At 52.0% G+C, this 57,108-nt stretch carries 54 protein-coding genes and 11 tRNA genes (1 of these 65 only partly in view); 63 read left to right on the top strand and 2 right to left on the bottom strand.

The window, feature by feature from the left end; translation table 11 throughout:
• The first annotated feature begins 128 nt into the window (after nt 1-128).
• From HGKM_RS05935 to ald, 55 genes are all read left to right on the top strand, one after another.
• On the top strand, nt 129-971 hold the full coding sequence (locus HGKM_RS05935) for a DegV family protein (RefSeq protein WP_019134426.1): 843 nt from the start codon (nt 129-131) through the stop codon (nt 969-971).
• Between the two features lie 148 nt (nt 972-1,119).
• Nucleotides 1,120-1,192, top strand: a tRNA-Asn gene (locus tag HGKM_RS05930).
• 3 nt (nt 1,193-1,195) lie between these two features.
• Nucleotides 1,196-1,282 (top strand) — tRNA-Leu (locus HGKM_RS05925).
• Nucleotides 1,283-1,299: 17 nt separating this feature from the next.
• Nucleotides 1,300-1,371, top strand: a tRNA-Met gene (locus HGKM_RS05920).
• Nucleotides 1,372-1,405: 34 nt separating this feature from the next.
• Nucleotides 1,406-1,479: transfer RNA gene (locus HGKM_RS05915), tRNA-Met, on the top strand.
• A 5-nt stretch (nt 1,480-1,484) separates the two neighbouring features.
• A tRNA-Glu gene (locus HGKM_RS05910) sits at nt 1,485-1,556 on the top strand.
• Nucleotides 1,557-1,568: 12 nt separating this feature from the next.
• Nucleotides 1,569-1,643, top strand: a tRNA-Asp gene (locus tag HGKM_RS05905).
• Nucleotides 1,644-1,653: 10 nt separating this feature from the next.
• Nucleotides 1,654-1,735, top strand: a tRNA-Tyr gene (locus tag HGKM_RS05900).
• A gap of 9 nt (nt 1,736-1,744) precedes the next feature.
• Nucleotides 1,745-1,816: transfer RNA gene (locus tag HGKM_RS05895), tRNA-Gly, on the top strand.
• Nucleotides 1,817-1,896: 80 nt separating this feature from the next.
• Nucleotides 1,897-1,967: transfer RNA gene (locus HGKM_RS05890), tRNA-Gly, on the top strand.
• A 19-nt stretch (nt 1,968-1,986) separates the two neighbouring features.
• Nucleotides 1,987-2,060 (top strand) — tRNA-Arg (locus HGKM_RS05885).
• A 139-nt stretch (nt 2,061-2,199) separates the two neighbouring features.
• Nucleotides 2,200-2,925, top strand: coding sequence for a hypothetical protein (locus tag HGKM_RS05880; protein WP_019134425.1), 726 nt, complete (start codon nt 2,200-2,202; stop codon nt 2,923-2,925).
• The gene (gene ruvC / locus HGKM_RS05875; RefSeq protein WP_019134424.1) at nt 2,922-3,416 is read left to right on the top strand and encodes a crossover junction endodeoxyribonuclease RuvC; all 495 of its coding nucleotides are present in this window, start codon (nt 2,922-2,924) and stop codon (nt 3,414-3,416) included. Before HGKM_RS05880 ends, ruvC begins: the two co-directional genes overlap by 4 nt.
• A gap of 2 nt (nt 3,417-3,418) precedes the next feature.
• Entirely contained in the window at nt 3,419-4,012 is a 594-nt protein-coding gene (gene ruvA, locus HGKM_RS05870; protein ID WP_019134423.1) for a Holliday junction branch migration protein RuvA, read from the top strand.
• Between the two features lie 31 nt (nt 4,013-4,043).
• The gene (gene ruvB / locus HGKM_RS05865; protein ID WP_019134422.1) at nt 4,044-5,132 is read left to right on the top strand and encodes a Holliday junction branch migration DNA helicase RuvB; all 1,089 of its coding nucleotides are present in this window, start codon (nt 4,044-4,046) and stop codon (nt 5,130-5,132) included.
• Nucleotides 5,133-5,144: 12 nt separating this feature from the next.
• A complete protein-coding gene (queA, locus tag HGKM_RS05860; RefSeq protein ID WP_019134421.1) occupies nt 5,145-6,203 on the top strand; it encodes a tRNA preQ1(34) S-adenosylmethionine ribosyltransferase-isomerase QueA in 1,059 nt (352 codons plus the stop codon).
• Nucleotides 6,196-7,314 (top strand): tRNA guanosine(34) transglycosylase Tgt, encoded by a 1,119-nt coding sequence (tgt, locus tag HGKM_RS05855; protein WP_019134420.1) that lies wholly within the window; start codon nt 6,196-6,198, stop codon nt 7,312-7,314. The genes queA and tgt overlap by 8 nt, the downstream gene beginning before the upstream one ends.
• A gap of 105 nt (nt 7,315-7,419) precedes the next feature.
• Nucleotides 7,420-7,821, top strand: a complete 402-nt coding sequence (gene yajC / locus HGKM_RS08300) for a preprotein translocase subunit YajC (protein WP_051010854.1) — start codon at nt 7,420-7,422, stop codon at nt 7,819-7,821.
• 64 nt (nt 7,822-7,885) lie between these two features.
• Entirely contained in the window at nt 7,886-9,730 is a 1,845-nt protein-coding gene (recJ, locus tag HGKM_RS05845; RefSeq protein WP_154645933.1) for a single-stranded-DNA-specific exonuclease RecJ, read from the top strand.
• Nucleotides 9,731-9,803: 73 nt separating this feature from the next.
• A complete protein-coding gene (locus HGKM_RS05840; RefSeq protein WP_019134417.1) occupies nt 9,804-11,996 on the top strand; it encodes a RelA/SpoT family protein in 2,193 nt (730 codons plus the stop codon).
• Between the two features lie 19 nt (nt 11,997-12,015).
• Nucleotides 12,016-12,678, top strand: coding sequence for an MBL fold metallo-hydrolase (locus tag HGKM_RS05835; RefSeq protein ID WP_019134416.1), 663 nt, complete (start codon nt 12,016-12,018; stop codon nt 12,676-12,678).
• A complete protein-coding gene (gene aspS, locus HGKM_RS05830; protein ID WP_019134415.1) occupies nt 12,678-14,456 on the top strand; it encodes an aspartate--tRNA ligase in 1,779 nt (592 codons plus the stop codon). The genes HGKM_RS05835 and aspS overlap by 1 nt, the downstream gene beginning before the upstream one ends.
• 44 nt (nt 14,457-14,500) lie before the next feature.
• Entirely contained in the window at nt 14,501-14,986 is a 486-nt protein-coding gene (locus HGKM_RS05825; RefSeq protein WP_019134414.1) for a SoxR reducing system RseC family protein, read from the top strand.
• Nucleotides 14,979-16,304, top strand: a complete 1,326-nt coding sequence (der, locus tag HGKM_RS05820; protein WP_019134413.1) for a ribosome biogenesis GTPase Der — start codon at nt 14,979-14,981, stop codon at nt 16,302-16,304. Before HGKM_RS05825 ends, der begins: the two co-directional genes overlap by 8 nt.
• Nucleotides 16,301-16,891, top strand: a complete 591-nt coding sequence (gene plsY / locus HGKM_RS05815; protein WP_019134412.1) for a glycerol-3-phosphate 1-O-acyltransferase PlsY — start codon at nt 16,301-16,303, stop codon at nt 16,889-16,891. Before der ends, plsY begins: the two co-directional genes overlap by 4 nt.
• A 6-nt stretch (nt 16,892-16,897) precedes the next feature.
• Nucleotides 16,898-18,088 carry a biotin/lipoyl attachment domain-containing protein gene (locus HGKM_RS05810; RefSeq protein ID WP_019134411.1) on the top strand — a complete coding sequence of 397 codons (1,191 nt, stop codon included), beginning with the start codon at nt 16,898-16,900 and terminating at the stop codon, nt 18,086-18,088.
• A 24-nt stretch (nt 18,089-18,112) separates the two neighbouring features.
• Nucleotides 18,113-18,805 (top strand): YggS family pyridoxal phosphate-dependent enzyme, encoded by a 693-nt coding sequence (locus tag HGKM_RS05805; RefSeq protein WP_034579763.1) that lies wholly within the window; start codon nt 18,113-18,115, stop codon nt 18,803-18,805.
• 9 nt (nt 18,806-18,814) lie between these two features.
• Nucleotides 18,815-19,327, top strand: coding sequence for a cell division protein SepF (locus tag HGKM_RS05800; protein WP_019134409.1), 513 nt, complete (start codon nt 18,815-18,817; stop codon nt 19,325-19,327).
• Between the two features lie 149 nt (nt 19,328-19,476).
• Nucleotides 19,477-19,974, top strand: coding sequence for a signal peptidase II (gene lspA, locus HGKM_RS05795; RefSeq protein ID WP_019134408.1), 498 nt, complete (start codon nt 19,477-19,479; stop codon nt 19,972-19,974).
• Nucleotides 19,952-20,632, top strand: coding sequence for a uracil-DNA glycosylase (locus HGKM_RS05790; RefSeq protein ID WP_019134407.1), 681 nt, complete (start codon nt 19,952-19,954; stop codon nt 20,630-20,632). Before lspA ends, HGKM_RS05790 begins: the two co-directional genes overlap by 23 nt.
• Nucleotides 20,622-21,599 (top strand): RluA family pseudouridine synthase, encoded by a 978-nt coding sequence (locus tag HGKM_RS05785; RefSeq protein ID WP_019134406.1) that lies wholly within the window; start codon nt 20,622-20,624, stop codon nt 21,597-21,599. The genes HGKM_RS05790 and HGKM_RS05785 overlap by 11 nt, the downstream gene beginning before the upstream one ends.
• Nucleotides 21,600-21,625: 26 nt before the next feature.
• Nucleotides 21,626-23,101 (top strand): YifB family Mg chelatase-like AAA ATPase, encoded by a 1,476-nt coding sequence (locus HGKM_RS05780; RefSeq protein ID WP_218916881.1) that lies wholly within the window; start codon nt 21,626-21,628, stop codon nt 23,099-23,101.
• A 94-nt stretch (nt 23,102-23,195) separates the two neighbouring features.
• Nucleotides 23,196-23,753, top strand: a complete 558-nt coding sequence (efp, locus tag HGKM_RS05775; RefSeq protein WP_019134404.1) for an elongation factor P — start codon at nt 23,196-23,198, stop codon at nt 23,751-23,753.
• 30 nt (nt 23,754-23,783) lie between these two features.
• Entirely contained in the window at nt 23,784-24,176 is a 393-nt protein-coding gene (nusB, locus tag HGKM_RS05770) for a transcription antitermination factor NusB (protein WP_019134403.1), read from the top strand.
• Entirely contained in the window at nt 24,173-25,405 is a 1,233-nt protein-coding gene (gene xseA / locus HGKM_RS05765) for an exodeoxyribonuclease VII large subunit (protein WP_019134402.1), read from the top strand. The genes nusB and xseA overlap by 4 nt, the downstream gene beginning before the upstream one ends.
• A complete protein-coding gene (gene xseB / locus HGKM_RS05760) occupies nt 25,386-25,643 on the top strand; it encodes an exodeoxyribonuclease VII small subunit (RefSeq protein ID WP_019134401.1) in 258 nt (85 codons plus the stop codon). Before xseA ends, xseB begins: the two co-directional genes overlap by 20 nt.
• The gene (locus HGKM_RS05755; RefSeq protein ID WP_081585161.1) at nt 25,588-26,568 is read left to right on the top strand and encodes a polyprenyl synthetase family protein; all 981 of its coding nucleotides are present in this window, start codon (nt 25,588-25,590) and stop codon (nt 26,566-26,568) included. Before xseB ends, HGKM_RS05755 begins: the two co-directional genes overlap by 56 nt.
• A gap of 16 nt (nt 26,569-26,584) precedes the next feature.
• A complete protein-coding gene (locus tag HGKM_RS05750; protein ID WP_019134399.1) occupies nt 26,585-27,037 on the top strand; it encodes an arginine repressor in 453 nt (150 codons plus the stop codon).
• On the top strand, nt 27,037-28,743 hold the full coding sequence (recN, locus tag HGKM_RS05745; RefSeq protein WP_019134398.1) for a DNA repair protein RecN: 1,707 nt from the start codon (nt 27,037-27,039) through the stop codon (nt 28,741-28,743). Before HGKM_RS05750 ends, recN begins: the two co-directional genes overlap by 1 nt.
• Nucleotides 28,744-29,367: an NUDIX hydrolase gene (locus tag HGKM_RS05740; RefSeq protein WP_019134397.1), complete on the top strand. Its 624-nt coding sequence runs from the start codon at nt 28,744-28,746 to the stop codon at nt 29,365-29,367.
• Between the two features lie 12 nt (nt 29,368-29,379).
• Nucleotides 29,380-30,003 (top strand): site-2 protease family protein, encoded by a 624-nt coding sequence (locus HGKM_RS05735; protein ID WP_019134396.1) that lies wholly within the window; start codon nt 29,380-29,382, stop codon nt 30,001-30,003.
• Nucleotides 30,004-30,804, top strand: a complete 801-nt coding sequence (locus tag HGKM_RS05730; protein ID WP_019134395.1) for a segregation and condensation protein A — start codon at nt 30,004-30,006, stop codon at nt 30,802-30,804. It abuts the gene before it with no gap.
• Entirely contained in the window at nt 30,758-31,330 is a 573-nt protein-coding gene (scpB, locus tag HGKM_RS05725) for an SMC-Scp complex subunit ScpB (protein ID WP_019134394.1), read from the top strand. The genes HGKM_RS05730 and scpB overlap by 47 nt, the downstream gene beginning before the upstream one ends.
• Nucleotides 31,320-32,096, top strand: coding sequence for a pseudouridine synthase (locus HGKM_RS05720; RefSeq protein ID WP_019134393.1), 777 nt, complete (start codon nt 31,320-31,322; stop codon nt 32,094-32,096). The genes scpB and HGKM_RS05720 overlap by 11 nt, the downstream gene beginning before the upstream one ends.
• Nucleotides 32,097-32,098: 2 nt before the next feature.
• Entirely contained in the window at nt 32,099-33,397 is a 1,299-nt protein-coding gene (locus HGKM_RS05715; RefSeq protein WP_019134392.1) for a BaiN/RdsA family NAD(P)/FAD-dependent oxidoreductase, read from the top strand.
• Complete coding sequence (gene cmk, locus HGKM_RS05710; protein ID WP_019134391.1) at nt 33,394-34,056, top strand: (d)CMP kinase; 663 nt, start codon at nt 33,394-33,396, stop codon at nt 34,054-34,056. The genes HGKM_RS05715 and cmk overlap by 4 nt, the downstream gene beginning before the upstream one ends.
• Nucleotides 34,044-34,640, top strand: coding sequence for a lysophospholipid acyltransferase family protein (locus tag HGKM_RS05705; protein ID WP_019134390.1), 597 nt, complete (start codon nt 34,044-34,046; stop codon nt 34,638-34,640). Before cmk ends, HGKM_RS05705 begins: the two co-directional genes overlap by 13 nt.
• Nucleotides 34,641-34,661: 21 nt before the next feature.
• A complete protein-coding gene (locus HGKM_RS05700; protein WP_019134389.1) occupies nt 34,662-36,851 on the top strand; it encodes a bifunctional 4-hydroxy-3-methylbut-2-enyl diphosphate reductase/30S ribosomal protein S1 in 2,190 nt (729 codons plus the stop codon).
• A gap of 79 nt (nt 36,852-36,930) precedes the next feature.
• On the top strand, nt 36,931-38,244 hold the full coding sequence (gene miaB / locus HGKM_RS05695; RefSeq protein WP_019134388.1) for a tRNA (N6-isopentenyl adenosine(37)-C2)-methylthiotransferase MiaB: 1,314 nt from the start codon (nt 36,931-36,933) through the stop codon (nt 38,242-38,244).
• Nucleotides 38,245-38,314: 70 nt separating this feature from the next.
• Nucleotides 38,315-40,960 (top strand): DNA mismatch repair protein MutS, encoded by a 2,646-nt coding sequence (gene mutS, locus HGKM_RS05690; RefSeq protein WP_019134387.1) that lies wholly within the window; start codon nt 38,315-38,317, stop codon nt 40,958-40,960.
• A complete protein-coding gene (mutL, locus tag HGKM_RS08295; RefSeq protein WP_019134386.1) occupies nt 40,957-42,852 on the top strand; it encodes a DNA mismatch repair endonuclease MutL in 1,896 nt (631 codons plus the stop codon). Before mutS ends, mutL begins: the two co-directional genes overlap by 4 nt.
• 8 nt (nt 42,853-42,860) lie before the next feature.
• Entirely contained in the window at nt 42,861-43,811 is a 951-nt protein-coding gene (miaA, locus tag HGKM_RS05680; RefSeq protein ID WP_019134385.1) for a tRNA (adenosine(37)-N6)-dimethylallyltransferase MiaA, read from the top strand.
• Nucleotides 43,808-45,091, top strand: a complete 1,284-nt coding sequence (locus HGKM_RS05675; RefSeq protein WP_019134384.1) for a methionine gamma-lyase family protein — start codon at nt 43,808-43,810, stop codon at nt 45,089-45,091. The genes miaA and HGKM_RS05675 overlap by 4 nt, the downstream gene beginning before the upstream one ends.
• Nucleotides 45,092-45,213: 122 nt before the next feature.
• A complete protein-coding gene (locus tag HGKM_RS05670) occupies nt 45,214-45,543 on the top strand; it encodes a LysM peptidoglycan-binding domain-containing protein (RefSeq protein ID WP_019134383.1) in 330 nt (109 codons plus the stop codon).
• Nucleotides 45,544-45,722: 179 nt separating this feature from the next.
• Nucleotides 45,723-46,844, top strand: a complete 1,122-nt coding sequence (ald, locus tag HGKM_RS05665; protein ID WP_019134382.1) for an alanine dehydrogenase — start codon at nt 45,723-45,725, stop codon at nt 46,842-46,844.
• A 51-nt stretch (nt 46,845-46,895) separates the two neighbouring features.
• Here ald and HGKM_RS05660 read toward each other — a convergent pair.
• Nucleotides 46,896-46,978: transfer RNA gene (locus tag HGKM_RS05660), tRNA-Leu, on the bottom strand.
• A 119-nt stretch (nt 46,979-47,097) separates the two neighbouring features.
• Between HGKM_RS05660 and HGKM_RS05655 the strand changes: the two genes are divergently transcribed.
• From HGKM_RS05655 to HGKM_RS05645, 3 genes are read left to right on the top strand one after another with little or no spacing between them, the layout of a single operon-like run.
• A complete protein-coding gene (locus HGKM_RS05655; RefSeq protein WP_019134381.1) occupies nt 47,098-47,886 on the top strand; it encodes a threonine/serine exporter family protein in 789 nt (262 codons plus the stop codon).
• A 9-nt stretch (nt 47,887-47,895) separates the two neighbouring features.
• The gene (locus tag HGKM_RS05650) at nt 47,896-48,387 is read left to right on the top strand and encodes a threonine/serine exporter family protein (protein ID WP_019134380.1); all 492 of its coding nucleotides are present in this window, start codon (nt 47,896-47,898) and stop codon (nt 48,385-48,387) included.
• A gap of 20 nt (nt 48,388-48,407) precedes the next feature.
• Entirely contained in the window at nt 48,408-48,665 is a 258-nt protein-coding gene (locus HGKM_RS05645; protein WP_019134379.1) for a hypothetical protein, read from the top strand.
• Here the strand turns inward: HGKM_RS05645 and HGKM_RS05640 are convergent.
• Entirely contained in the window at nt 48,662-49,657 is a 996-nt protein-coding gene (locus HGKM_RS05640) for a tyrosine recombinase XerC (protein WP_019134378.1), read from the bottom strand. The two genes, HGKM_RS05645 and HGKM_RS05640, sit on opposite strands and share 4 nt — an antisense overlap.
• Nucleotides 49,658-49,847: 190 nt before the next feature.
• Between HGKM_RS05640 and HGKM_RS05635 the strand changes: the two genes are divergently transcribed.
• The 5 genes from HGKM_RS05635 to HGKM_RS05615 form a co-directional block, all read left to right on the top strand.
• Nucleotides 49,848-50,816, top strand: a complete 969-nt coding sequence (locus HGKM_RS05635; protein ID WP_019134377.1) for an AAA family ATPase — start codon at nt 49,848-49,850, stop codon at nt 50,814-50,816.
• The gene (locus tag HGKM_RS05630; RefSeq protein ID WP_019134376.1) at nt 50,813-52,021 is read left to right on the top strand and encodes a DUF58 domain-containing protein; all 1,209 of its coding nucleotides are present in this window, start codon (nt 50,813-50,815) and stop codon (nt 52,019-52,021) included. Before HGKM_RS05635 ends, HGKM_RS05630 begins: the two co-directional genes overlap by 4 nt.
• Entirely contained in the window at nt 52,011-54,392 is a 2,382-nt protein-coding gene (locus HGKM_RS05625) for a transglutaminase TgpA family protein (protein ID WP_218916880.1), read from the top strand. The genes HGKM_RS05630 and HGKM_RS05625 overlap by 11 nt, the downstream gene beginning before the upstream one ends.
• Nucleotides 54,393-54,625: 233 nt before the next feature.
• Nucleotides 54,626-56,317: a glutamine--tRNA ligase/YqeY domain fusion protein gene (locus HGKM_RS05620; protein WP_019134374.1), complete on the top strand. Its 1,692-nt coding sequence runs from the start codon at nt 54,626-54,628 to the stop codon at nt 56,315-56,317.
• Between the two features lie 22 nt (nt 56,318-56,339).
• Nucleotides 56,340-57,108 carry the start of a YfhO family protein gene (locus tag HGKM_RS05615; RefSeq protein WP_019134373.1) on the top strand. It continues 2,054 nt past the right edge of the window, so the window shows 769 of its 2,823 coding nt (coding positions 1-769); the start codon lies at nt 56,340-56,342; its stop codon lies beyond the right edge, outside the window.

Genomic DNA, 57,108 nt, shown 5'->3' with positions numbered 1-57,108 from the left:
CAAAGTTCATCCGCCGAGGAGAGAGTTGAGTTTTCTCTTGAAAACAAGTACCATAGAAAAGGCACACAAGAGGACGGTTTTTTTTTCAGAAAAGCCCAAGCTAAACCGCTGGATAATAAGGGGGATGGATGATAATCTACACGGATACAGCTTCAGATATGACCAAAAAAGATGCAGAAATCCGCGGTCTTTCCCTTTTTGATATCGGTGTTGACTTTCCGGACGGGGTCTTTTCCTTCCAGGTTGAAGAGGACAAGGACCGGTTTTTCCGTCGTCTGGAAGAATCCGGAATAGCAAAAACCTCTTCTCCTTCCATCGGATCCATGATCCGGGTTTTTGAAGAAGGGAAGAAAGCGGGAGAAGAAATTGTCTATATCACCATGTCCTCCTTCCTCTCCTCAACCTATGAAACGGCTCTTCAAGCCAAGGAAATTGTCGGTTATGGGGGAATCTATGTTGTCGACTCCCATATGGTCTGCAAGGGCCAGGCCCTGATGGCCGAATGGGCTGTGAAGATGAAAGAAGAAGGAAAATCCAGTCAGGAGATTGTCGACTGGGTGACAATGCGTAGGGACGATTTCCGTTATATGGGTACTTTCATGGGCCTGGACCACCTAGTTAAGGGCGGACGACTGCCTGCAGCCGTTGGTCTGGCAGGAAAGATGCTTAACATCAAGCCGGTCGTCTCCATGGATGGGGGAGTACTTGGCCTTTACGGAAAGGCGCGTGGAATCCGGGCATCCATCAAGAAAATTCTTGACCGCTATCATTCGGAAGAAGTGGACCCGGACTTTCCGGTCTATTTCATCTATACCTATCCCGGGGAAGAGGGAAAAGAATTTATCGACTATGCCCAAACTCTTTTGGGGGACCACAATGGCGAAATTGCCCAGATGGGCCCGGTCGTCGGGACCCATATCGGGCCGGGTTGCTTTGGATTAGCCTACGTCGTCCGCCATCAGGAGGAATAGGCCACCTATGTAAAATGCAGTAAAAAAACTTGTGAAATCCACTTGCATTCCACCGAGTCACCTGTTATACTATGTGAGTCACTGTGATGGAGGTCCGGTGTAGGAGACCCTCGCTTGAGGGCCTTTCTATTCTAACAGCGTCCAGTATGCCTTGTTAGCTCAGCTGGTAGAGCGCGCGGCTGTTAACCGCGTTGTCGTAGGTTCGAGTCCTACACAAGGCGTTTGCCGGGGTGGCGGAATTGGCAGACGCAAGGGACTTAAAATCCCTCGATCTGGATAAGATCGTACCGGTTCGACCCCGGTCCTCGGCATCTGCAGTTCTTAAATGCGCGGGGTGGAGAAGAGGTATCTCGTCGGGCTCATAACCCGGAGGCCGCAGGTTCGAATCCTGCCCCCGCAATCATCTCCGCCACCGAAATTACTTAAATATCTTTGGCGGAGTAGCTCAGCTGGCTAGAGCATTCGGTTCATACCCGAAGTGTCAGGGGTTCAAGTCCCTTCTCCGCTATTTAAGGCCCTATGGTCAAGCGGTTAAGACATCGCCCTCTCACGGCGGTATCCCGGGTTCGAATCCCGGTAGGGTCATTGGTCACATTTGGCCCGGTAGTTCAGTCGGTTTAGAATGCCAGCCTGTCACGCTGGAGGTCGTGGGTTCGAGTCCCATCCGGGTCGTTTTCAATAAGGGCGAGTACCGAAGTGGCCAAACGGGACGGACTGTAAATCCGTTAGCTTAGCTTTCAGTGGTTCGAATCCGCTCTCGCCCAATTCAATATGCGGCAGTGGCTCAGAGGTAGAGCATCGCCTTGCCAAGGCGAGGGTCGCGGGTTCGAATCCCGTCTGCCGCTTAAACTTGAAATAAGTGTCAGTCTATCCTATAATGTAAGAAGGCTAGGCCACCACTTAAAAAGCAGTCTCTTCCGCTTATGCGGGTGTAGCTCAGTGGTAGAGCTCCAGCCTTCCAAGCTGGCTACGAGGGTTCGATTCCCTTCACCCGCTTGTTCAGAAAAATTGATATGTGCCATTAGCTCAGCTGGATAGAGCGTCTGGCTACGGACCAGAAGGCCTGGGGTTCGAATCCTCAATGGCACGTAAACCGCCTGTATTTACAGGCGGTTTTTTTTTAAGAAAAAAGCCGGGATTCTTTCCGATTTCGCCCAGACAAAGTCTGATTTTTTGATATACTATTAAATACCGTAATAAAAGCATTTTCATGGAAGGGAGGGAGACAATGCTTGATCGATTAGAAGATCTGGAAGAAAGCTTGGAATATCAATTTCTTTTTGAAAGTGATAGCGATTCCATTCACCTCCTTCTTTCCATGATGGATTTGGACCATCCCTCTTCCAACCTCCAGCCCCGCTATGTCCTGATGAAGGCCATCAACACCTCTCTCTTCCGGGCCCTTGCGGACCGGAAGGACCGGTATTTCATCATGAGGTCCATCCAAAAACTCATCAATGACGATGTTCACCGCTTTGAACTGGCCATCTGTCTGAAAGCTTATCCCTTAGGAAGGGAAGAGTCCATGGATTGGGTGGATAAGCTGGAGAGGGTAGCCTTGGAGACCTACACCCCCCAAGAGCTCAAGCACCAACGGATCCTCTTTCAAACGGCCAAAAACGGCCCGGCTATGGCGGTGAAGAGTCAACTTTACCACTGGCTTAAGGTCCAAACCAATAATTATAAGGATCTCTACCGTTTCTGTAATGTTTTTAGCCAGAAAGTCGTCAAGGGAAAGATCTACCAGGTCAACCACCACCTGGACCGGCAGATCGTTTTGGACTTTGACCATCTTTCCCAACTGACCTCGGAAGAGTCCATTTTAACTATAAAAGATCTTAATTTTATTTATCGGAAATTCCGTCAGTACCTGGCTTCCAATGCTTGTCGGATTTATAAAGACAATATCTGGAACGGGATCAACGATGCCGTTCTGGAAAGGTATATGCGGTGATCCTTCTGGGTATCGATCCGGGCCTAGCCTTAGTGGGTTATGGTGTTATCCGGATGGATGGGGGAAAGATTACCCCCTTGGAATACGGCTGCATCGAAACTCTGGCCGGAACCCCTCTGCCGGAGCGTTTAGGGATGATCGACCGGGAAATGGGAAAACTGATCGATGAATACAAGCCGGATCAGATGGCCTTTGAAGAACTCTTTTATTACCGAAATAAGACGACCATCATTTCTGTGGCCCAGGCCCGGGGAGTGGAAATTCTGGCCGGGGTAAAAAGAGGATTGCCCATTTACGAATTCACCCCTCCACAAATCAAACAGGCCATTACCGGCTATGGACGGGCGGATAAACTTCAAATTCAGCGTTCCATTCAAGCCCTACTTGGCCTGACGGAACTTCCTAAGCCGGATGATGCGGCGGACGGATTGGCGGTTGCCATGACCCTGGCTTTTTCCCAGCGTTTCAGAGAAGACTATCGAATGGAGTAGGCATGATTTCTTATATCAAAGGCGAGGTCACCGAATTGGACGAAGAAGGCCTGGTCATCGAAAACAATGGAATGGGTTACCAGCTTGCGGCATCTGTTCAATCGATGTCGCATTTTCGTGTGGGGGAAAGCTATAAAATCTATACCGTCCAGGTGGTTCGGGAGGACGACATCAGCCTATATGGTTTCTATGAGGAAGAAGAAAGGACCCTTTTCCTCCTTCTCAACCGGGTTTCCACTATCGGCCCAAAGGTTGCCCTCTCCATCCTCTCCGCCTTGACGGTGGATGCTGTGATTGGAGCCATCCTCAACAACGACCCCAAGACCCTGGCCCGGGCTCCCGGGGTGGGGGCCAAGACGGCTTCCCGGATCATTTTAGAACTGGTGGACCGGGTCAAGAAATTGGGCTACCAGGTCCAGCCGGAAGAAGCCCGGCCATCGGCCGATCCCGGTGATTCCCAGAACTACCAGGTGGCCATCCAAGCCCTCCTCAACCTGGGTTATGCCCGCAACGAGGCGGAACACGCCCTCAGGGATTGGAATCCCGAGGAAGCCCTGGAAGAAGGAATCCGCCACGCCCTCCGTCGTCTTTCCTAGGGGATAGGCGATTCATCGGAAAGGAGGAAAGATGTCTGAAAGAAATGGCCACCGGATTGTGGGACCCGGCCTGAGCAAAGAAGAAGTTCCTTTTGAGGGGTCCATCCGTCCACGTTGGCTCAATGAATATATCGGTCAAAAAAAGAATAAGGAACAGTTAAAGATTTACATCGACGCTGCCCTGAAAAGAGGTGAGGCCTTGGACCATATCCTTTTGGCAGGCCCTCCGGGTCTAGGGAAAACCACCCTGGCCACCATTATATCCAACGAAATGGGGGCCAATATCAAAATTACATCCGGCCCGGCCATCTCCAAGCAGGGGGACCTGGCCTCCATCTTGACCAACCTCCAGCCGGGGGATATCCTCTTTATCGACGAAATCCACCGGATTAACCGGAATGTGGAGGAAGTCCTCTATCCGGCCATGGAGGACTACGCTCTTGACCTCATGGTCGGGAAGGGAACCATGGCCCAGAGCCTCCGCCTGGACTTGTCTCCTTTCACCCTAATAGGAGCCACCACCCGGGCCGGCATGTTGTCCTCCCCTCTACGGGACCGTTTTGGCGTCCTCATGTCTCTCCAACTCTACGACAGTGTGGACCTGGCCCAAATCGTCAGCCGGTCAGCCTCTCTTTTGGGGGTGGAGATGGACCCGGATTCGGCCCATGAGATTGGCCTTCGGTCCAGGGGAACCCCCCGGGTGGCCAACCGCCTCCTCCGCAGGATCCGAGACTATGCCCAGGTCAAGGGGGATGGTCGAATCACCCTTGAATTAACCCGGAAGGCCCTGGAAATGTTGGAGGTGGACCGGCTGGGACTGGATAAAAATGATGAAAAAATTATACGGATCCTGGCCTCCCACTTTGGAGGAGGACCTGTGGGTATCGACACCATGGCGGCTTCCGCTAATATGGAGGCGGGGACGATTGAAGAAGTCATTGAACCTTACCTCCTCCAAATCGGCTTTTTAGTCCGGACGGCCCGTGGCCGGATGTTGACCACCAAGGCCTATGACCATTACGGTCTACCCAGGCCCGACCATATCGGCAAGCCGGGAGATAGGGAAAAGCCCCCGGAAGAAGAGGGCCAGGTGGAGATGGATATTCTTGAAGAGGAATGAGAAAGAAGTTTTATGAAAACCAGTGAATTTGATTATCAACTTGACCCGGCATTAATTGCCCAACATCCTACCGACCGGCGGGAGGACTGCCGGCTCATGGTCATGGACCGGTCGACCGGGGCCCTTGACCATGGCCACTTTTATGACCTCCCTCGGTTCCTGGAACCGGGGGACACCCTGGTCCTGAATGATACCCGGGTAATTCCGGCTAGACTCTTCGGTCACCGGCCGGGGAAGGGGGAGAAGGTGGAAGTCCTCCTCCTTCGGAATCGTGAGGGGTCGGTTTGGGAGTGCCTGGTCAAGCCGGGTAAGAAAGTGAAAGAGGGACAAGTCCTTGAATTTGGCGAGGACCAAGAATTGACCGGAAAAGTCTTGGACATCATTGAAGAAGGCCAGCGCCTGATCGAATTCCACTATGAAGGAATTTGGGAAGAAGTCCTGGACCGACTGGGGAATATGCCCCTCCCTCCCTATATCACAGAAAAGCTGAAAAACAAGGAGGACTACCAGACCGTCTATGCCCGGGTCAATGGGTCCGCAGCAGCGCCCACAGCCGGCCTACACTTCACCAGGGAACTTCTGGATGACTTGGCCGCTATGGGGGTCCATATCGCCTATTTAACCCTCCATGTCGGCTTGGGGACCTTCCGCCCTGTCAAGGAGGAAGAGGTCGAAGACCATGCCATGCATTCGGAATACTATGTCCTCCCCAAGGAAACGGCTGAACGGATCCGCCAGACTAAGGCGGAAGGCCACCGAGTCATTGCCGTGGGAACCACAGTGACCCGGACTCTGGAGTCGGTGATGAAGAAAAAGGGGGAGATGGTGGAGGATTCCGGCTGGACCGATATCTTTATCTATCCCGGCTTTGAATATGAGGCCATCGATGGGATCATCACCAACTTCCACCTCCCCAAATCGTCACTCATTATGATGATTGCCGCCTTTACCGGTAAGGACAAGATTATGAATGCTTACAAGACAGCCAATGATATGCGCTACCGCTTTTTTTCCTTTGGGGATGCCATGCTGATTGCCAATTTTAAACAGGATGGGGAAGACCATGACTAGACCGGTTTCTTTTGAACTCCAACACCAATCCAAGGACTGTGGAGCCCGGGCGGGGATCCTCCACACTCCCCATGGAGACATCAAGACCCCGGTATTCATGCCGGTGGGGACCAAGGCTACGGTCAAGACCATGACTCCGGAAGAGCTTAAAGATTTGGGCGCCCAGATTATCCTGGGCAATACCTACCACCTCTTCCTCCGTCCCGGCATGGACATCATGGAAAAGGCGGGGGGACTCCACAAATTCATGCACTGGGATAAGCCGATCTTGACGGACTCGGGGGGATTCCAGGTTTTCTCCCTAGCCAAGCCCCAGGATATGACCGAGGAGGGGGTGACCTTCTCCTCCCATATCGACGGATCCCTCCAGCACATCAGCCCGGAAGTCTCCATCCAGGTTCAACAGGTTCTGGGTTCGGATATCATGATGGCCTTTGATGAATGCGTATTCTATGAGGCGGATTGGGCTTATACGGAGGCCTCCATGGAAAGGACCCTCCGCTGGTTGGACCGGTGCATGGAAGCCCACACCCACTCCAACCAGGCCCTCTTTGGCATCGTTCAGGGGGGATTTTTTGAGGACCTGCGGGACCGGTCCCTCCGGGAAACAACGGCCCGTGACCTGGACGGCTACGCCATCGGAGGCATCTCCGTGGGCGAACCCCATGCCGACTTTACCCGGATCCTGAATTATACGGCCCCTAGGCTGCCGGAGGATAAGCCCCGCTACAACATGGGGATCGGAAGTCCGGACTACCTTTTTGAGTCGGTCCAGGCGGGGATTGATATGGCTGACTGCGTCCTACCCACCCGGGTGGCCCGAAATGGCCTGGCCATGACCCACCGAGGAAAAGTGACGGTCAGAAATGCCGCCTACAAGGAAGATTTCGGCCCCCTGGATCCGGATTGCAATTGCTACACCTGTCAAAACTACACCCGGGCCTATATCCGTCACCTCCTCAATGTCAATGAGATCCTGGGAGCCCGCCTCTTGACCATCCATAACCTCCATTTCCTCATCTCTCTGATGGATCAAATGAGAAAAGCCATCTTTGACGACCGGTTTTTAGCCTTCAAAAAAGACTTCCTCAGGGCCTATGGTGAGGAATAGGCCCTCCTTGCCAGGGACTTGTTTCTTTGGATATAATAGAGGCGTTGAAGAAAAATAGAGAAGAAAGATATTTCGTTTATCATGTAAAAATAAAGGAGAATCAATATGCCCCAAGGTAGCCAATCCATTTTAATGTTTGTCGGAATGATCGCCATCTTTTACTTCTTAGTCCTCCGTCCCCAGAAGAAGAAGGCCCAGGAAGCCCAGAAAATGAAGGATGGAATGAAAATCGGAGATACCATTGTCACCATTGGCGGGATCCGGGGACAGGTGAGCCGGATTACTGAGGATTCCTTCTTTATCAAAACCGGTCAGGATGGCCAGGAGATTGAATTCTTAAAGCAGGCTCTTTCCTACATCGTAAAGCCGGTGGCCGGATTCGACGCGGGCAAGGCGGAAGAAGACGAGAGAACCAATGCCGACCGCCTGGCCAGGGAAGAGGAAGAAGCTTCCTTCAATCGGGGTTTGGATGACCCGGATGAGGACCGAGGAGACAGCGACCTTTAAGAAGTGGATAGAATAGACCTAGAGGCGGAGGATTCCGTCTCTATTCTTTTTCAGAGGAGGAAATGTGGCAGATTGGTATATTAAGAATCATCGTCGAGAAGCAAAACGCTTGAAAGAAGAAACCGGCATGTCAAGCTTGGCTTCCCTTCTTCTGGCCAATCGGGGAATTCGGACCTATGAAGAAGCCAAGTCCTATTTTTCTCCGGATCTTTCGGGACTTCATGACCCCTATCTTTTCAAACAAATGGAATTGGCTGTCTCCGCCATCATGGACACCTTGTCCTCAGGTCTTCCCATCCGGATCATCGGGGACTATGACCAGGACGGGGTGGCAGCCACAACTATCCTGGTCAAGGGCCTCCGTTCTCTTGCTCGGGAGATGGGGGAGGATCCCTTCCGGGCAGTATCCTATGCCATCCCTGACCGGATCACGGATGGCTACGGGATCAACCGCCGACTGGTGGACCAGGCCAAGGAGGAGGGGGTGGCTCTGATCATCACTTGTGATAACGGGATTGCCGCTTTCGATGCCCTGGACCACGCCCTGGAAGTGGGGATTCCGGTGATCATCACTGACCACCACCAGATCGAGGAAGAAGAGGAGGAAGGAGAGGTTCGGGAGAAGGTCCCTCCCTGCCTGGCCTTCCTCAACCCCCATTCCAAAGAGTCCGGCTATCCTTTCCCTGACCTCTGCGGGGCCGGGGTAGCCTTCAAACTCATCCAAGCCATTTACCAGGGACTGGGCGAAGATCCTGACCGGATCCGTCCCCTCCTTGCCTATGCCTGCCTGGGGACCATCTGCGACGTGGTCCCCCTCCAAGGGGAAAATCGAGTCCTGGCCAGTCTTGGACTATCAGTCATCAATGAGAGCCCGGATCCCGGCATCTCCGCCCTCCTCCGACATAACAGCTGGGATAAGGAGGTGGACACCTATGTCGTGGGCTTCATCATCGGGCCTGCCATTAACTCTTCCGGAAGGCTCATGACGGCCAGGCTGGGCGTGGAACTCTTTTTAGAAGAAGATCCGGATACCATCGATGCCTATGCGGAGGAGCTCGTTGCCCTCAACAATGAGCGGAAGGAGATGACCCGGGCCGGGGTGGAAAAGGCCACTGAACTAATTAGAAGTCAAGAGAAGTTGGACCAGGTCCTGGTCCTCTACCTCCCGGAAGTCCATGAATCCCTCTGTGGCTTGATTGCCGGACGGATCAAGGACCTCTTCTACAGACCCTGCCTGGTCTTCACGGATGCTGAGGAAGCCGGAGAAGGGGAGGCCCTGGTCAAGGGGTCCGGCCGGTCCATAGAGGCTTATAATATTTTTGAGGCCCTGGACCGTCACCGGGAGGATTATGTGGCCTTTGGGGGCCATGCCATGGCCTGTGGAATGAGCCTTTATAAGAAGGACCTGGACCGGATGAAGAAAATTTGGAACCAAGAAGCCGGTCTGGGTCCGGAGGAGCTCACTCCCCGGATCGGCCTGGATGCCGCCCTCCCCCTATCCATGGTCAAGGCCCCCGTCATGCGGATTTTGGACCATATGGCGCCTTTCGGGGCCAATAATCCCAAGCCCATCTTTGGGACAAAAAACCTCAACGTCCGACAATTCCGCCTGGTCGGAAAGAATAAGACCGTTCTTCAAGTCCGCTTTGATGACCAGGGGACCTTGGTCAATGGGGTCCTTTTTCAGGCGGATGAAAAACTCAAGAGCCTGGCCCAGGAGGGACCGGAAGGGGCCATTGATGAACTTCTCGCCGGAAAGGACCTCCCGGTGACCTTTGATATTTGCTACCAGCCGGGCTGGAATGAGTTCCAAGGGAAGAAGACCATCCAGATCAAGCTGGTGGACATCCGGTTCAGCCGGGGCTTTTCCCGCTCATCAACCATGAGATATGGTAAAATGAATAGATAATTCCACATCTATTCCATTCCCTGTCCTGACCACCCCGGGCATGGGGAGTCGTCCATAGGAGAAAGGAGGGACCATGACTATCGACAGCTTGGTCGAAAAAATCCAAACCTATAACCCGGATTGCAATGAGGCACTGATTCGCAAGGCCTATGCCTATGCGGACCAAGCCCATTCGGGCCAGGTCCGGAATTCCGGCGAGCCCTATATTACCCACCCCCTCCATGTGGCCTATATTTTGGCGGAGCTCAAGATGGATGATCCCACCATCTGTGGAGGCCTTCTCCACGATGTCCTGGAGGATACGGAGATCAGCTACGAACAGATGGAGGACGACTTCGGGTCGGAAATCACCACCTTGGTCGATGGGGTGACAAAGCTGAAAAAGATTGCTTCGCGGTCAAAAATCGACAACCAGGTGGATAACTATCGGAAGATGGTGATGGCCATGGCCAATGATATCCGGGTAGTCATCATCAAACTGGCTGACCGCCTCCACAACCTCAGGACCTTGGACTATAAGGAAAGGCCTAAGCAGATTGAAAAGGCTAAGGAAACCATAGAAATATACGTCCCCATTGCCCACCGTTTGGGGATCTTTGCCATCAAGTCGGAGCTGGAGGATCTCTGCCTCAAGTACCTGGATCCCCAGGCCTATTATGAGATTGCAGAACTTGTCGATAAGAAACTGGAAGACCGGAAAGAGGAAATCGAACGGATTGAGGACATGCTGAGCCAGAAGCTGGATGAGCTGGGAATGACCTACGAAATTACCGGCCGGCCGAAAACCCTCTACTCCATTTATAAGAAGATGTACAAGCAGGACAAGTCCTTTAACGAGATCTTTGATATCACGGCGATCCGGGTGATCGTGGATACCGTGTCCGATTGTTATTCCGTATTAGGTGTGGTCCATACCCTCTGGAAGCCCATTCCCAAGCGCTTCAAGGATTATATCGCCATGCCCAAGCAGAATATGTACCAATCTCTCCACACCACAGTCATCGGCCAGGACGGTCAGGTTTTTGAAGTCCAGATCCGGACCTGGGAGATGCACCGGACGGCGGAATTCGGGATTGCCGCCCATTGGCAGTACAAAGAAGGAGCCAAGAAAAAATCCGAATTCGATGAAAAACTCACCTGGGTCCGCCAGCTCATGGAATGGCAGAAGACCACCACGGATTCCCAGGAATTTTTGGAGACCCTGAAAGGGGACTTCTTCTCCGATGAGGTCTATGTTTTTTCACCGAGAGGGGATGTGATCGAGCTGCCCAGAGGGTCGACCCCCATCGATTTTGCTTACCGGATCCACTCGGATGTGGGCAATGCCTGCGTGGGTGCCAAGATCGATGGCAAGCTCCTCCCCTTGGATACCCAGCTGGAAAACGGCAATATTGTTGAAGTCATTACCTCGAAAAATTCAGCCGGCCCCTCCAGGGATTGGTTGGATATCGTCCAGTCCTCAGGCGCCCGGTCCAAAATTCGTCAGTTCTTTAAACGGGCCAACCGGGATGAGCACATCGAAAACGGCCGGGACATGATTATCCAGGAAGTCAAGAAGGATGGTTATCCGACCAAAAAGGTCATCACTCCGGAAGCACTGGAGAAGCTGGTGGACCGGATGTCCTACTCTTCTCCGGATGACCTTTTGGCAGCGGTCGGCTTCGGGACCCAGTCCCTTGCCGCCATTGTCTCCCGCCTGGAAGACATCTACGATAAGGCCCAGAAGAGGAAGGAATTGGAGGCCATGGCGGAAGGCGCCTTGGCCCAGGCGGACCGGGAAAAGGCCCACACTAGCGACCATGAAGGCCAGGAGAAATCCAATTCGGTTTCCGTAGTGGGCGAGGGGACGGACAATTTGGAAGTCAAGTTCGCCCAGTGCTGCTCACCGGTTCCCGGCGACGATATCGTCGGTTACATCACCCGAGGACACGGGATCACCGTCCACCGGAAGTCCTGCCCCAACATCCGGTCCAACCAATCGCCGGAGAGGCTGATCGAACTCGAGTGGAACAAGATCAACCAGACCACCTTTGATGCCTCCTTGACCATAGAAGCCATGAATGTGTCCGGCTATGTCGCTGATTTGGCCCAACTCATCGTCCAAATGGATATGGAGATGAACGGGATCGAGGCCCGGTCTCGGGAGGATTCCACGGTCATCATCAAGCTGACCGTCCGGGTGGAGGATAAGGACCGGATGGAGGTCCTGATCCGGAAGATCCGGGAAATGGAGCCGACCCTGGCCGTCTACCGGGTTCGGCATTAAAGCGGAAAGGAAAGTTCCCATGAGGATTGAATGCTTCACCACCATGGCAACGGAAAATATCTATCTCTTGACCGATCCGGCAGAAAAACGGGCGGTCATCGTTGATCCCGGCGCCCCTTCTCCTTCTTTGGAGGACCGGGTCCGGGAAGAAGGTATGACCATTGAAGGTATTTTACTCACCCATGGCCACGCCGACCATTTTGGAGGAGCCGACCACTACCGGACCCTCTATGGGGCCCCTATTTGGGCCAGCGAAAAAGAGAAGGACCTCCTTTTGGATCCGGAAATGAATGTCTCCCTGGCCTTTATGGGCAGGGCCATGAGCCTGACCTGCGACCACTATTTCAAGGAAGGGGACCGGGTCACTTCTTTTGACCTGGAGGTCTTGGAAACCCCCGGACACACCGGTGGTTCCGTCTGCTTCCGGGGTCAGAACTTCCTCTTTACCGGGGATACCCTCTTTCAGGGATCCTGCGGACGCTGGGACCTTCCAACAGGAGGGATGCACACCCTCTTCCGTTCTCTGGGGAGGTTGTTTCGCCTGGAAGGGGACTACCGGATTCTTCCGGGACATGGTCCGGAGACCCGACTATCAATAGAAAAAGCCACATCGCCCATTATGGACTATGTGATTATGCAAGAAGACCGTGATCGTAAGCAAGGGAAAGAAAAGGAGTCGTGATGGAAACAGTAAAGGGATTAAAGCGGACCCATTATTGTGGGGACCTTCGTTTAGAAGACCAGGGAAAAGAAGTCACCCTCATGGGTTGGGCCAATAAAACCCGGGACCTGGGCGCCCTCTCTTTTATTGACCTGAGGGATAAGACGGGGATCAGTCAGCTGGTTTTCAATAAAGATGAGAATGAGGCCCTCTATAATAAGTCCAAGGAAGTCCACCAGGAATACGTCTTGGCGGCCAGGGGAGTTGTCCGGGAAAGGTCCTCCAAGAACCCTGACCTTCCAACCGGAGAGGTGGAAGTGGAGTGTTCGGAGCTTCGGATCTTGGATGTGGCCAAAACTCCGCCGATCTATATCAAAGACGATGATAATGCCAGTGAAGAAATTCGCCTAAAATACCGGTATTTGGATCTACGTAAGCCTAGGATGCAGGAGATGCTGACCAAGCGGGCGGAAATCACCCGCCTCTTCCGGGAATTCCTCCATGATCAGTCTTTCGTGGAAGTGGAGACCCCCTTCTTAGGCAAGCCGACCCCGGAAGGAGCCCGGGACTACCTGGTTCCCTCCCGCGTCAATCCCGGCTATTTTTATGCCCTCCCCCAGAGCCCCCAGCTCATGAAGCAGCTCCTCATGATTGCCGGAACCGACCGCTATTATCAGGTCGCCCGTTGTTTCCGAGATGAGGACCTCCGGGCTAACCGTCAGCCGGAATTCACCCAGGTGGATATCGAAATGTCCTTTGTGGATATGGACGATGTGATGGCCATGAACGAAGAGCTCTTGGTCTACCTCTTCAAGGAGTTCAAGGGGATTGAACTGAAACGGCCCTTCTCCAAGATGTCCTATGACGAGGCCATGGCAAAGTATGGTTCGGATAAGCCCGACCTCCGTTACGGCTTTGAGATCCATGACCTGTCGGGAATCGGGGAGACGGCCGACTTTGACCTTTTGAAAGTATCGCCCGAAAATGGCGATGCCGTCCTGGGGATCAACTTCAATGGTTTAGCGGAAAAGTATAGCCGTAAAAAGCTGGACAAGCTGGCCTCCTATGCCAAGGGGATTGGGGCGTCCGGCCTGCTTTGGTTGAAAAAGGAAAATGGGGAAGTGGCTTCTTCTTTCAACAAATTCCTGACCGATGACCTGGTGGCCTATCTTGACCGGGAATTGGACCTCCAAGATGGAGACCTGGCGGTCATGATGGTCGGAGACCGGGCAAAGACCCAGGATTATATGGGCATGGTCCGGATCCATATGGCCGGTGAAAACTTGACCTTCGATCCTGAAGACTTTGCCATGACATGGATTGTGGACTTTCCCATGTTCGAATACTCCGAAGAGGAGGGCCGGTATGTGGCCATGCACCATCCCTTCACCCACCCGGTGGAGGAGGATATTCCCCTCTTGGAAAAGGAACCGGAAAAGGTCCGGGCCAAGGCCTACGATATTGTCATTAATGGAGATGAATGCGGGGGAGGATCCATCCGTATCAACAATGCTGAACTCCAGAACAAGATCTTCCAACTCCTCAAGCTGACCAAGGAGGATATCGAGAACCGTTTCGGCTTCTTTACCGAAGCCCTCCAATACGGAACTCCACCCCACGGCGGAATTGCTTATGGATTGGACCGCCTGGTCATGACCTTGATCGGGAGAGATTCCATCAAAGACGTCATCGCCTTCCCCAAGACTCAGACGGCCTCCGACCTGATGACCCAGGCTCCGACCTCGGTAACCCGGGACCAGCTGGATGAGCTCCATCTAAAAGTAGAAATGGACCAATAGATCCCGTCGAGTTCGAATATTCGACCTGTGAAAGGGGATAGACGATGAAAAACAATGGATTTGTAATGGAAAATAAAGAGGGCCTCTCCCATATTTTAGTCTACCGGGAGGAGGCCTGTGGATCCTGTTCGGCCTCCGGCATCTGCAAGAGCAAGAAGGCCTCTACCCAGTGGGTGAGGAATTCTTTGGATGCTCAGCCGGGGGATACGGTCTCCCTGGATATGCCTGACCACATCTTCATCGGGTCGGTCTTTGTCCTTTATGTCCTCCCCCTCCTCCTCTTCCTGGCAGGCCTCTTCTCCATCTATCTGGCGACGAAGGATGAGGTATTGTCTTTCATCGGAGGCCTGGTGGGGCTGGGAGTCTTTTATATCCTTGCCCGCCGGATTGATCAGTCCGCTTCCAAGGATATGGTCAAGATGGTTCGGATCCTCTCCCAGGAGGAGTTGGGCACCATCGCTTCCTGCTTGGACAAGAAGGGGGACGACAACGATGGCGGAGACCAGGATTTGGGGGTTTCTCATGTCTAGACCGGTTGTCGCCATTATTGGTCGCCCCAATGTGGGTAAGTCCACCCTTTTCAACCGCCTGGTAGGCGGCCGGGTATCCATCACCGAGGATACGCCCGGCGTTACCCGGGACCGGCTCTACCGGGAAGTGGAATGGCAGAACAACTACTTCCTCCTCATGGACACCGGGGGACTGGAGTTGGGATCCGATGACCTCTTTGCCAAGGAAATTGAAATTCAGGTGGATATGGCTCTGGAAACCGCCGATCTTATCCTCTTTCTGGTGGATGGTCGGGAGGGGGTTTCCAACCTGGACCGGATGATCGCGGAAAAGCTCCACAAAGGGGGACGGGATCCCCTGGTTGTCGTTAACAAGGTGGATACCCACCACACCCCGGATACGGTTTATGAATTCTATGAGTTGGGATTCCCCGACATGGCCATCATTTCTGCCGAGCAGTCCTTCGGTTTGGGCGACCTTCTTGACGAAATTATTGACCGCCTGCCCAAGGAGATCAGCCATTCCATCGAATCGGACGCCCTGAAGATTTCTGTCATCGGAAAGCCCAACGTGGGCAAGTCCTCCCTGATCAACCAGCTCCTGGGGGAGAACCGGATGATTGTGACCAACATCCCCGGAACGACCCGGGATGCCATCGATTCCTATTATGAAAGGGACGGAAAGGAATACATCCTCATCGACACGGCCGGCATGCGACGCCAGCGGTCCATCGACAACCTGGTCGAGCGCTATTCGGTCATCCGGACCCTGTCTTCCGTCGACCGGTCCGAAATGTGCCTCTTCCTCATCGATGCCACCATGGGGGTGACGGAACAGGACAAGCGGATTGCGGGCTACGCCCATAACAATGCCAAGGCCTCGATTATCGTTGTGAACAAGTGGGACCTGGTCGAAAAAGAAACCAATACGATGAAAGAGTATGAGGATAAGATCCGCAACGACCTGGCCTTCATGCCCTATGCCCCGGTCGTCTTTATTTCCGCCAAGACGGGCTACCACATCGCCCAACTATTTGAGACCATCAACCGGGTGGATGAGAACTATTCCTACCGGATGCCGACCTCCCTTTTCAACCAGGTTCTCCGGGATGCCACCATCATGAGCCCTCCTCCGACGGACAAGGGCAAGCGGCTGAAGATATACTATGGGACCCAGGTCACCACCCGTCCCCCCAAGATCATCTTCTACTGCAACGATGCCGATATGTTCCATTTTTCCTACATGAGATATCTTGAGAATACCATTCGGAAGAATTTTTCTTTCGAAGGGGTTCCCTTGGTCCTGGAAGCCAGAGAAAGAAAGGAGAGGGAAGAATGAATATTCTTCTTATCATCGGTGCGTATTTATTGGGGTCATTCCCCTCAGGTTACCTGGTCGGAAAGTGGATAGCCAACAAGGATATCCGTCAGTATGGCTCCGGAAATACCGGAGCGACCAATGCCCTCCGGGTCTTGGGTCCCAAGGTGGGCCTGATCACCTTCCTCCTGGATTTTTTCAAGGGGGCTTTTCCATGCTTTTTAGCCCTCCACTTCCATATGTCGGAGTGGACCTTGGCCCTAACCATGATTGCGGTCAGCTTGGGCCATTGCTATTCGGCCTTCCTGGGCTTTAACGGAGGAAAGGCGGTGGCGACCACCTGTGGAATCTACTTCATCATGGACTACCGGATCCTGGTCGTCTTTGCCATTGTTTTCTTTATCCTGGTCTTTGCGACCGGCTACGTTTCCCTGGGCTCCCTCTCTTCCAGCTTGGCGGGAACCATCTTTGCCCTTATTTTCTCTCCCTATGGGGCATGGGTGAAAGTGGCCTTCCTGGCCTTGGTCGCGATCATCTTTTACCGTCATTCTTCGAATATTGGCCGTCTCCTTCGGGGAGAGGAATCATCCTTCAAAAAGAAAAAGTAGGTTTTTATGGTTGACGTCAAGTTTTCATCGAGGAGAAAAATTCTTCTGGCCGGTATCCTTTTTTTCCTGGTCCTGGCTCTTGCCCTCTTTAGCCTCTTCGGGCATACCAAGACCTTTACGGTCATGCCCCAAGAAAGGCTCCAGAGTGCGGAGGAGGGGGAGGGACTCTTTGTCTTCTACCAATATGCCCCCCTTCTTTATTCAGGGGAAGACATGTCCGGACTCGATCTTGATCTCAACCAACGCTATCCTGACCGGACCCCCCTGGGGAAGTTGACGGATTCCCTTCGTTCCAAAGGAAAGGAAATCCTCGACCACCGGGAAAGCCTCCGGTCCAAAGGCGACCGAGTCCAAGCCATTCATTTCCCCATCGAAGGAAGGATGCCCCTGCTCCCTGCAGCCATAGGGGAGGAGGGCGACCGGGAAAATTATCAAACCCCCTTTTCCACCCAGAGCCAGGAGGGAAATCATTCCTACCCCCTTTTAGGGGATGACCGGCCTGTTCCCGACCTGAATGAGAAGGCCAGGGACTGGGAAGAAGACTATATCGAAAGCTGCCTTTCTTCCGGCCAGGTTCTCTCCTCTCCCTATGGGCGGATCATTCTTTCGACAGATGGCTTGGAGGAGTGGATCACCCCCTCTATCCTTTCTGCCCTGGGGCCCGGAGACGTACGAAAAAAGGCCCTGGGTCTTCCCAAGCGACAAGAAGGCCTGACTTTTGTTGAAGACCGGATCTTTTATTTAGTGGTGGACTTGGGCCAGAGTGTGGGGGAGAGGGACTTCCAGCCGGGTCAAGGGGTAAGCCTTCAGATTGACGGATCTATTGACCTGGAAGGGCGTTTGGATCGGATGGTGGAAAGCAAGGAAGGGGAGGCCCTCTACATCTTTTCCCTCCGCCAGGGTTTTTCCAAGATTTCAGGAAAAAGATATTGTTCCGTCAAACTCTTAGAGGACCAGGAAGATGCCTTCCTTCTTCCCATCAATACCGTGGCCAGTGACGAAAAGGGGCAGTCCTATTGCTTCCGCCTGGACCGGACCAATTCTGCTCAAAGAGTTCCGGTCAAAATCCTGGAGAAAAAAGGCGACTATCTTTATGTTTCCGCCAAAGCTCCGGAGGACCCCAAGCTCCCTCGTCTTTCTGCTTACGACCAGGTCCTCTATAAGCCGGCAGCCATCCAAGAAGGAAAGAACTATTAGTTGGGGAAGAAAGGGGATAAGACCATGTCCGTAAAAGAAAACCTTGATGAGATTCAGGACCGGGTCATCCGGTCAGCAGAGAAATTCGGTCACTCCTGGGAGGACATCCACCTGGTGGCTGTGACCAAGTTTGTGGATGAGGACCGGATCCTCCAGGCCTTGGATTGGGGCGTTAAAGAAGTGGGGGAAAACCAAGTTCAGGAGATCGAGCGGAAGATGGAGATCTTCCAGGGAGCCCAAGTCCACATGATCGGCCAACTCCAGTCCAATAAGGTCCGAAAATTAACCCATGGAGTGGCCCTGATCCAGTCTATCGACCGGAAATCCCTTCTCAAGGAAATAAACCGAATTGGCCAAAGAGAAAATATGATCTTCAAAGGACTTATTCAAGTCAATAACGCCAAAGAGGAAGGGAAGGGGGGAGTCTACAAGGAGGACTTACCTGAACTTTTGGACTATGTCGAGAGCTTGGACCACGTCCATATCGAAGGGCTCATGAATATTGCCCCCTTTTTGGATGATCCGGAGGAGGTCCGTCCTTACTTCCGGGATATGCGAAATTTATTCGAAAAAATCAGCCAGATAAGCTATAATCAAATCAAAATGAATATATTATCGATGGGAATGACTCACGATTATGAGGTTGCCCTGGAAGAAGGGGCCAATATGGTCCGGATCGGGCGGGCTATTTTCGGCGAGAGGGATTACAGCAAATAAGGAGGAAGCATGGGATTTTTTGACAAGATGAAGAATGTCATCGGCGTAGAGGATGACTACTATGATGATGATTACACCGATGATTACGACCACGACTACGGTCGGGATGACAAGGAAGAAGTAGAGGCCCAAGAGCCTGCCACTGCGCCTTCCTATTCTTCGACCTATTCCGCCTCTTCCTATAGCTCAGGATCCACCACTAGCCGTCGGGCCTCCAATGTCGTGTCCATGGCGGCAACGAATCCGAAGAGCCGGATCAACATCCATGAGGCTATTGAATATGATGATGGCGCCAAGGTCATCCAGTCCATCGCCCAGGATAAGACGGTGGTTCTCAATTTGGAATTGGTTGAGCCCGACAAAAAGCAGAGAATTTTTGATTTTGTCAATGGCGGTCTCTTCGCCCTGGATGGAAAGATTGAGAAGGTCACCAAGGATATCTACATTCTGACTCCAAAGGGTGTCCAAGTGGATAAGAAGACCAAGGAAACGGTCGAGAAGGATTCTCCCTACCAGCTTTAACGATGATTTCTCTTTGGCATTCCGCACCCCTCCCGGTCGGAATGCCTTTTTTTCATTTTATGTCGTAATATTGGAACACTTTGGGCCAAATATCGGGAAATTCGGGCCTTTTTTCCTGCAAATACCCTTTATGATAAGGATGGTGGTTTATGTCAATTTTGGTGATTAGCTTGGTGGTCATTGTCCTGGACCAGGTCAGCAAGTGGTGGGTGGTTGAAAACCTGGCTTCCGGAAAGAGGATTCCGGTTCTGGGGTCTTTTATGGAATTTTCCTATTTGGAGAATCGGGGGGTGGCCTTTGGAATGGGCCAGGCCCTGGCTCCTTTTTATCCCGTCTTAGCTTTAGCCATTGTTATCGGTCTGCTTTACTTCTATCAAAAAGAACTCAAAGGGAAATCCCGCCTGGTTGACTTTTCCATAGCCTTCATCGTGGGTGGGGCCATCGGCAATGTCATCGACCGCTTGGTCCATTCCTTCGTCGTGGATTTCATCAGCCTCCATTTCGGGACCTATTCCTTCCCCGTTTTCAATGTCGCGGATTGTTTTGTCAGCCTTGGCGTTATTTTTCTTCTCATCTATTTCTTCTTTTTCAGCGAAGAGAACAAAGAGAAAGGAGGGGAAGACCATGACCGTACAGATCGGGAATGACTGGGATGAGATCCTGGCCGATGAATGGCAGAAACCCTATTATCAGGAGTTGAGGACCCTGCTTATTGAAGAATACCGCCACTATAGGGTCTACCCTCCGGCTGACCACATCTTTGATGCACTTAAGTATGTTCCTTTTAAAGACTGTAAAGTGGTTATTCTGGGCCAGGATCCCTACCATGGACCCAAACAGGCCAACGGTCTTTCCTTTTCCGTTCAAAAAGGCGTACCCATCCCGCCATCCCTCCAGAACATTTATAAGGAGTTGGAGGAGGACCTGGGGATCAGCCCGCCCAAGCACGGAGATTTGACGGTCTGGGCCCAGCAGGGGGTTCTTCTGCTGAATGCGTCCTTGACGGTTCGGGCCCATGCGGCAAACTCCCATGCGAATATCGGCTGGCAGGTCCTGACCGATCGGATCATCCGGGAACTGGGCCGGCGAGATAAGCCCCTGGCTTTTCTTCTTTGGGGTCGTTTTGCCCAGTCCAAGGCCAGGTATGTGACCAACCCCTCATCCCTGGTTCTTTCTTCTGCCCATCCTTCTCCACTTTCCGTCTACCGGGGTTTCTTCGGATCCCGGCCCTTCTCGAAAATCAACCGATTTTTAGAAGAAGTCGGTCAGGACCCGGTCGATTGGAGGATTCCGGATGATGAATAAGGAAAATGAGGCTTGGATCGCCTTTGATCTTTTGGAAGAGGAGGAAGTCGGAGACCGTTTGGACCGGGTCCTTGCGGACCGCTTCGAAGACCTATCCCGGTCAAAGATCGCCCAAGCTATCAAAAGAGGGGCTGTTCTGGTCAATGGGGAATCCGTCAAGCCCTCAAGCCCGGTTGCCTATGGGGACCATGTGGACCTGGACCGGGTCTTTTTTGTGAAAGAAGAAATCAAACCGGAAGCCATGGACTTGGACCTGATCTATGAGGATGAAGATCTCCTGGTGGTGAATAAAAAAGCCGGATTGATTGTCCACCCCAGCGACCGGGTCCGGTCAGGAACTCTGGTTAATGGCTTGCTTTACCTCCGGGAGAAAGAGGGTCTCACCCTCTCCAATGTCAACGGAGAAGAGAGGCCCGGCATCGTCCACCGCCTGGATGCCCAAACTTCGGGCCTCATCATCGTTGCCAAAAACAATTCGGCTCATCGGATCCTGGCACAAGCCTTCCAAGACCGGGAGGTCAAGAAGACCTACCTGGCCTTGGTGGAGGGAGACTGGCCGGTAGAGGATTTCCGCGTGGACCTTCCCATAGGAAGGAATCCTGCCAATCCGAAGAAGATGGCTGTGGTTGAAGGAGGTAAGGAAGCCATCAGCACTTTTTCCTGCCTTGCTCACCAGCCAAAGGCCTCCCTCCTGAAAGTGGAAATTAAAACAGGACGGACCCATCAAATCCGGGTCCACCTGGCCCATTGTCACCACCCGGTGGTCGGAGACGGGGTTTACGGATTCCGTAAACAGAAGATCAGGACCAGCCACCAGATGCTCCATGCCTGGAAAGTCGCTTTTTCTCATCCCCGGACCGGTCAATGGGTGAGTTTTGAAGCGGACCCGGATCCGGAATTCCAGCAAGTTTTGGACAAGCTGGGCTTCCCGGAGGCTTGGAAAGGGAGTCAGTGTTTGAATGAATGAAAGGAAAACTTATGTTAGGACGCACCATGACCTGTCAGCTTGACGGTCTTTCGGTGGGGATTGTTCAGGTGGAAGCGGAGACCCTCGGTGGGTTCTCCGCTTTTTCTATTGTTGGCCTGGCCGGCCCCTCCATTCAAGAATCCAAGGAACGAGTTCGCTCTGCCATGCGGGCCTCGGGAATCGCCCTGCCGCCCGGAAAAATTTTGGTTAACCTCTTTCCCGCTGATGAGCGAAAAAGCGGGACCCAATGGGACCTTCCCATCGCCATGGCCCTGGCTTCGGCCATGGGACTGGTTGACCCTAAACGATGCGCCCGTGCCGCCTTTGTCGGAGAACTGGGACTGGATGGGAGCCTCAGGCCCATCGCCGGTGTTTTTCAAATGGTCCTGGGATTGGTCGGCCAGGTGGAGGAGATCTTTCTGGAGGAAAGCCAGGCCAGGATTTGTTCCACTATTGAAGGTATTCGCATTTATCCTGTTAATAGCCTGGTTGACCTCCTTCGACACTTCCGGGGAGAAGAAAAGATCCTTCCTTGTCCCCATCGTAATCTTGTCAAAAATCAGGGAGGCGAGGAGGATGGTCTTTTGGACTTCAAGGAAATGAAGGGGCAAGACCAGGTCAAAAAAATCATGGTCCTTTCAACCCTGGGTCACCACCACCTCCTTTTAATTGGTCCGCCGGGGAATGGAAAATCCATGGCCCTGGAAAGGGCTGGAACCATCCAGCCTGACCTGGAGGGTCAGGCCCTACGGGAGGTCATGGGGGTCCGGTCTATTTTCACCGGAAAGGAAGAGGAGATCCTCTCAACCCGACCACCCCTTCTTATGCCCCATTATTCCATCACCAGGGCGGGACTCGTTGGGGGAGGCAGTCCCATCCAACCGGGGGTGATTACTAGGGCTCACCGGGGTGTCCTGGTATTGGATGAACTCCCCCTATTCTCAAACGAGTGCTTGGATGCCCTCCGTCTTCCTATGGACCGGAAGGAAATCTCTCTTCTCCGGAACCACCGAAGCCGAACCTACCCCTCGGACTTTCTCCTTCTCTCAGCAATGAATCCCTGCCCTTGTGGCTATTATGGGGCAGAGGACCATGATTGTGCCTGCTCACCTTTTCAGGTCAAGTCCTACCGGGAGAAAATATCTCAGCCCCTCCTTGACCGCTTTGATATGGTTTTTGAAGTAGGACCAGTAGATAAAACCGGGAAAAGTTCTAATAAAGAAAAGGATTCAACAAAGATGAGGGAGGAAGTGGAGGAGGGAAGAGACCGGATCCAATTCATGAAGGTGAAAGAGAAATGGCCTCCCAAAGTCAGCCCAGGAGGAAAGGCTCTGTTGGAAGAAATTTCCGTCTTCTTCCATCTTTCCTCCCGAAGTCTGAATAAATTACTCGCCCTGGCTGCTAGCCTATGTATTTTACGAGCTGGTGAGAAGATTTCCGAGGAAGACCTGGCAGAGGCCTTCCAATACCGCCGGGCACGCTATAAATACTGGGAAAAATAGAGCATTTTTTATACAGAATTTTCCGGAAAGATTGTATAATAATGAAACAATTGTTATAATAGCTTTGACTATTTATTTCTATGAGGAGGTAATTATGATTTCAGCCAACGATTTAAGAAAAGGAACCACTTTTGTTTACGAGAATGATGTCTACGAGATCATCGATTTCCAGCATGTGAAGCCCGGCAAGGGGGCCGCCTTTGTCCGGTCAAAGATCCGTTCCGTCATGTCCGGGGGGTCCAAAGAAGTGACCTTCAACCCCAACGATAAGTTTGAAGAAGCCCGGATTGAAACACGTGAGATGCAGTTCCTTTACAAGGATGGGAACCTCTACTATTTCATGGACCCCGAATCCTATGAGCAGATCCCTCTGGAAGAGTCCATGGTGGAAGAAGCCATGAAGTACGTCAGAGAGTCGGATTCCGTCACCATGCGCTTCTACCAGAACAAGCCTTTCAACGTGGCCCCTCCCAACTTTGTCGAGCTGGAAGTGACCCAGACCGAACCCGGTGTCGCAGGGAATACGGCCACCAATGCCAACAAGCCCGCCACTGTGGAGACCGGGGCTACCTTTGATGTCCCCCTCTTTGTGAATATCGGCGATGTCATTAAGATCGATACCCGGTCCGGCGAATACCTGTCTCGTGTATAATTTCTCAATTTATAACGGAGGAGGCCTAGGATGAAACGTGCGGAGCAAAGAGAGTGGTTGGTAAAAATCACTTATGAGGTCTTGTCCAATCAATGTGAGATTGAGGATATTCCTGCCCGCTTGGAGAGTCACGGCCTGCCTAAGGATAATGCCTATTTGAATGAGTCCCTCCAGTCTCTAAGCGACCACAGGGAGGAAATCAACCGGCGGATCGAAGGTCGCCTGGTCGGATGGTCTTTGAACCGACTAACCTTGATCGATAAGGCCATCCTTCAGGTGGCAACGAACGAGATCCTCTATATGAAGGATATTCCCAATGCGGTGACCATCAACGAATGCGTAGATATTGCCAAACGCTTCTCGGATGACCAGGCCTACCGCTTTATTAACGGGGTCCTGTCAGGGATTGTGAGCGACCAATGAGAAGGGCCATCACCGTATCCCAGCTGACCCTCTACTTGGAGAGCCTCTTTAAGCGGGATGTCCACCTTCAAGGGCTCCTGGTCAGGGGCCAGGTGGTCAACCTGAAAAAAGCCCGCTTCCTCTATTTTGACCTTAGGGATGAGGATTCCCTGATCCATTGTGTCTCCTTTGACCGGTCACTGGACCGGTCCATAATCCAAGAGGGGATGGAGTTCCTGGTCTCCGGTTCCCTGGCCCTCTACCGGGCCGGGGGAATCTACCAGATCCGGGTGACCGAAATCGAACCCATCGGCCAAGGAGCCAGGCTCTTGGAACTTATGGCCCTAAAAAAGAAACTGGCGGAGGAAGGCTTATTTGACCCGGGCCGGAAGCGGCCTTTAAAACGCTATCCCCGGGGGATCGGCCTGGTGACTTCAGCCAGCGGGGCGGTCCTTCATGATTTTTGTAATGAAGTCAACGCCCGCTATCCCTTAGTCCCCATCTACTTTGCCCCGGCTTCCGTCCAGGGCCAGGCGGCCAGCGGGGAAATCATCCGGGCCATGGTGGACCTGGTGAAATTCTCCGGTCAGAGACCTATTGATGCCTTGGTCATTGCTCGTGGCGGGGGATCCGGCGAGGACCTCTCCGCTTTCAATGAGGAGGCCCTGGTCCGAGCCATCGCCCGATCACCCATTCCGGTGGTTACTGCTATTGGCCACCAGGTGAATACCAGCCTTTCTGATTTGGCCGCCGACCGGAGAGCTTCAACCCCGACGGAAGCGGCTTCTTTAGTCACCCCGGACCGCCTCCAGATCCTCCAGGAAGTGGATGGCTGGATGGGACGGGCTCGGGCGACCACTTTGGAAAATATCCACCGGAGGAGTCGGGTCCTTTATGGTTACCGCCAGCAGACAGAAAGCCTCCATCCCGGGGTTCGGATCCACAACTCCCTCCTCGCCCTGAGCCGGATGAAGGGGCAGTTGGAAGGGTCCATGCGGGACCAACTGGACCGAAAGAGGAAGTCACTTAGCCGGCTTAAGACCCTGGCCGATAAGGGCTATCAGAAAGCCTTGGAGAAGAAGAATCAAGCCCTTCGGAGCCAGACCTGGTCGGTCTTTCAACTGGACGGAAAGCCTGTTCAAGGAGATGAGGAGGTTCTTGTCGACCAATCTTATCTCATGAAATCCATGGCCTACACCTATCAAATTGCCGTAGAAAAGAAGGTGAAAAATGACTCCGACAACCGATGATAAGCTGACTTTTGAAGAGGGGATGGGCCGGCTGAAAAAGCTGGTTGAATCCCTCCAAGGAGACCACTCCTTGGAAGAAAGCCTGGCCATCTACAAAGAGGCCAAGGCCCTGGCCGATCGATTGGAAGACCGCCTGGAGGAAGCCGAACTTTCCGTCCGGCAGCTGGAAGGTCAAGAGGTGGATGTTACCCTGGATTCTTCTTTGGAAGGGAGACCGGACCATGGCCGGATGGACTGACTGGAAGAAGGCCCACGAGGATTTCACCCAGACCTTTGACGAACGTTTAAAGGCGATTCTTTCCCGCTTGGATCCTGCCTGGCTTTCTTCCTTCAATGAAGCCGGCGGGAAAAGAATGTCGGAGGAAGAGCTCCGATCGATGGGCCGGCAATTGGAGATGGGGGAGGCCTACACCTACGCTTCCTTTGGAGGGAAAAGGGTCCGACCCTTTTTGATGGCCCTGGCCTATGGTTTATTGGGGACTGACCCCACGGACCGGCCTGCCCTTCTTGACCTGGCGATTAGCCTGGAATTGATCCATTCCTATTCTCTGGTTCACGATGACTTGCCTGCTATGGATAATGACCGCCTCCGCCGGGGACAGGCTTCCTGCCATGTCCGCTTTGGGGAAGACCGGGCCATCCTTGTAGGGGACGGCCTCCTCAACCTCTCCATGGAAGTGGCCCTGGAGGCCTTGTTGAAGGCTCCACATGAGGAAAAAGAGAGGGTCACACGGGCCATGGAGGTCCTCTACCGTCTTTCCGGACTCCATGGGATGGTGGGCGGTCAAGCCCTGGACCTCCGCCCTGACCTCATCCAAGACCCAACCTGGACCCGAATTATGGTGGAAAAGAAGACCTGTGCCCTCTTCATGGCGGCCTGTCAGATGGGGGTTATTTTGGCCGGTGGGCATTCCAAGGAGGAAGACCGGGCCGGCGCCTTCGGCTACCACCTGGGCATGGCCTATCAAATGAAGGATGACGTCTTTGACCGGGCAGAAGATCAAAAGAATCAGAAAAGGACCCTAGCCGACGACCTTGGCCTGGAGGGCCTGGATCTGGCTCTGAAAGGGGAAACGGAAGAGGCCCTGGCCCTTTTGGAGGGCTTTGGCCGGCCAAGCCTCATGCGGGATTTCGCCCGAGCCTTAGTTGAGCGCAAAAAATAGAAGTGAGGATGAAACGATGAAAAAATATAACCGCCAACGGTTGATCCTGGACTTAATTGAAAATAACAACGTACAGACCCAGGAGGAACTCTCGGAACTCTTGAAAAAAGAAGGAGTAGAAGCCACCCAAGCTACCATTTCCAGGGATATCAAGGAGCTCCGGATTACCAAGATTCAACTGCCCAATGGCTTTTATAAATATACGGTACTGGACCCCATCCAAGATTCCCTTAATGAGCGACTGACCAACATCCTTCGCTCGGCGGTCCTCTCCGTTCACCACAATGACAGTCTGATTATCATCCAGACCGTCCTCTATTGCGCGGCGGTCTGCGGGATGGCGATTACCAATGCCAAGCTCAATAATATTGAAGGCATGGTTACAGGAATGGATACCATCTTTGTTGCCGTAGATGATAAGTCTCAGATTGAAAATACCATTAAGGATATTCAGGAGCTCTTAAAGTAATGCTGGACCAACTCCGGATAAGAAATTTTGCCCTGATTCAGGACTGGAAAGTGAATATCCGGGAGGGGGAAACGGTCGTGACCGGCGAAACCGGATCAGGAAAGAGCCTCTTTGTCTCTGCCATCCAGTACCTGATGGGGGGGACCATCGACCGTGAAATGCGTCGGGATCCCGACCGGGACCTGGTGGTCGAAGGCCTCTTCCGCATGGAGAAACTCTCTCCGGACTTTCGCCACTTTCTGGATGAAAATGACATTCCCTGGGATGAGGAGGGGAGTTTTTTGATCCGCCGGTCCATGGACAAGAGGGGGAATAGCCAGCGGGTCAACGACATGGCCATCTCTCGGAACCTTCTCCGGTCCCTGAGCGACTACCTCATAGACATCCATGCCCAAAATGCCCAAAGTCTTTTGAAGACCAGGGACCGCTACCTCCCCTTACTGGATACTTATCTGGGGGAAGAGGCTGAGGATCTCAAGGGTCAACTCGTAGCCCTGCTCAGGAAGCGGAAGGTCTACCTCTCAAAGCTTGATGACCTGGACTTGGCTCCGGATGAGCTGGCCAGGGAGAAAGATCTCCTGGCCTACCAAATCGGAGAAATCCGAGAGGCCAATTTGGAGGAGGTTGATGAGGAGGCTTTAAACCGGGAATACAAGACCCTGGCTTCTGCTGAGGAAAGGGCCAAACTGGCCGGTCAGGTTCTCTCCGGTCTCCGGTCGGATGGCCAGTCCCTCCGCTGGGGACTCCAGTCCATGGCCCACCTTTTGGAAGACCTTTATCGGAAGGATCCGGATAGCCAAGCCATGAAAGACCTGGCCTGGCAGATGGAGGCAGAGGCCGAGGCTCTGGAAGATCAAGTGGAATCTTATTCGGACAATATTATTCTGGATGGGCGGAGGATGGCGGAGATCCATGAAATTTTTCAGACCCTCCAATCCCTTCGAAAAAAATATGGCCAGACCTTTGAGGAAATTTTAGCCTACCTGGAAAGGGCAGAGAAAAAAAAGAAGGAATTGGAATCCGTTGAAAGCCTTCGGTCAACCCTTATCGACAAGGTCAAGGGCCTGGATGGGGAAATCGAGGCTGTTTCCGGCCAGCTTTCCCGCCTCCGGAAGGAAGCCGCCGGTCACTTGGAAGACCGGATCCGGGAAGAACTCCAGGAGATGGCCATCAAAAAGGTGGACTTTCTTGTTAACTTTCAGGAGAAAATCGTAGGGCCGGACGGACGGGATGAGGTGGATTTTATGATTTCCACCAACCCGGGCCAACCTCCCGAGTCCCTATCCAAGGTCGCCTCCGGCGGAGAAATGTCACGGTTTATGTTGGCATTCAAGATTGTGGTTGCTCAAATCCAGGACCTGCCTAGCCTGATTTTTGATGAGATTGATACGGGAATTTCCGGACGGACAGCCCAAGTGGTAGCGGAGAAGATCAGCCGATTATCCGAGGACCGACAGGTTATGGTCATCACCCACCTTCCACAAATTGCTGCTTTAGCTGATCACCACCTGAAGATTGACAAGAAGGTGGAAGAGACCTTCACCTATTCCTACATCCGAGCCCTGGACTTCCAGGGGCGGGTTGAAGAGGAGGCCCGTTTGATCGGCGGGGCCAGGCTGACGAATACGACAAGAAGATCAGCGGAAGAAATGTTATATCAAGCCCAGGAGCTCAAGGCAAGGGGAGCGGGCGAGAGGAGGGAATAAATGGCGGAGAAAGAAGAACGCTTGGAAAGCATGATGGAGACAACGGTGAAATCCGAAACCATCTACGATGGAAAAATCATCACCCTAAAGGTGAATACGGTGGAGCTTCCCAACATGAAATATGCCAAGAGGGAGATCGCCCTCCATGCCCGGGGCGTCGGGATTATTGCCCTGACTAACCGGGGAACTATGTTCATGGTCCGCCAATACCGTGCCGGTGTGGGGGAGGTCCTTTTGGAAATCCCGGCCGGCCTGGTCGACCCGGGGGAAAGTCCCCAGGAGGCGGCTGTACGCGAGCTTCAGGAAGAAATCGACCGTCAGCCGGAAAAGATGGTCTACCTTCTCGATGCCTATTCCTCGCCGGGCTTTACTAACGAAAAGCTTTCTCTCTTTCTTGCCCAGGACCTAAAATATAGTCCAAAGGACTTGGACGCAACGGAGTTCTTAAAGGTGGAGGAATACCCCGTAGAGGAACTTTTTGAGATGGTTAAGAACTTTGATATTGTTGATGCCAAATCCATCATCGCTATCCAACACGCTTATTATGAATGCTTCCTGCCCAATCGGGAAAGCTACTTAAAAAAACGTCAGGAAGACCAAGCAGAGGATGGTGGCAAGCAATAGAAAGAGGCCTTCATGTTTCGAAATTTGGAAAATCTGGATTTAATCGACACGGTGGCCATGATGGTTGCCCTCCTCTATACCATCGTTTCCCATGAATTAGCCCATGGGGCGGTGGCCTATGCCAATGGCGACCCTACGGCTAAAGAGGCCGGTCGACTGACCTTGAACCCCATCCCCCATATTTCCTGGATAGGACTCCTCTCCCTCTTGGTTTTCCGCTTCGGCTGGGCCAAGCCGGTCCCCATCAACCCCTACCGGTTCAGGAAGCGCCGTTTAGGTCTCCTTACCACCTCTTTGGCTGGTGTGACCATCAACCTGATTTCCGCCTTCCTGGCCCTCTTTTTTCTCTCCCTATTTTATGGACGCTATGCCCTTTTGGATGCCCTATTGACCTATATTGCCATTTATGGGGTTTCCTTTGCCGTCTTCAATCTCATTCCTATTCCTCCTCTGGATGGATCCAAGGTCGTCATGTCCTTCCTCCCGGATGAATGGTCCTTTTGGATTTCTCAAAGAGAGCGCTATTTCAACTATGTTCTTCTCGCCCTGGTTTTCACAGGAGCCCTATCCAAGTTCATGATCCCCATCATGGACCGGATTTTTTCTTTTATGCTTTCTCTTTTTATGGGTGTTTAGATGGCTGGTATTCAAGTCAATGGTCCTCATTATTCGGGCCCCATGGACCTTCTTCTCGACCTCATCAAAGATTCAAAAATAAATATCTACGATATTGAAATCTCCTCCATTACCGAGGACTACCTGGAAGCCATGCAGAGGCTGACCATTCCCCCGGAGGAGGTCTCCGACTTTATCCGGATGGCGGCCCTCCTGGTCCTGATGAAGGCCAGGAGTCTGGTCAAGGACCAGGAGGATACGGACGATGACCTTCCCACCAGGGAGGAGATGATTGAACGTCTGGTCCGCTACCAAGTTTACAAGGAAATCTCAAGTGCACTGGCTAAGGCTTATGATAGGGCCGGACTGATTTTCAGAAAGCTTCCGGAAGATGGAGCGGCTTATCGTCAGGAAGAAGAGGTCATTCCTGAGGATCCCGGGGCCCTTTACTTTGCCCTCCAAGCCCTAATCGCTCGAAAAGAGGAGGGGGAGAAGGAGGACTTTCAAGCCTACCGGATTCTTTCTTTGGAAAAGTACCCCGTTGAAAAAGTGGCGGCAGAGATCCGGGACAAGCTCCGGACCGGTCAGCACTTTGATTTTTTTGACCTCCTTCCCTTTGCCCAATACAACCGCCCCAGGGCTATTGCCACCTTTCTTTCCCTCCTGGAGATGACCCGGACCCAGTCCATCCGGCTTTGGCAAAAAGAAGGAGAGATGGCCTTTCAGGTGGAAGTTCTGGACAGGGACCGATTGGAAGAAGTGAAGGAGGAAAACCATGAAGGAGATGAAGATGGAAGAGAAGGAAACGAAGGGAATCATTGAAGCCCTTCTCTTTGCCTGGGGAGATCCTCTAGCCTTTTCTGAAATCGGAAGAGTTTTGGAGATGACACCGGGTCAAGTCAAAAAGATCATTGAAGAGATGGCAGAGGACTTTAATGAGGAGGGTCGGGGTCTGGTCATTCGCTTTTATGACCAGTCCGCCCAGCTGACCACCCGAGCAGACCATTTTCCTGCCTTATCTCGCCTTTTTGCTGAGACCAGGAAAGACCGCTTGACCAACTCTTCCCTGGAGACCCTGGCCATTATTGCCTATGAGGGACCGGTGACCAGGATCGACGTTGATAATCTTCGCGGGGTGACTTCTTCCTCCTCCATCGATACCCTCATGAAGAAGGGCTTGGTGGAGGAGGCAGGCCGTTTGGACCAGCCGGGAAGACCCATCCTCTACCGGACTACCCTGAAATTTCTAGAGAAATTTAACCTTGCCTCATTGGATGACCTCCCCAGCTTTGAAGCGGTAAAGGAGGCCATCCATGAAATAGAGGAAGGAAAGTCCGATGCGGATTAACCGCTACCTGGCCAAGTGCGGTCTGGCTTCCCGGCGAAAGGCAGAAGACTATATCCGGGCGGGGAGGGTCATGGTTGGAGGGGAGGTCCTCCGGGACCTCTCCTACCAGGTCCAAGCCGGCGACTGCATTCGGGTTGATGGTAAGGAGGTCCGGATGGAGGAGGAGGTTTTTTTTCTCTACCATAAACCCGTAAAGGTCCTGGTATCCCACCACGACCCCTTCCACAGTCGATTGATCTATGATGACCTGCCCAAGATGGATTCTCTTTTTGCAGTGGGCCGTCTGGATTTTGACAGCGAGGGCCTGCTTTTTGTGACCAATAGGGGAAATCTGGCCCAGACCATCGCCCATCCCTCCTACCAAATGGAGAAGGAGTATTGGGTCTTCCTGGACCGCCCCCTCCCGGCTATTGATGAGGCCTGGACCCGTGCTGGATTGACCTTTCGAGGGATCCATTACCGGCCGGACCATTTGGAATTTTTAACCAAAGAGGAGATTGATGGTCGCTCCTATGCATTGACGGATTGGCCTCCCGAAGGAAGTGGGAATGGTCAGTTGGTCAAAATCATCCTCCATGAAGGGAAGAAGAGGGAGGTTCGCCGGTTTTTTCAGGGCCTGGGTTATGAGGTAATCCGACTCATTCGTGTTCGACTGGGTCCCTTGAACATTGGCGGACTTCGTGCCGGACAATACCGGCCCGCCCGTCCCGAAGAGATCTCCGCTCTGGAAGAGTGGGCAAGCATGGTTCGGAAAGGGAATAATTAACAATGGGAAATGACAAGATGCCTATCCTTCCTCTCGCCATCATTGGCATGGGGGCGGCCGGATCCATGGCCGGGATCGCTGCCGGAAAGTTGGTGGACACCGCCCTTTTTGATGGCAATGAAAAATTAGGAAAGAAAATTTATATCACCGGGAAGGGCCGTTGCAATTTGACCAACACGGTCTCCATGGACCTTTTTCAGAAAAATGTGACCCGAAATCCCAAGTTCCTCTATTCGGCCTTTCACGCCATGACCAACCGGGACCTCATGGCTTTTTTTGAGGCAGAAGGGGTCCCCCTTAAGGAAGAGAGGGGAGGGCGGGTCTTCCCTTCCTCAGACCATGCTTCGGATATTAATCGTGCCCTGGAATCCTGCTTGAAGGAAGAGGGGGTCAGCCTAAGGAAGAATTGCCGGCTCAGAGCTTTGGACCGGGTGGAAGAACCGGGACAAGGGCCTCATCTTTTCAAACTCACTTTTGACCGAGGGAGAGGGGAGAGAACCGTCTATGCTCGAAAGGTCATCCTGGCCACAGGGGGCCTTTCCTATCCCTCCACCGGGTCCAGGGGGGAGGGCCATGACCTGGCGAGAAAGTTGGGCCATAGGGTCACTCCCATGACTCCCTCCCTGGTGGCTTTCCGCCTAGGGGACCCCTGGATTCCCTCCATTCAAGGCTTGAGCCTTCGTCATGTAAGCCTGGAAGCCAGACTGGGTAAAAAGACCTGGACGGAGTTTGGAGAAGCCCTTTTTACCGACCGGGGTATTTCCGGTCCCATTGTCCTGACTCTTTCCTCCCTTTTATCAGGGAAAGACCTGGACAAGCTGGACTTAAGCTTGGACTTCAAGCCGGCCCTGGACCGGATGGCTCTCTCCCAGCGTTTGAAAAGAGAGCGGGATCAGGGGCCCAACCGGTCCCTAAAAACCCTCTTCTCCTCCTTCTTGCCGAAATCCTTGGTTCCCATTTTTCTGGACCTGGGGGAAATGGAGGGGGACAAGCCCTTCCACCAGATGACCCTGGAGGAGGAAGGTCGCTTCATTGACCTCCTCAAGGCTTTTCCCTTGACATTTTCCCGCCTGGAAGGCTTCAATCAGGCGGTGGTCACCCGGGGTGGAATTTCCGTCAAGGAAATCAACCCCTCCACCATGGAATCCAAAATCTGTCCCGGCCTTTACTTTGCCGGAGAAATTATGGATGTGGATGCCATGACCGGAGGTTTCAATTTGCAAATTGCTTTTTCTACGGGTTACTTGGCCGGACTTTCCGCCGGTCAATCCCTCATTGATGAAGATCAGGAGGAAATATGAAACGACAAGCTATTGCCATAGACGGGCCATCCGCCTCCGGAAAGTCTACCATTGCCCGCTTACTCGCAGACCGTCTCCATATGGATTACTTGGATACGGGGGCCATGTACCGGGCTATTACCCTTTTTGCTCTGGAATCCGGTGTTGATCCCGAGAATGAGGAGGAAGTAAACCGCCTCCTCGACCGGGTGGAGATCACCTTCAATGATGGAGACATCCTGGTCAACGGAAAAGTTTGTACGAGAGAAATCCGAACTGATGAAGTGACAAGGGCCGTTTCTCCGGTCTCCTCCTATAAAAAGGTCCGGGAGAAGATGGTGGATCAGCAGAGGAAGATTGCCGGTGACCGCCCGGTCATCCTCGACGGACGGGACATTGGAACAGTGGTCCTCCCGGATGCCCTTCTCAAGATTTTTTTGACGGCTTCCCCTGAAGTTCGGGCCCAAAGACGGTTGAAAGATGATAAATCCTCATCTACCATGGACTACCAAGCCCTTCTTGTCTCCATCAAGAAACGGGATGATTTTGATAGCCATCGAGCCATTTCTCCCCTCCGGCCGGCGGAAGATGCCATCCTCATCGATTCCTCGGATATGACCATTGACCAGGTTCTGGAAAAGATCCAGGGGCTCTGGGAGGAGAAACAATGTACTTTGTAGTCCGGGCCATCCTCCGCTTTTTATGCTTTTTTGCCTTTAAGATCAAGGTGGTCAACCGGCCTACGTCCGACCCTAAGGAGGGCTTGATCATTTGCCCCAACCACCAATCCATCTTAGATATCGTGGTCATGGCTGTGACCTATCCGGGCAGGATCACCTTCGTTGGAAAAAGAGAATTGGAGAAGAGCCGACTGGCCTTTTTCTACCGGTCCATGGGGACCATATTCATTAACCGTGACCAGGTGGAAATGGAAACCATCCGGACCATCATCCACCGGCTGGGACAAGGGGAGACCCTCTGTATCTTTCCGGAAGGAACCCGGGTCAAGGAGGTGGATCCCCGCAATATGAAAGAGGGGGTGGGTCTCTTCCTTCAACGGACCCAGTGCAAGCTTCTTCCGGTCCATATCCAAGCCGACTACCGCTTTCGTGGGAGGATAACCGTAGAATACCGGGATTATTTGGACTATGAGGAGGTAAAGGCCTTGCCCCGTAAGGACCAGCGTCCCTACCTGTCACAGAAAATCTTCAATGCTATTTATGCTACGGATTATCCGATCAGCGATTTTTCCCAGAAGGACTAGACCAAGGAGAAGGAGGAGAGGATGAAAATTAGAGTGGCCGATTCCGCCGGCTTCTGCTTTGGCGTTAGCCGGATCGATCGGAAGGCCCAAGAGGCGGTAAAAGAAGGTGGAAAAGTCTATTCCTATGGTCCCCTTGTCCATAATCCCCAGTATGTGGAGATGATGAGGAAAATGGGGATTTCCGTCATCGAAGACTTTGGTGAACTGGAAGAGATTGACCCCCAATCCACTCTTATTCTCCGGGCTCATGGCATAAAAAAAGAAGAAAAAGAGTGGATGGAGGCCCGTGGTTTCCAGCTGGTGGATGGAACCTGCCCCATCCTTTTAAGCATCTATAAACAGGCGCAAAAGGCGAATGAGGAGGGCCGCCAGGTGGTCATCATTGGAGATCCCGACCACCCTGAGGTTGAAGCCATGAAGTCCTACCTTGATCCGGATACCAAAGTGATCCGGACGGAGGAAGAGGGGGAGAAATTCCAAGCGGACCGCCCTCTTTTTATCATTTCCCAAACGACCAACCGGAAGGACTATTTTGAGGCGGTTGGGGAAAGAATTTTAAACCATAATGCCGGCATAATGAAAAACACCATCTGCAATGCCAGCCGGGACCGTCAAGAAGCGGCCAGAAAATTGGCCCAAGAATCGGAGGCCATGATCGTCATTGGAGGAAGGAATTCCTCGAATACGGAAAAACTCTACCAAGTTTGCCGGAAATACTGCCCGAATGTGGTAAAAATCGAAAAAATTGATGAATTATCTTTGCAAAGATGGGCATTTTTTAATAGAATAGGGATTACAGCTGGTGCTTCGACACCAGATTGGATTATTGAGGAGGTCGTCAAAGGAATGGACAATTTTACAAGTGAAGATTTCATGGAACAAATCGAAGACAGTATGGTGAGAATTTCCCCGAGAGATATCGTCAAGGGCGAAGTCATTACCGTAAAAGAGGATGAGGTGTTCGTTGACATCCAATTCCGGGCAGATGGGATCATCAAGTCCGAGGAAATGACGGATGAAGAACAGGCAAATCCGAAAGAGGCCTTCCATGAAGGGGACGAGATCGACGTCTATGTCATCAAATTGGATGATGGTGACGGCAATGTGGCATTGTCGACACGTCGTGTTGAAGGGCTGAAACATTGGCAGCAATTAGTGGATAAGTTTGAAGCAGGCGAAACCGTTGAAGCCTACGTCAGCGGAGAAAACCGCGGCGGTCTTGTTGTGAAAGTGATGGGCATTAATGGCTTTATTCCTGCATCACAAATTACCACTTATTTTGTAAAAAACTTCAAACAATTTGTTGGTCAGACTTTGGATTGTAAAATCCTTTCGATTGACGAGAGAAAACGCCGTGTTGTTTTATCCAGCCGTGCCGTCCGTGAAGAGCAGCTGGATGATGTTTGGGAAAACATCGTCGTTGGTCAGCAGATCAAGGGCAAGGTCGTTCGGATGACCGACTTCGGTGCCTTCGTTGACCTCGGTGGGGTCGATGGATTGATCCACGTCTCCGACATTGCATGGCAGAGAATTGATAAGCCCTCCGATGTTCTTACTGTAGGCCAGGAACTGGAACCCGTTGTTCTGAAAGCCAACCGTGAACGCAACCGTATCTCTCTCGGTTTGAAGCAACTCCAACCCAAACCCTTTGATGTTTTCGCTGAAAACAACAAGGCCGGGGATGTGGTCACCGGGACTGTCGTCAATATGCTCGAATTCGGTGCCTTCGTCCGTCTGAAAGAAGGTGTTGAAGGCCTGATCCATGTTTCCCAGATTGCCAACCACCATGTCGAGAAGCCTTCGGATGAGCTCAACATCGGTGATACGATCGAGGTAAAGATTCTTGACATCGATATGGATCGCCAGAGAATCGCCCTCTCCGCCCGTGCTCTTCAGGAACCTGAGGAGAAGGAAGATGCCGGAAGAACGGCTGCCCAGGATTTCTCCCGTTATGAGAGACCTGCCAAGGATGCCGGAGAATCCAAGCCCAAGAGAGCGCCAAAGAAAGACCAGGCGCCCAAGAAGCAAGAGGTGGCCATTGACTTTGAATCCTCTTCGGATATCGGAACCAACCTGGGTGACCTGATTGCGGCCAAGCTGGGACAGACCGAAGAAAGCGCTCCTGCCCAAGACCTTGAAAATGAAGAAGCAGAAGTTGCTGAATCTTCGGAAGAAGTGGAAAATATCGAGGAAACTTCCTCTGAAGAGTAAATCAAGACGTTTATGAAAATCAATCTTACGAGGGAGCAGGCTTCTGCTTCCTCTTTTTATTCGAGATGAGGACCTGTAAATGAGGAAATACCATATTATCACCCATGGCTGCCAGATGAATGACCATGATAGCGAGCGGATAGCCGCCATTCTGGAGAATTTGGGCTATGAGAAGACGGAGAGTCCTGACCGAGCGGATTTTATTTTATTTAATACCTGCCTTGTCCGGGAAAATGCTGAACTCAAGGTCTTTGGTCAGGTGGGTGCCTTAAAGGGCTGGAGGGAGGCCGATCCCAAGCGAATCTTAGCCGTCTCCGGCTGCATGATGCAGACAGGGCCTGCAGGGGATATTATTCGGGACAAGTATCCCCAAGTGGACCTGGTTTTTGGAACCAAGAATATCGAGAAGCTCCCCATCCTTTTGAAAGAACTGGAAGAGGAGGGAAGGGTCTTCGATACTTCCACCTATTCGGTGGATGGGTCCGACCTGGACCTTGCCTTCGACCGGAAAAGTTCTTTTTCCGCCTATGTCAACATCATGACCGGCTGTGATAATTTCTGCTCCTACTGCATCGTTCCCTATGCCAGGGGAAGAGAGGCTTCCCGGCCTCCCCGAGAAGTTTTAGAAGAGGTGAACTTTTTGGCTAAAGCCGGCTACAAAGAAGTCACCCTTCTAGGGCAGAATGTCAACTCCTATGGAAAGGACTTCCAAGTCGATTTTCCCTCCCTTCTTGCGAAAGTAGCCGAAACTCCTGGAATCGACCGGGTCCGCTTCATGTCCTCCCATCCCAAGGACCTGTCGGATGATCTTATCCATGTTATTGCTAAATATCCCAATATTGAACGGCACTTCCACCTTCCCCTTCAATCAGGGTCGGATAAGGTCCTCCGGGAAATGAACCGTCACTATACTAGGGAAGATTACCTGGCCCTTGTTGATAAGTTGAGGAAGGCGGTTCCGGACATCACCATCACTACCGATATTATCGTGGGTTTCCCGGGCGAAAGCGAGGAAGACCACCAAGCCAGCTTGGACCTCTGCCGGAAGGTGGAGTATGATAACGCCTTTACCTTCATCTATTCTGTCCGGCCCGGTACCCGGGCGGGGGAGAGGGAGGACCAAGTCCCCGACACCATTAAATCCCGTCGCTACCAGGAACTCTGCGATGTCCTTTATCCCATTTTCAACCGAAAGAATCAGGCCATGGTAGGCAAGAGGGTAGAGGTTCTCTTTGATGGTCAGTCAAAGAATGATCCCCGGAAGATTTCCGGAAGGGACTCCGGCTACCACCTCATCCATGTTCCCGGAGACCAAAACCTGGTCGGACAAATCCGACAAGTGGAAGTTACGGAGGCCAACTCCTTTGCCCTCATGGGTAGGGTTTTAAATTGATAAAAGAAGAAGATGATCTTCATCAAAAATAATAATTATACGATTAGATAAATAGAAAGGAGGTGGACCTATGGTATGGGACCATATTGATTTTGAATCCCTTTCGCCCATGATGCAGCACTACGTTTCCACAAAAAGAGCCTATCCGGATGCCCTGATTCTATACCGACTGGGTGATTTTTATGAGATGTTTTTTGAAGATGCGGAAGTCGGATCCAAGGTCTTGGAAATTGCCTTAACCGGAAAATACTGCGGTCTGGAAGACCGGGCCCCCATGTGTGGCGTGCCCCACCAGGCCATCGATTCCTATACCTCCAAATTGGTCGACAAGGGCTACAAGGTCGTCATTGTGGACCAGATGGAGGATCCGGCCCAGGCGGTCGGCCTTGTGAAAAGGGCGGTAACCCGGGTCTTGACCCCGGGCACCCTGACCGATGCGGATGCCTTGGAAGGAAAGGAGAACAACTTTCTCCTTTGCTTCTATTTTTACCAAAAAAAAGCGGCTCTTTGCTATGCGGACCTCTCCACGGGGGAAATCGCTACAACAGAAGTTGACATGGTTGAGGACCCTGTTACCTTCACCCACAATTGGATGGCCACGATCAAACCTTCGGAAATCCTCCTTTTGAATGATGGGAACAACCGGGAGATTTTGGAGAAGGTCTCCTTATTTTTAGAAAAGCTTGCCGTTTTTATTAGCCGGCTGGATGTGGATCCCAAGAAAGCAGCCCAGGCTAGGGACCGGGTGGAAAACTACCTGGGACCGACCGGTCGAAAAGAAGTGGAGAGGCACCTGGTTGCTGCCATGGCTGTCTCTTCTCTTTTGGATTACATCTATGCCTTCCAGGAAGACAAGCTTAGCCACCTCAACCTTCTTCAATGGCTGGAAAGCGACCGGTATATGATGGTCAATGCCAGCAGTCGGGAAAATTTGGAGCTGGACCGGAACCTCTTTAACCATTCCCGGAAGGGGAGTCTCCTTGACATCATGGACCGGACAAAAACCGCCATGGGGGGACGTCTTTTAGGCCAATGGCTGGATATGCCTTTAATGGAGCTGGATGCCATCAACCAACGACTGGACCTGGTGGAAGCTTTCAAGGACAGGGTCACCCTCAGCCTCCCCCTACGAGAAAGCCTGTCCAAGGTCTATGACCTGGAGAGGCTCCTGGGAAAGTTCTCCTACCAGAGGGGAAATGCTCGAGACCTCCTCTCCCTGGCCCTTTCCCTAAGCCCCCTCCCCAAAATCCAAAGCCTGGTGGAGTCCACCGACTCCGCCCCTGTTCGAGACTTTTTTGGCCATCTCGATAGCTTGTCCGATATTAAGGACCTGATTGACCGAGCCATTGTCGATGAGCCCCCGATCACGATTACGGATGGGGGGATGATCCGGCCGGGATTTTCGGAGGAATTGGACCGGATCCGGTCAGGATCCGATGAAGCCAAAAAGGCCTTGGTCAAGTATGAGGCGGAGGAAAAAAAGAGGACGGGGATCAGCAACCTCCGGATCATCTACCGGAAGAATGCCGGCTATTTCATTGAAGTCACCCAGTCCAACCTCTCCAAGGTGCCTTCCGATTACCGCCGCCAGCAGACCTTGAAAAACGCTGAGCGTTACACCACTGACTACCTGGAGAGCCAGGCAGGACGAATTACCGGAGATGAGTCGGCAATCAAAGAGATGGAGTATGCCATCTTCCAGAAGATCCGCCAGACCATTTCGGACCAGGCCATCCGGATCCAAGACACGGCAAAGCTTTTAGCCAAGCTGGATGTCCTCCTTTCCCTTGCAACATTGGCATCAGATGAGGACTATGTCCGGCCCCATTTCCATAAGGGAGGCCAAGACCGGATCACCATCATTGAAGGGCGTCATCCGGTGGTGGAGGTCATCCAGGAGGAAGAATTTATCGGCAATGACCTGGACATCGGGGCCAAGGACAACCGGATCCAGATCATCACCGGTCCCAATATGGCCGGGAAGTCCACCTTCATGCGACAAAATGCTCTGATTTTGATTATGGCCCAAATGGGAGCCTTCGTTCCGGCCAAATCTTGCGACCTCCCCATTACCGATAAGGTCCTGACCCGGATCGGGGCCCGCGACCACCTCCAACGGGGAGAATCCACCTTCATGGTGGAAATGAAAGAAATGGCGGAAATCCTGGAAGAAGCGACTTCCTCCTCATTTTTGGTCCTGGATGAGGTAGGTAGGGGAACATCAACCAACGACGGCCTATCCATTGCCTATGCGATTTTGGAATACCTGGATGCCCATCAGAGGCCCAAGACCCTCTTCGCTACCCATTATCACGAGCTTACGAGTTTAGCGGGGAAGAAGAATTCCATCAGCAACCGGAAGGTGGATATCAAAGAGGAGGATGGACAGCTGATCTTCCTCCGGAAGGTGGTTGAAGGGATGACGGACCGGTCCTACGGGATCGAGGTGGCCAAACTTTCCGGCTTACCTGGGGAAATCCTGGTCCGGGCCAACTACATCCTATCCAATATTGATGCCATTAATGACCTGTCTTTTGTTAAAGAGACTCCCAAGGCCAGTGACCACCAGGAGGATTTTTCCGACTTCCGTCGAAGGGCCCTCCTTGAAGAAATGGCCCGGATCGATGTTAATGCCCTTTCTCCGGTCCAGGCCCTGACGACTTTGGACGGTTTCATCCGGCAAGCCCAGGAGATGATTGAGGAGGATGACCGATGATCCAGCGCTTAGATGGAAAAACGATAGAGAAAATTGCTGCCGGTGAAGTCATTGAAGGCCCTCTTTCGGTGGTGAAGGAGGCTGTTGAAAACGCCATTGATGCCGGAGCAGACGATATTTCTGTGGAGATTCTTGACGGGGGAAAGACGAAGATCGTCATTACCGACAACGGGTCCGGGATTCCCAAGGACCAGGTTCCCTTGGCCTTCGAACGACACGCTACCTCCAAGATCAGGGATTTTGAGGATCTCTACCAGACCCTGAGCCTCGGATTCCGTGGCGAGGCCCTGGCTTCCATCCTGTCCGTTGCCCAGGTAACCTGTCGGACAAGGACGGCCGACCAGTCTTCCGGCTATGAATTCACCTTTAAAGAGGGAAATCTCAAAGAAGTCAACCCCATAGCCATGTCTGTGGGTACCCAATTGGTGGTCGAAGATCTTTTCTACTCCCTTCCTGTTCGTAAGAAATTCATGAAATCGGACAAGGCAGAAGGGAATAAAATTTCCCGCCTCATGTATGCCTTTGCCGTCGGCAACCCCAAGATTTCCATTCGCTTCACTCGTGACACCAAGAGGATTTTTCAGACCCACAAGGACCGGTCCCTGGACGAAAACCTCCTGGTTCTTTTCGGAAGTTCCTATTTTGATGCTCTTTTGCCCATCGAGGGGGAGAGCCCCCACTTTAGGGTAAGAGGTCGAATCGGAAATAACACCTTTTACCGGGGGAACCGGCAGATGGAATTCCTCTATATCAATGGCCGCTATATTTTGGATGACCGGATCCAGGATGAGATGGAGGGGTTGTTCAAGTCCATCATCCCAAACGGGCGTTTTCCGGCCTATCAGATTTTTGTTGAAACCGAGGCCAGGAACTTGGAAGTCAATATCCATCCCAATAAGCAGAAGATTACCTATGATTTTCCGGATGAGCTTTTGGACCTTTTAAAAGAACTGGTTTCCCGAGCGCTTGCTCATAAGCCCTCTCTTCCTGACGGGAAGGATCAGACGAGTCGCCAGGGCCTCTTTCGGGACCTGTCTTCCGAAGACGCCTATAAGGAGATCGTCTCCTCCTATGCCTGGTCGGATAAGGGAGCCCCAAGTCTGGGAGAAATGGACCGGCCCTATGGTCCCGACTTTGGACCGGATCCGGCGCTTTCCGAGAAGGGAGAATCTGATTTGGAGGCTTTCGATGAGGAGGCATTGGAAGTCTTTGAGGATGAAGGGGAAGTCCTGGACTTTTTCTCTTCAATCAATAGGAGAAATCCGGTGGATGAGGACCGGGAGGAAAAAGAGGATTCCCCCCTTCCTCCCTATGATGACCTGGTCTTTGTGGGTATCCTGTTCAAGACCTATATCCTTTTGGAGGACCGGGGGAGGGATAAAGTCTTTTATATGGACCAGCATGCGGCCCATGAAAGGGTTAATTATGAACGCTTCTGCCGGGAGATGAAGGAATCCAAGCCCCATGTCCAGCTTCTTCTTGAGCCCTTGACCCTGGAGCTCAACGACCTCCAGCTTAACGGTTTGGAAGAGCGAAGGAGGGCCCTGGAAGAGATGGGCTACCGCTTCGACCTCTTCGGCGAAAAGACCCTTCTTTTGAGGGAAATTCCCCTTTTATTTAAGAGCCCCAGGGATGACCGGGTATTTTTAGACCTCCTTGACATGGATATCCCACAGGAATGGAGAAGACATGAGGATATGCTTGATCGGATGGCCATGAAGGCCTGCAAGGCTTCAGTCAAGCAGGGGGATAGTCTCCATCCCCAGGAAGTGGAGGCTCTCTACCAAGCCCTTCGCTCCTGTGCCTATCCCTTGACCTGCCCTCATGGCCGTCCTACCGTCATCGTGAGGACCAAAAGAGACTTGGAAAACCGCTTCTTAAGGAATAAGTAGGGGGGGCCATGCCAGAAAAGATTATTTTTTTAGTTGGCCCGACAGGGGTGGGAAAAACTTCCCTCTCCTTGTCTCTGGCCACGGCCATTGATGCCCAAATCGTCTCCATGGATTCCATGCAAGTCTACCGGGGAATGGACATTGGAACAGCCAAGGCGACCAAGGAAGAGAGGGGAGACCTTGTCCACTATCTCCTGGATGTGGTCGACCCCGGTGACCGCTTTACTGCCGAAGATTACCAGGGCCTGGCCTACCAAGCCATCCGGGAAATCCGTAAAGAAAAGAAAGTTCCCCTTTTCGTCGGAGGGACCGGCCTTTATATGGATGCCATCCTCCACGATTTCCAGTTTGGTGGGCTGAATATCAATGAGGACCTCCGGAAGAAACTCCATGCCGACTATGATCGGGAGGGAGGCCAGGTCCTTTTGGACCGTCTTGCTGAAGTGGATCCTGTCACGGCCCGGACCCTTTTTCCGGGTGACCGGAAGAAGATCATACGAGCCCTGGAAATTTTCTACACGACAGGGAAGCCCATGTCGGAAAAAAAACAGGAGGAGGCCTTCTCTAACCGCTGGGACCCCCTGATCTTTATTTTGGAAAAAGACCGTCAGGACCTTTACCAAGCTATCAATAACCGCGTTCTTTCCATGGTGGATGAAGGCTTGGTCGAGGAAAACCGCAGGCTCCGGGAGGAGGGATGGCCCAGAAAGTCCCAGGCGGCCTCAGCCATAGGCTACCAGGAGGTCGGCTGGTATTTTCGCGGTTTGGTGACCAAGAAGGAAATGGTTCGCTTAATCCAGCAATTTTCCCGAAATTATGCCAAGCGACAAGTGACCTGGTTTAAACGCTATAAGGAGGCCTACCACTTTAGACTGAATGAGGACCGGGATCGGGAAGAGGCCCTCGAGACCATGGTGGAGTTAGCAAAAAATTTTTTAGAAAAGGAATCGACAAAGTGAAAAATAAAGACCTGCATGACATCTATCTTTCATCCTTTGGCATTGGGGAGGAGGCCATCGAAAGAGTCTCAACCGCCGAGGCCGGTCTGAAAGACCGCTTCCAGGCCCTGGAGGACATTCGCTCCTATAACCAGCTCAAAGTTCTCCATGCCTTCCAGGACAATCGTCTCTCCCAGGCGGACTTCTTCTCCGCTACCGGCTATGGGTATGGGGATAGCGGGCGGGACAAAACGGAGGCCATCTTTCGGGATGTCTTTCGTGCCCAGGCCTGCATCGTCCGCCCCTCCATCGCCTCGGGGACCCATGCCCTCTCTACGGTACTCTTTGCCTTGCTTTCCAAGGGAGACCGGATGCTGGCGGTTACGGGCCAGCCCTACGATACCCTCCAGGAAGTCATTGGCGTTAAAGGGGAGGAAGTGGGGACACTTTTAGAAAAGGGGATTGACTACTCCGCCATCCCCCTCCTGGAGGGAGGAGGGATCGACTATGAGGCCTTGGACCTGGCTTTAAAGGATCCGGTTCACCTGGTCGAACTCCAGAGGTCCACCGGCTATACGGACCGGAGAGCCTTCACCATTGATGAGTTGGGTCAGGCCATCTCCTTTATTAAAGCCCGCCAGCCGGAGGCCATCGTGATGGTCGATAACTGTTATGGGGAATTTACCGAAACCCGCGAGCCCCTGGAAGTGGGGGCGGATATTCTAGCCGGTTCTCTGATTAAAAATCCGGGAGGCGGTATTGCTGTCTCCGGCGGCTATATTGCAGGTAGGGAAGACCTGGTCACCCGGTGCATGAACCATCTGACGGCACCCGGTCTGGGCAAGGATACGGGCCTGACCTTCGGGACGACACGGACCACCCTCCAAGGCCTATTTCTGGCCCCCCATGTGACCATGGAAGCCCTAAAAGGAGCCCTCCTATTTTGCAAGGTCTATGAGGATATGGGCTATACCTGCTATCCCGCCATGGATGATCCCCGGTCCGATATCATCCAGGCCATTGCTTTACAGGATCCCGACCGCCTTATTGCCTTTGTCCGGGCCATCCAAAAGGCAGCTAGTGTGGGCGCTGAGGTCGTGCCCTATCCCTGGTCCATGCCCGGATACAGCGACCAGGTTATCATGGCGTCCGGGGGCTTTATTGACGGGTCATCCATTGAAGTTTCTGCCGATGGCCCCCTCCGGCCGCCTTATATTGCCTACTACCAGGGAGGATTGGTCTATGACCAAGCCAAATTAGCCCTTCTATTTAGCCTGGAATCTCTGGACAAGGAATTATAAAATAAACAAAAAACAGGGAGAAAGTGATTCTTTCACTTTCTCTCTGTTTTTTCTTGACAAAGAACATTTGTTCGTGTATTCTAGAGACAGATCGAACAAATGTTCTAAAAGGAGAAATACCCATGAAAAAAAGAACCCTAATTGTGAATAAAAGAAGATTTATCAGCTTCCTTTTTGTTACCGGCCTTTTCCTCTTTGCCATCTTTTTTGCCGGTTTTACCTGGATGTCCAACCGGATGGCCTACGGGATGGCCGATCAAGTTCAAAGCCAAAACCCATCCTGCAAACGAATTATTGTTCAGGAAGGGGACACGGTTTGGGCCCTGGCCAAAAAAGAAAGCCGGGGAAAAAATAGGGATACCCGAGAGCTTGTTCGAGAAATCTATCGGTTAAATAATTTGGGTAAGTCGACCCTGCACCCGGGTCAACCCCTACTTATCCCAAATATTTAATAAATGAAATGCTGCCCGAATTGGCGGACCGGTTTGATCACCGGCCCGTCAGGCGGCATTTTTTTTGCTGAAAATAAGATGATTTTTCTCCCTCTTCTTTTTCTTGTGATAAGCTTAAAAGGAGTTTTTTCCAAGCCGGAACTAGAGAATTCCGGTTCGATGAAAGAGAGGGTCTTGCCGTGAAAGTGGGCTGTGTAAAAGAGATAAAGAATAATGAATACCGTGTAGGATTGACACCGGATGGGGCCAGGGATTTTATTGCCCACGGTCATGAGGTTTATTTAGAAAAAGGAGCCGGCCTGGGATCAGGATTTCCTGATGAGGATTATCAAGCTCTGGGCGTCACCGTTTTAGATCGGGCGGAAGAGGTTTGGTCCAAGGTGGAGATGATGGTCAAGGTCAAGGAACCTCTGGAGGAGGAATATCCCTTCTTAAGAGAGGGCCTAATCCTCTTCACCTACTTCCACCTAGCTGCCGCTCCTGACCAGGCTGAGACCCTTTTAGACCATAAGATCAAGGCGGTGGCCTATGAGACCATCGAAGAAGAGGATGGATCCTTGCCCTGCCTGGCCCCCATGTCCCAGATTGCAGGGCGGCTTTCTATCCAGGAAGGGGCAAAGTACTTGGAGAAACCCTTTGGTGGGGCGGGAATCCTCCTCGCCGGCGTGCCGGGGACTCCGAAGGCCAACGTGGTTATCCTGGGAGCCGGAGCGGTCGGCGCCAATGCCTGTAAAATCGCCTTGGGTATGGGGGCCAATGTATCCATCCTCAACCGGTCAATTAAGAAGCTGGAATACTTGGACAATATTTTTGGCGCCCATGTTCAAACCTTGGTCTCCTCCGACTCCAATATTGAAAGGGTGCTTAAGGATGCGGATTTGGTTATCGGGTCGGTTTTGGTCCCCGGTGGGGCTACGCCCAAGCTCATCCGCCGCCGTCATCTGAAAATGATGAAGAATGGAGCCGTCTTTGTGGACGTGTCCATTGACCAGGGCGGCTGTGCAGAAAGTTCAAGGCCAACCACCCATGATGACCCCATCTATATTGAAGAGGGGGTAATTCATTACTGCGTCACCAATATGCCGGGGGCTGTTCCCAGGACTTCCACCATCGCCTTAACCAACGCCACCCTCCGGTATGGCCTGAAAATAGCTGACCTGGGCCTGGAAAAGGCTGCAATCGCTGATCCGGCCTTGGCAAAGGGGGTTAATTGTTATCTGGGTATGCTAACCAATGAAAATGTGGCCAGAGCTACGCAAAAAGACTATACGCCTTTGGAGCTAGCCATTTGTTCGAAATAAGAAAGAAAAATGATCAAAAAAAAGAGGACCTCAAGGTCCTCTTTTTTTTGATGCGGGTGAAAGGATTTGAACCTTCACGAGATTGCTCTCACTAGTCCCTGAAACTAGCGCGTCTGCCGTTCCGCCACACCCGCATATTGGGCAACATAGATATTATATGAGATGGATGGAGAAAATGCAAATTTATTTTTTGCGCTTTCTTCTCTCCGCCTTTGATATAATAAGCAAAGACTGATAGGGGAGGGGATGGCCCATGGACATGGAAATCCGGGAAGGACAACTGCATAGTCGGGATAAGGAAATCCTTCAGATTGCCCTTTTGGCCGGATCGATTTTGACCTCTTCAGCTGCTGAAACCTACCGGGTGGAGGACACCATGGAGAGGATCCTGGCTTTATCTGACCACCAGGACGTGGACGTGGTGAGTTTGCTCACGGCCTTAATGGTCACCATTACCTTTGATGATAAAACCTATATCACGGCCATTAAGCGGATCAAGTCCCGTTTCTTTGACCTTTACAAGATACAAAGGGTCAATGAGATTTCCCGGGCTTTAACCTCCCACCAGATGACCCTGGATGAGGCGTATATGGACCTGGTCCTTCTCTCTCAACAAAAAAAGAAGATTCCCCATGCCCGGCTCATGAACTTCCCCTTTGCCTGGGGCTTTTGCATGATGGGGGGCGGGGGGATCCTGGAGTCCTTCCTGGCCGGTGTCGCCGCTTATCTTACGGTGGTGACGGATTTTGTCCTTCCCAAGAACATCGACCAAACCTTCACCCCGGCCTTTTTTAAGACCGTCATTGCCAGTTTTTTCCTGGCCTTTTTCTCCAAGCTCATCCCCTCCGTCCGGATGGATCCTATGATTTTGGGTTCCCTCATCATGCTCTTTCCGGGAACGACCTTTACCAATGGCATTCGGGATATGATGAAGGGGGACTATATCACCGCAGCCGGCAACCTTCTTTCCGCCATGGCCACCGCCTTAGCCTTGGCCTTCGGAGCCGGCTTCTCCCTTTTAATCATTAACTGGATTTTTTAGGAGGTCTCTATGATTGAAAATTTCTTCCTTTCCAATCCCTACCTCCTCATTTTATGGGAATGTCTGGGGGCTCTTTTAGGGGTAACCTTCTTTGCCCTAGCTCTGGGGGATTCAAAAAAAATGGCGGTCACGGCAGGTTTTATGGCCTTTTTCGGCTGGGGAATTTACACCTCCACCTGGCATAAAATTGGAATCGTTCCTGCCGCCTTTCTCTCCTCAGCCTTCATTGCCTGGTGTGCCCAGGAGGGGTCCAGGATCCTGAAAGGCCCGGTCACCCTATTCCTGATCCCGGCCCTGGCCTCCCTGGTTCCGGGGATGCAGCTCTTTCAGATGGTTGTGGGCTTTATCACCGGAGATTCGGCCCTGGCCACCCGGAAGATGATCGAGACCCTGTCCCTGGCCCTCTCCATCGCCCTAGGCGTCATCATGGTAGAGGCCCTATATATTATGAAAAAAGGAATTGTCCAACGGATAAAGAAAAAGAAAAGCTCCCAATATTAGGAGCCTAGAAAGGAAGAATCATGCAAGAAACCGAATATCGCTACGATACCCAGCTTTTGATTGAAGGAGAAGGTCTGGATGAGGATGCGATCCATGACTACATTGAGAATAATTTTAAAGGGGACTGCCTCCTGGCTGTGGGGGGCGATGACCTGATCAAAATCCACTACCACACCAATGAGCCCTGGGATGTTCTGAAATACTGCCGGAGCCTGGGCGAGATTTTTGACATTGTGGTGGAGGATATGGACCGCCAATCCCGGGGACTCAAGGGCTAGTTCTCTTCCCCCTTGTTTGGATCGAGGTGGGGGAGGTCCATCTGAGAAAGAGGGTTTTTTTCCATCCCCTGTTTCACCATAGGGTCATCCACGTGGGTGTATATTTGGGTCGTGCCGATGGAGGCATGGCCCAATATTTTTTGAAGGGTCCGAATGTCCACCCCTTCCTTATACATGAGGGTAGCGGCCGTATGACGGAGCTTGTGGACGGAATAGCGGGAGGTATCGAAGCCGGCATCTCGGAGGATCTTTTCAATCCGGTGTTGGACAGCCCTCTGGCTCATCCGTTTTTTTCGGGAGGAGAGAAAGAGGGCGGATTCGCCGGGAACAATGGGGCGGACCGAGAGGTAGGAGGAGAGGGCGGCCTGGAGGGCCTCGGTAATGTAGACCGTTCTTTCCTTATCCCCCTTCCCAATCACATTAAAATGATCATCTTTTAGGGAATTGAGGTTGAGGGAGACCAGCTCGCTCAAGCGGATCCCCGTGGTCAAGAAGGTCACCAGGATGGCTACATCCCGGAGGCGAAAAAAGCGATTTTCCTCCCGAGAAGCTTGGTCAATCAGCTCGATGGCCTCTGCTAGGGTTAGGTAGACCGGCTGCCTTTTTTTCTTTTTCGGCGTGGTGAGCTTATCCATGGGGTTTTTATCCAGGACTTCTTCAAAGACCACCAAATACTTAAAAAAGCCCCGGAGGGCGGAAGTTTTTCTGGCCCTCCGGTTAGCGGAAGGCATATCCCCATCCTCGCTAAAGGCCAGGAAGGCTTGAAGGTCGTGGAGGCTGGCTTTCTGGATATCTTCGATTCCCATATCTTCAATAGGGATGGCATCAAATTCCATCCGGCGGAATTCCGAACCACCCTTCCTCTTTCGAAGGAAGCGGAAAAAGGCGGTCAGGTCATAGGTGTATTCCCGGATGCTGGTAGGGGCCAATCCCTTGACGGTTTTTAGGTAATTGATGTAATCCTCGAGAGGAAGCGGTAAATAATCAGTCATGGTGTCCTCTTTTCTTTCTCCCTGCATTTTACCATAGTGGGGGAGGAAGGGGGAGAAGGAGGATTTGTTCCCTGTCTTTCCATGAGGTATAATTGAAAAAGATAGGTAACAAAATGGATACAAGTCCGACAAGGGCGGATTTGGCCATATACCGGATAGGTAAAATTTGTTCAATGAGGAGAGATTTGTCATGAAAGTAGGAAAGATTAGTGTAAAAGAAGCCGCGGGAAAAACGCAGAAGCTCACCGAAGAGGTCTTGACTTCAATAAAAGAATCCGTCGTGGGTAACCAAGTCGTCATCCGAAAGATGCTCATTTGCCTCTTGGCCGGGGGTCATGTTCTCTTGGAGGATGTGCCCGGAATCGGGAAAACCACAGTAGCCCGAGCTCTTGCCCGGGCTGTAGGCCTGGACTTCCAACGGATCCAGTTTACCCCGGACCTCATGCCCTCGGATGTAACGGGCTTTAACATCTACAACCCCAAAACATCGGAATTTGTCTTCCGCGAAGGGGCAGCCATGACTCAAATCCTCCTGGCTGATGAAATCAACCGTTCCTCTCCAAGGACCCAGTCAGCCCTTTTGGAAGCCATGGAAGAGGGCCAGGTCACCGTGGAGGGAAAGACCTACATCCTGCCCCAACCCTTCATGGTCATGGCCACCCAAAACCCGGTCGAACATGTGGGTACCTACCCCTTGCCGGAAGCCCAGATGGACCGGTTTATGATGCGCCTATCCATCGGCTATCCTTCCAAAGAAGAAGAAATGCTGATTATGGACAAGGATGCCCTTAAGCATCTTTCCGAGACCGTTCGAGTGGTCGCGGATGGGAACGAAATCCGCCAAATCCGCGAAGCCGTGGAAGATGTCACGGCATCCGATGAAGTCAAGCACTACCTCCTTTCCCTAACCAGGGGTAGCCGTGAATCCGAATGGGTGGAACTGGGCGTCAGCCCCCGCGCCTCCATCATGCTCCTCAAAGCTGCCTCTACCCTGGCCCTCATGGAAGGTCGAACCTATGTCAAGCCGGATGATATCCAACGGATGGCCCACGACGTCCTTGACCATCGGATGATCATGAAGGCCCAGGCCCGGGGGCAGGGCATGACTTCCGCTGACGTCACCGACCGCCTCCTGAAAGAAATGGTCGCCCCCCGATGAAAGCCATCCGACCCCGCTTTTTTTTCTGGGCTCTGGGTTGGCTGGTTCTTTTCGTCCTGGCCAACTTACAATTACGGCCATTTCCCCATATTTTTATTATCTTTTGGACCCTCCTACCCATTCTGTCCATCATCTTCTCCAAGCTCTCCGACCGGAAACTCAAGGCCAAGCTGACCATCCGTCCACAAGTCCTCCAAAGGGGCCAGGAAGGTCATTGGATCTGCCAGCTGACCAATGAATCTCCGTTTATGGCCTTTTTTCTCCTCTTTCCCGACTTGAAAATTGTCCAGGGGAAAAAAGAAAAACCCATGGAAGTCATGCTCCAGCCTAAGGAGACCCGGACAGTAGATCTGGCTTTTATGTTGCCCTTTACGGGAACTTACACCCTGGAAACCAAAGAACCCATTTATGAGGACTTCCTGGGCTTCATCCGGATGTCCTTCAGCCAGGACCGGCTCAGCCATATGGTCCACTGCTATGCCCTGCCCAGCCTGAGTCGCGGAGAGGCCGGATCCGGACTGACCTCCCTTGCTGATGAACTCGGGGACCCCATTCAGAAAAAAAACTTAACCACAGTAACGGATGATCTTTTTTCTATCGATCCCCTAGCCCAAGGAGAGTCCATGGCTCATGTCCACTGGAAGTTAACGGCCCGCCTCCAGGAGTTCATGGTTAAACGCTATTCGGATACTGACCAGGAACCCCTCCGGATCATCGTCCATACAGCAGATGTGGAAGGACCTTCGCCCCACTTTATGACAGCGAAAAAAACGGACCTTCATGGAGACCGGCTCCGCCTGCTCATGGACCGGAATTTCTTCCTTGACCAGATCTATACTTTTTCCAAGACCATGCTGGACCGGAGGCAGGTCGTCCGCATTTCGGATGTCCAAGGCCAATATAAGACCTTTCCCTCCATCGCTGAAGAGGGAAAGCTCCGACTTTGGTTAGCCAGGCTCCCTTTCCGAACCGGGGGCCTTAACTGGAAGATTGAGCCCATGGGTGATAAAGCCCAGGTTATCTTTATCCAGCGCTTTGACCAGGAGTCCTTGGGGGCCCTAATCCAGGCCTATGAGTTGGGGATCTATTTCATTTGTTTATCCTATCTTTCTATGAATGATCCGGATATGGTAGAAAAGGTAAAAAAAGCTGATTTTTCCTGCCTATGGTTGGATGAAGAGAAGGGAGGGGGCCATGAAAACTAAAAAAGAATGGGCGCAGACCCTTCAATCCTGGCTAACCTCTTCGGTATTCGCCCTCTGTCTAAGCTATTTCGGACTTCGTCTTGTTGGACAGTATGCTCCTTCTGTGGGGGTCAACTTCCTATTCAGTCTGGCCATCGTTCTATCGGTCTGCCTTCTTTCAGGACTTGTTTTCAAATATTGGAAGATTTCACTTCCGATTGTCGCTTTATCCCTTCTCCTTTTGATTGTCCAGTGGGTAAGCGGTTCAGATTTCGGACTGTCCTTTCTTTCTCCTTCATTTTGGCTGTCAAAGGAAGGGGCCTTTCAACGGATTCTCGGTTGGATTCAAGCCACCTCAATAGAAGATCCTTTGCTTATGCCTCAGTCGATTCCCAATCTTATTTTGTTTGGAAGCTCTCTTCTTTCTGTCCTGACGATTTGGGCCCTGCCCATTCCTTTGCTAAACCTCCTCTTTTTGATTGGCCCTCTCTTTTTTATTGAAGATTTAACCGTTGATCTACGGTGGATGCCGGCTCTTCTTGCCGGGTTATTTTGTGTCTACGCTTCCTATGCCTTTAGACAGGATCCGGCCGGAAGGGACCAAAGACCCCCGATCAGCTTCGGGTTGACCTTAGTGGGCCTGACCTTCCTCCTTTCCCTGGTTATCCCCAGCGATACCTTCTTCAATCCCGACTTCCACCGCTTCCTCAATGATAAGAGGCCCATGGAAGGGGGAGAGGTTACCGCTTTCTCTTTAAAGGAGTTAGGTTTTTATCCTCAGGGAAACCTTCATGTCGGCGGTCCCGTAAAGCCTAGTGAGGACCCTTATATCGATGTGACTGCCGGCCCGGATGCCCTTTACCTGCGTGGGTCAACCTATGATGCCTTCGATGGACACTCCTGGTCCTATAAAAATGAACAAATCCTAAAGGTCTTTCCCTGGGATTTGAATTTTTTTGACGATGTCACTTCGGATAAGGCCAAAAGCTTCTGGTTTACGGATAAGGCTGTCCGAGACCGGGCTCTCCAGGATGGTCTGATTAAACCCACCATCCTCATCCAGCGACCCCATAGAGACACCAAGGTGGTCTTCACACCGGGAAAGCCCGGACTTTTAGGCCGCCTTCTTCAGGCTCCTGATGGCCCAATCAATCCAATGGATCCCTTTACCGGGCTTCAGATCAACAATTCTTTTCTCTATAGCGAGAATGGGATGGTGGTCTCGGAATCTCCCTATCATGAATTCGGCATGGTCTCCATAGACCACTATATTCCCCTGAGAAAAGTGGTGGATCCCCAAAGCCTGGCCTCCTACACACCGACAAGGGTGAAGGGGGAGAGGGCCTTGGAGAATAATGTCGCTGTCTTGGACTCTAGCCTTCATGAGATTGTCTATGGGGAAGAAAAAGACTTTGCCAGCTTGGTTAGCCAAATCCAAGACCATTTCTCCCGGAACTACAGCTATAATTTAAATGCCTCCACGATTTCTGATGATGAATTATTTATTGATAACTTTTTGACAAATAAGGAAGGCTATTGCGTTTACTTTGCCTCAGCCATGACCATCCTGTTGAGGGACCTGGGTTATGAAACCCGATACGCCGAAGGATTTGTCCTGCCTTTTATGGACATTGCGCCGGATGATGTGGCCAACCGAACCTTAACCGCCAACCAGGCCCACGCTTGGTGTGAAGTCCATATGGAAGGTTTGGGATGGATTCCTGTCGAAGCCACACCATCTTCACATATGGAGACCTTATCCGGTTTATCCTTAAACCATCCGGACGATCAACCCACTCCGGAGGAACCGGAAGATAGCCAAGAATCCTCAGAAGATCTTTCCGAAGAATCAGGGCCTGAGGCGTCAATAGACGAAGAATCTTCAACGCCAATAGACAACGATACCTCTGAGGATGAAAAATCGCCTAAAAGCCCTCTGGAGGCCTCTGGAGCGAAATGGATGGTATTCGGCTTAATTATCCTCGTCTTCGCCTTGGGATTGGCCTTTTATGTCATCGGAAAAGACCGACGTTGGAAAGAACGTCAGTTGCCGGCATCTCTGGATCGGGCAAAAACCGGTCCAAGGGAAACCATGGATCGAATCTGGACAGAGATAAAGCGTATGGGTCAAGAGGAAGGACTATCCATCCAAAGGAAGGACACGGTTAAAGACCTTCTGGATAAACTTTACGTCAAGTATGATTGGAAGGAGATCAATGAGGTCCAAGCGAGTTTGGAAGCTTTCCGTTACGGTGAAGAAGAACCAACAAGGGAAGATCTCCAAGCCATTCACCGTCTCTATATCAAATTGTCCGCAGAAAGAAAGAGGAAATTGTCGAAGACAGGATGGCTCTTCGGGGAAGTCTTCAAGGTGCCAAGAAAGCCCTGGTAGACTGGCTTCCGGGCTTATTTGTCCGGGCCCCCTCTGTTGTCACAAAATATGTATTTTGTGACATAATTTATATTTTGAAAACCACGGCCTTGGTCGGTCTCCTCTCCCCTCCACTATGATCTCGGGAGGATTTTGAGGATGCTAGAATATTTGCTGGAGATTCTGGCCAGGCCTTTTCCCTTTAAACATGGTAAAATAGACCAATCACTTGAGCATATCAGAGAGGAGTTTTTATGAATCCCACGATCGATACAAATTCCGTTCAGGATGAATGCACCAGCAACTTCATCCACCAAATTATTGATGAAGAACAAAAACCCGGTGGACGGACTCATGGCCAAAATATCCACACCCGCTTTCCCCCGGAGCCCAATGGCCTTCTCCACATCGGCCATGCCAAGGCCATCTGCCTGGACTTTGGTACGGCCGAAAAATATGGGGGTCTCTGCAATCTCCGGATGGATGACACCAACCCGGTTAAGGAAGATGAAGCCTTTGTTCGGGCCATCAAAGAGGACATTCATTGGTTAGGCTTCGACTGGGGTGACCGCTTTTTCCATGCCTCGGATTACTTTGAAAAGATGTATGAGGCGGCCCTCCACCTTATCCGTCGTGGCAAGGCCTATGTGGATGACCAGACGGCTGAGGAAATCCGGGAAAGCCGTGGCGACTTTAACCGCCCCGGGATAGAATCCCCTTACAGGGAACGGTCTGTCGAGGAGAACCTGGACCTATTCCAACGGATGCGGGCCGGTGAATTTAAGGACGGCGAAAAAACTTTACGGGCAAAAATTGATATGGCCTCCGGAAATATGAATATGCGGGACCCTGTCATCTACCGCATTGCCCACAAGCCCCACCACATGACCGGGACAAAATGGTGCATTTACCCCATGTATGACTTTGCCCATCCCTTGGAGGATGCTTTTGAAGGGATCAACTACTCCCTCTGCACGGTGGAATTTGAAGCCCACCGCCCCCTCTACACCTGGGTCGTCGAGGAAACCCAGGTGGAAAATAAGCCCCGACAGATTGAATTTGCTCGTCTCAATATGACCTACACCGTCATGTCCAAGCGGAAACTCCGCTATCTCGTGGAGGAAGGCCTGGTGGACGGCTGGGATGACCCCCGCCTCCCCACCCTGATCGGCATGCGGCGTCGGGGCTATACTCCTCAAGCCATCCGGAATTTTATTGAGGCTGTTGGTGTCTCTAAGACCGACTCTATTGTCGACTTCCAATACCTGGAGTATTTCGTCCGGGATGACCTCAACCAACATGCTCCCCGAGTGATGGGCGTCCTGGATCCCGTCAAGTTGGTGATCGATAATTTCCCCGAAGAGGAGACCGTGGTCTGCACCATCAAAAACCACCCCAAGGATGAATCCATGGGAACTCATCAGGTCCCCTTCGGCAAAGAAGTTTGGATTGATCGGGATGACTTTATGGTTGACCCACCCAAGAAATACTTCCGTCTCTTCCCCGGCAATGAAGTCCGGCTTATGAACGCCTTTGTGGTCAAATGCACCTCCTATGAGACGGATGATAATGGCCAAGTGACCTGTGTTCACGCCGACTACGATCCCGATTCCCAGGGTGGGAATCCCGCTGACGGCCGGAAGATCAAGGGAACCATCCACTGGGTTCCTGTGAAAGAAGGGATCGAATGCCAGGTCAACCTCTATGACAAGCTCTTTACTGTGGAGAATCCGGATGGGGATGACCGCGACTATACGGAGCTCATCAACCCGGACTCCCTCAAAGTCTTGAAATCTTGCTATGTGGAGCCCTACCTGGCCCAGGAAGGTCGAAAACAGGTCCAGTTCATGCGGAAGGGCTTCTTTATTGAAGACACGAAGTCAAGGGCTGACCATCGGATTTTCAACGAAATTGTCTCCCTGAGAGATTCCTACAAAGTAAAGTAATAATCCATTAAAGGAAGTATCCATGAATGTAAAAAAAGTTTACCGTGGCATGGACACCGTTTTACGAGTTCGGACCAAGCCTGCTTTTTCCAAGCGGGCTTTAATCCTTCTGGCCTCTTTTCTCCTGCCCATCCTGCTCTTAATCCCCGGCTTTGTTGTGTCCGGAATCTTCCCCTTCGGGCCCAATACCACCATGGCTGTGGACCTTCGCCACGAATATGTGGGCTTCTATGAGGCTTTCCGTCATAGCCTATCGGAACCGGGGGGCTTCTTTTACAATTGGACAAAATCCTTGGGCGGAGGGATGGCCGGGACCTACTCTTATTACTTGCTCAGCCCCCTCCATTTCATTTTCTTCCTCTTTTCCAGGGAAGACCTTCCCTTTGCTATCCAGATCGTCCAATGCCTGAAAATCGGCTTAGCCGGTCTAAACTTCTCTATCTTTTTGATGGGCCATGAAAAGGGACAGGACGGAAAAGTGGTCCTCTTTTCCACCCTTTATGGCGTCCTCTCCTTTGCTGTGGCTTTTATGCTCAACCACATGTGGCTGGATGTTATCTTGGTCTTTCCGCTGGTGGTCTTGTTCTTGGAGCGACTTTTTGAGGGAAAGAACCCCCTCCCCTATGCCCTCTCTCTGGCCTATATGATCCTGGTGAACTACTATATGGCCTTCATGGCTTGTCTTTTTTTGGCCTTTTATTCGGTCTTTAGTTTGATTCGTGCGCCCAGGGATATCAACTTTTCTCAAAAAGAATGGGTCAAGGACCGTTTCTTCCAATTTGTCCGTTTCC

The sequence above is a fragment of the Kallipyga massiliensis ph2 genome, assembly GCF_000311985.1.
In the GTDB taxonomy this organism is placed as follows: Bacteria; Bacillota; Clostridia; order Tissierellales; family Peptoniphilaceae; genus Kallipyga; species Kallipyga massiliensis.
Note: the sequence above shows the minus strand (reverse complement) of the source record. Positions and strands in the feature narration are given on the sequence as shown.

Bases quoted from the DNA above. Each gene is read 5' to 3' on its own strand.
- HGKM_RS05935 (WP_019134426.1), top strand. From the start codon at position 129: ATGATAATCTACACGGATACAGCTTCAGATATGACCAAAAAAGATGCA.
- HGKM_RS05880 (WP_019134425.1), top strand. From the start codon at position 2,200: ATGCTTGATCGATTAGAAGATCTGGAAGAAAGCTTGGAATATCAATTT.
- ruvA (WP_019134423.1), top strand. From the start codon at position 3,419: ATGATTTCTTATATCAAAGGCGAGGTCACCGAATTGGACGAAGAAGGC.
- ruvB (WP_019134422.1), top strand. From the start codon at position 4,044: ATGTCTGAAAGAAATGGCCACCGGATTGTGGGACCCGGCCTGAGCAAA.
- queA (WP_019134421.1), top strand. From the start codon at position 5,145: ATGAAAACCAGTGAATTTGATTATCAACTTGACCCGGCATTAATTGCC.
- tgt (WP_019134420.1), top strand. From the start codon at position 6,196: ATGACTAGACCGGTTTCTTTTGAACTCCAACACCAATCCAAGGACTGT.
- yajC (WP_051010854.1), top strand. From the start codon at position 7,420: ATGCCCCAAGGTAGCCAATCCATTTTAATGTTTGTCGGAATGATCGCC.
- HGKM_RS05840 (WP_019134417.1), top strand. From the start codon at position 9,804: ATGACTATCGACAGCTTGGTCGAAAAAATCCAAACCTATAACCCGGAT.
- HGKM_RS05835 (WP_019134416.1), top strand. From the start codon at position 12,016: ATGAGGATTGAATGCTTCACCACCATGGCAACGGAAAATATCTATCTC.
- aspS (WP_019134415.1), top strand. From the start codon at position 12,678: ATGGAAACAGTAAAGGGATTAAAGCGGACCCATTATTGTGGGGACCTT.
- HGKM_RS05825 (WP_019134414.1), top strand. From the start codon at position 14,501: ATGAAAAACAATGGATTTGTAATGGAAAATAAAGAGGGCCTCTCCCAT.
- der (WP_019134413.1), top strand. From the start codon at position 14,979: ATGTCTAGACCGGTTGTCGCCATTATTGGTCGCCCCAATGTGGGTAAG.
- plsY (WP_019134412.1), top strand. From the start codon at position 16,301: ATGAATATTCTTCTTATCATCGGTGCGTATTTATTGGGGTCATTCCCC.
- HGKM_RS05810 (WP_019134411.1), top strand. From the start codon at position 16,898: ATGGTTGACGTCAAGTTTTCATCGAGGAGAAAAATTCTTCTGGCCGGT.
- HGKM_RS05805 (WP_034579763.1), top strand. From the start codon at position 18,113: ATGTCCGTAAAAGAAAACCTTGATGAGATTCAGGACCGGGTCATCCGG.
- HGKM_RS05800 (WP_019134409.1), top strand. From the start codon at position 18,815: ATGGGATTTTTTGACAAGATGAAGAATGTCATCGGCGTAGAGGATGAC.
- lspA (WP_019134408.1), top strand. From the start codon at position 19,477: ATGTCAATTTTGGTGATTAGCTTGGTGGTCATTGTCCTGGACCAGGTC.
- HGKM_RS05790 (WP_019134407.1), top strand. From the start codon at position 19,952: ATGACCGTACAGATCGGGAATGACTGGGATGAGATCCTGGCCGATGAA.
- HGKM_RS05785 (WP_019134406.1), top strand. From the start codon at position 20,622: ATGATGAATAAGGAAAATGAGGCTTGGATCGCCTTTGATCTTTTGGAA.
- HGKM_RS05780 (WP_218916881.1), top strand. From the start codon at position 21,626: ATGACCTGTCAGCTTGACGGTCTTTCGGTGGGGATTGTTCAGGTGGAA.
- efp (WP_019134404.1), top strand. From the start codon at position 23,196: ATGATTTCAGCCAACGATTTAAGAAAAGGAACCACTTTTGTTTACGAG.
- nusB (WP_019134403.1), top strand. From the start codon at position 23,784: ATGAAACGTGCGGAGCAAAGAGAGTGGTTGGTAAAAATCACTTATGAG.
- xseA (WP_019134402.1), top strand. From the start codon at position 24,173: ATGAGAAGGGCCATCACCGTATCCCAGCTGACCCTCTACTTGGAGAGC.
- xseB (WP_019134401.1), top strand. From the start codon at position 25,386: ATGACTCCGACAACCGATGATAAGCTGACTTTTGAAGAGGGGATGGGC.
- HGKM_RS05755 (WP_081585161.1), top strand. From the start codon at position 25,588: ATGTTACCCTGGATTCTTCTTTGGAAGGGAGACCGGACCATGGCCGGA.
- HGKM_RS05750 (WP_019134399.1), top strand. From the start codon at position 26,585: ATGAAAAAATATAACCGCCAACGGTTGATCCTGGACTTAATTGAAAAT.
- recN (WP_019134398.1), top strand. From the start codon at position 27,037: ATGCTGGACCAACTCCGGATAAGAAATTTTGCCCTGATTCAGGACTGG.
- HGKM_RS05740 (WP_019134397.1), top strand. From the start codon at position 28,744: ATGGCGGAGAAAGAAGAACGCTTGGAAAGCATGATGGAGACAACGGTG.
- HGKM_RS05735 (WP_019134396.1), top strand. From the start codon at position 29,380: ATGTTTCGAAATTTGGAAAATCTGGATTTAATCGACACGGTGGCCATG.
- HGKM_RS05730 (WP_019134395.1), top strand. From the start codon at position 30,004: ATGGCTGGTATTCAAGTCAATGGTCCTCATTATTCGGGCCCCATGGAC.
- scpB (WP_019134394.1), top strand. From the start codon at position 30,758: ATGAAGGAGATGAAGATGGAAGAGAAGGAAACGAAGGGAATCATTGAA.
- HGKM_RS05720 (WP_019134393.1), top strand. From the start codon at position 31,320: ATGCGGATTAACCGCTACCTGGCCAAGTGCGGTCTGGCTTCCCGGCGA.
- HGKM_RS05715 (WP_019134392.1), top strand. From the start codon at position 32,099: ATGGGAAATGACAAGATGCCTATCCTTCCTCTCGCCATCATTGGCATG.
- cmk (WP_019134391.1), top strand. From the start codon at position 33,394: ATGAAACGACAAGCTATTGCCATAGACGGGCCATCCGCCTCCGGAAAG.
- HGKM_RS05705 (WP_019134390.1), top strand. From the start codon at position 34,044: ATGTACTTTGTAGTCCGGGCCATCCTCCGCTTTTTATGCTTTTTTGCC.
- HGKM_RS05700 (WP_019134389.1), top strand. From the start codon at position 34,662: ATGAAAATTAGAGTGGCCGATTCCGCCGGCTTCTGCTTTGGCGTTAGC.
- miaB (WP_019134388.1), top strand. From the start codon at position 36,931: ATGAGGAAATACCATATTATCACCCATGGCTGCCAGATGAATGACCAT.
- mutS (WP_019134387.1), top strand. From the start codon at position 38,315: ATGGTATGGGACCATATTGATTTTGAATCCCTTTCGCCCATGATGCAG.
- mutL (WP_019134386.1), top strand. From the start codon at position 40,957: ATGATCCAGCGCTTAGATGGAAAAACGATAGAGAAAATTGCTGCCGGT.
- miaA (WP_019134385.1), top strand. From the start codon at position 42,861: ATGCCAGAAAAGATTATTTTTTTAGTTGGCCCGACAGGGGTGGGAAAA.
- HGKM_RS05670 (WP_019134383.1), top strand. From the start codon at position 45,214: ATGAAAAAAAGAACCCTAATTGTGAATAAAAGAAGATTTATCAGCTTC.
- HGKM_RS05655 (WP_019134381.1), top strand. From the start codon at position 47,098: ATGGACATGGAAATCCGGGAAGGACAACTGCATAGTCGGGATAAGGAA.
- HGKM_RS05650 (WP_019134380.1), top strand. From the start codon at position 47,896: ATGATTGAAAATTTCTTCCTTTCCAATCCCTACCTCCTCATTTTATGG.
- HGKM_RS05645 (WP_019134379.1), top strand. From the start codon at position 48,408: ATGCAAGAAACCGAATATCGCTACGATACCCAGCTTTTGATTGAAGGA.
- HGKM_RS05640 (WP_019134378.1), bottom strand. From the start codon at position 49,657: ATGACTGATTATTTACCGCTTCCTCTCGAGGATTACATCAATTACCTA.
- HGKM_RS05635 (WP_019134377.1), top strand. From the start codon at position 49,848: ATGAAAGTAGGAAAGATTAGTGTAAAAGAAGCCGCGGGAAAAACGCAG.
- HGKM_RS05630 (WP_019134376.1), top strand. From the start codon at position 50,813: ATGAAAGCCATCCGACCCCGCTTTTTTTTCTGGGCTCTGGGTTGGCTG.
- HGKM_RS05625 (WP_218916880.1), top strand. From the start codon at position 52,011: ATGAAAACTAAAAAAGAATGGGCGCAGACCCTTCAATCCTGGCTAACC.
- HGKM_RS05620 (WP_019134374.1), top strand. From the start codon at position 54,626: ATGAATCCCACGATCGATACAAATTCCGTTCAGGATGAATGCACCAGC.